Annotated in this window: 39 protein-coding genes (1 of these 39 running past the window's edge); 22 read left to right on the plus strand and 17 right to left on the minus strand. The window is 66.1% G+C overall.

Annotated features, from left to right (window positions below):
• From PMI40_RS17510 to PMI40_RS17555, 10 genes are all read left to right on the plus strand, one after another.
• Positions 1-192 (plus strand): alpha amylase C-terminal domain-containing protein (locus PMI40_RS17510; protein WP_008118071.1); only part of this gene is annotated, 192 nt, incomplete at its 5' end.
• Between the two features lies 1 nt (position 193).
• Positions 194-2,455, plus strand: coding sequence for a glycogen debranching protein GlgX (glgX, locus tag PMI40_RS17515; protein ID WP_008118073.1), 2,262 nt, complete (start codon positions 194-196; stop codon positions 2,453-2,455).
• Positions 2,452-4,302 (plus strand): malto-oligosyltrehalose trehalohydrolase, encoded by a 1,851-nt coding sequence (treZ, locus tag PMI40_RS17520; RefSeq protein WP_008118074.1) that lies wholly within the window; start codon positions 2,452-2,454, stop codon positions 4,300-4,302. Before glgX ends, treZ begins: the two co-directional genes overlap by 4 nt.
• Complete coding sequence (gene malQ, locus PMI40_RS17525) at positions 4,302-6,584, plus strand: 4-alpha-glucanotransferase (protein ID WP_008118076.1); 2,283 nt, start codon at positions 4,302-4,304, stop codon at positions 6,582-6,584. The genes treZ and malQ overlap by 1 nt, the downstream gene beginning before the upstream one ends.
• 19 nt (positions 6,585-6,603) lie before the next feature.
• A complete protein-coding gene (gene treY / locus PMI40_RS17530; protein WP_008118078.1) occupies positions 6,604-9,531 on the plus strand; it encodes a malto-oligosyltrehalose synthase in 2,928 nt (975 codons plus the stop codon).
• A gap of 301 nt (positions 9,532-9,832) precedes the next feature.
• Complete coding sequence (pgi, locus tag PMI40_RS17535; RefSeq protein ID WP_008118080.1) at positions 9,833-11,536, plus strand: glucose-6-phosphate isomerase; 1,704 nt, start codon at positions 9,833-9,835, stop codon at positions 11,534-11,536.
• A 55-nt stretch (positions 11,537-11,591) separates the two neighbouring features.
• On the plus strand, positions 11,592-12,125 hold the full coding sequence (locus tag PMI40_RS17540) for a hypothetical protein (RefSeq protein WP_008118082.1): 534 nt from the start codon (positions 11,592-11,594) through the stop codon (positions 12,123-12,125).
• 303 nt (positions 12,126-12,428) lie between these two features.
• On the plus strand, positions 12,429-14,039 hold the full coding sequence (locus PMI40_RS17545; protein WP_008118085.1) for an ATP-binding protein: 1,611 nt from the start codon (positions 12,429-12,431) through the stop codon (positions 14,037-14,039).
• A 31-nt stretch (positions 14,040-14,070) separates the two neighbouring features.
• Positions 14,071-14,520, plus strand: a complete 450-nt coding sequence (locus PMI40_RS17550; protein ID WP_008118086.1) for a response regulator — start codon at positions 14,071-14,073, stop codon at positions 14,518-14,520.
• 22 nt (positions 14,521-14,542) lie between these two features.
• Positions 14,543-16,552 carry a response regulator gene (locus PMI40_RS17555; protein ID WP_008118089.1) on the plus strand — a complete coding sequence of 670 codons (2,010 nt, stop codon included), beginning with the start codon at positions 14,543-14,545 and terminating at the stop codon, positions 16,550-16,552.
• Here PMI40_RS17555 and PMI40_RS17560 read toward each other — a convergent pair.
• Positions 16,545-18,752 (minus strand): ATP-binding protein, encoded by a 2,208-nt coding sequence (locus tag PMI40_RS17560; RefSeq protein WP_008118091.1) that lies wholly within the window; start codon positions 18,750-18,752, stop codon positions 16,545-16,547. The two genes, PMI40_RS17555 and PMI40_RS17560, sit on opposite strands and share 8 nt — an antisense overlap.
• A gap of 385 nt (positions 18,753-19,137) precedes the next feature.
• Between PMI40_RS17560 and PMI40_RS17565 the strand changes: the two genes are divergently transcribed.
• The 3 genes from PMI40_RS17565 (at position 19,138) to PMI40_RS17575 (ending at position 25,029) form a co-directional block, all read left to right on the plus strand.
• Positions 19,138-19,515 carry a hypothetical protein gene (locus PMI40_RS17565; RefSeq protein WP_008118093.1) on the plus strand — a complete coding sequence of 126 codons (378 nt, stop codon included), beginning with the start codon at positions 19,138-19,140 and terminating at the stop codon, positions 19,513-19,515.
• Between the two features lie 228 nt (positions 19,516-19,743).
• Positions 19,744-23,640, plus strand: a complete 3,897-nt coding sequence (locus tag PMI40_RS17570; protein WP_008118096.1) for a PAS domain S-box protein — start codon at positions 19,744-19,746, stop codon at positions 23,638-23,640.
• Between the two features lie 147 nt (positions 23,641-23,787).
• On the plus strand, positions 23,788-25,029 hold the full coding sequence (locus PMI40_RS17575; RefSeq protein ID WP_008118098.1) for a PepSY domain-containing protein: 1,242 nt from the start codon (positions 23,788-23,790) through the stop codon (positions 25,027-25,029).
• On the opposite strand, the gene PMI40_RS17580 is transcribed toward PMI40_RS17575, so the two are convergent.
• Complete coding sequence (locus PMI40_RS17580) at positions 25,026-25,898, minus strand: LysR family transcriptional regulator (RefSeq protein ID WP_008118100.1); 873 nt, start codon at positions 25,896-25,898, stop codon at positions 25,026-25,028. The two genes, PMI40_RS17575 and PMI40_RS17580, sit on opposite strands and share 4 nt — an antisense overlap.
• A 111-nt stretch (positions 25,899-26,009) precedes the next feature.
• Here PMI40_RS17580 and PMI40_RS17585 point away from each other — a divergent pair, with 111 nt between their 5' ends.
• The 3 genes from PMI40_RS17585 (at position 26,010) to PMI40_RS17595 (ending at position 28,409) form a co-directional block, all read left to right on the plus strand.
• Entirely contained in the window at positions 26,010-26,426 is a 417-nt protein-coding gene (locus tag PMI40_RS17585; protein WP_008118102.1) for a VOC family protein, read from the plus strand.
• Complete coding sequence (locus PMI40_RS17590; RefSeq protein WP_008118104.1) at positions 26,423-27,373, plus strand: glyoxylate/hydroxypyruvate reductase A; 951 nt, start codon at positions 26,423-26,425, stop codon at positions 27,371-27,373. The genes PMI40_RS17585 and PMI40_RS17590 overlap by 4 nt, the downstream gene beginning before the upstream one ends.
• Before the next feature lie 292 nt (positions 27,374-27,665).
• Positions 27,666-28,409: a type 1 glutamine amidotransferase gene (locus tag PMI40_RS17595; protein ID WP_040502329.1), complete on the plus strand. Its 744-nt coding sequence runs from the start codon at positions 27,666-27,668 to the stop codon at positions 28,407-28,409.
• Between the two features lie 148 nt (positions 28,410-28,557).
• On the opposite strand, the gene purT is transcribed toward PMI40_RS17595, so the two are convergent.
• The 10 genes from purT to PMI40_RS17645 all read right to left on the minus strand — a co-directional run bounded on the left by purT (position 28,558) and on the right by PMI40_RS17645 (position 41,716).
• Complete coding sequence (gene purT / locus PMI40_RS17600; RefSeq protein ID WP_040502331.1) at positions 28,558-29,769, minus strand: formate-dependent phosphoribosylglycinamide formyltransferase; 1,212 nt, start codon at positions 29,767-29,769, stop codon at positions 28,558-28,560.
• Between the two features lie 319 nt (positions 29,770-30,088).
• On the minus strand, positions 30,089-32,347 hold the full coding sequence (locus PMI40_RS17605; protein ID WP_008118110.1) for a TonB-dependent siderophore receptor: 2,259 nt from the start codon (positions 32,345-32,347) through the stop codon (positions 30,089-30,091).
• Positions 32,348-32,455: 108 nt separating this feature from the next.
• On the minus strand, positions 32,456-33,640 hold the full coding sequence (locus tag PMI40_RS17610; protein ID WP_008118112.1) for an MFS transporter: 1,185 nt from the start codon (positions 33,638-33,640) through the stop codon (positions 32,456-32,458).
• Positions 33,637-34,602 carry a helix-turn-helix transcriptional regulator gene (locus PMI40_RS17615; RefSeq protein WP_008118114.1) on the minus strand — a complete coding sequence of 322 codons (966 nt, stop codon included), beginning with the start codon at positions 34,600-34,602 and terminating at the stop codon, positions 33,637-33,639. The genes PMI40_RS17610 and PMI40_RS17615 overlap by 4 nt, the downstream gene beginning before the upstream one ends.
• Before the next feature lie 168 nt (positions 34,603-34,770).
• Positions 34,771-36,603: an IucA/IucC family siderophore biosynthesis protein gene (locus PMI40_RS17620; RefSeq protein WP_008118116.1), complete on the minus strand. Its 1,833-nt coding sequence runs from the start codon at positions 36,601-36,603 to the stop codon at positions 34,771-34,773.
• The gene (locus PMI40_RS17625) at positions 36,600-37,202 is read right to left on the minus strand and encodes a GNAT family N-acetyltransferase (protein WP_008118118.1); all 603 of its coding nucleotides are present in this window, start codon (positions 37,200-37,202) and stop codon (positions 36,600-36,602) included. The genes PMI40_RS17620 and PMI40_RS17625 overlap by 4 nt, the downstream gene beginning before the upstream one ends.
• On the minus strand, positions 37,199-38,494 hold the full coding sequence (locus PMI40_RS17630) for a lysine N(6)-hydroxylase/L-ornithine N(5)-oxygenase family protein (RefSeq protein WP_008118121.1): 1,296 nt from the start codon (positions 38,492-38,494) through the stop codon (positions 37,199-37,201). The genes PMI40_RS17625 and PMI40_RS17630 overlap by 4 nt, the downstream gene beginning before the upstream one ends.
• Before the next feature lie 216 nt (positions 38,495-38,710).
• Positions 38,711-39,016, minus strand: a complete 306-nt coding sequence (locus PMI40_RS17635) for a hypothetical protein (protein WP_008118122.1) — start codon at positions 39,014-39,016, stop codon at positions 38,711-38,713.
• Position 39,017: 1 nt separating this feature from the next.
• Positions 39,018-40,379: an acyclic terpene utilization AtuA family protein gene (locus PMI40_RS17640; protein WP_008118124.1), complete on the minus strand. Its 1,362-nt coding sequence runs from the start codon at positions 40,377-40,379 to the stop codon at positions 39,018-39,020.
• A gap of 35 nt (positions 40,380-40,414) precedes the next feature.
• Positions 40,415-41,716, minus strand: a complete 1,302-nt coding sequence (locus PMI40_RS17645; RefSeq protein ID WP_008118127.1) for a CitMHS family transporter — start codon at positions 41,714-41,716, stop codon at positions 40,415-40,417.
• Between the two features lie 175 nt (positions 41,717-41,891).
• Between PMI40_RS17645 and PMI40_RS17650 the strand changes: the two genes are divergently transcribed.
• Positions 41,892-42,797, plus strand: a complete 906-nt coding sequence (locus PMI40_RS17650) for a LysR family transcriptional regulator (protein WP_008118128.1) — start codon at positions 41,892-41,894, stop codon at positions 42,795-42,797.
• A 156-nt stretch (positions 42,798-42,953) separates the two neighbouring features.
• On the opposite strand, the gene PMI40_RS17655 is transcribed toward PMI40_RS17650, so the two are convergent.
• Positions 42,954-44,621, minus strand: coding sequence for an MFS transporter (locus tag PMI40_RS17655; RefSeq protein WP_008118131.1), 1,668 nt, complete (start codon positions 44,619-44,621; stop codon positions 42,954-42,956).
• Between the two features lie 596 nt (positions 44,622-45,217).
• On the opposite strand from PMI40_RS17655, the gene PMI40_RS17660 reads away from it, so the two are divergent.
• From PMI40_RS17660 to PMI40_RS17670, 3 genes are all read left to right on the plus strand, one after another.
• Positions 45,218-45,739: an energy transducer TonB gene (locus PMI40_RS17660; RefSeq protein WP_008118133.1), complete on the plus strand. Its 522-nt coding sequence runs from the start codon at positions 45,218-45,220 to the stop codon at positions 45,737-45,739.
• Positions 45,740-45,914: 175 nt separating this feature from the next.
• Positions 45,915-47,834: a SurA N-terminal domain-containing protein gene (locus PMI40_RS17665; RefSeq protein WP_008118135.1), complete on the plus strand. Its 1,920-nt coding sequence runs from the start codon at positions 45,915-45,917 to the stop codon at positions 47,832-47,834.
• 288 nt (positions 47,835-48,122) lie between these two features.
• A complete protein-coding gene (locus PMI40_RS17670) occupies positions 48,123-48,842 on the plus strand; it encodes a glutamine amidotransferase (protein ID WP_008118137.1) in 720 nt (239 codons plus the stop codon).
• A gap of 2 nt (positions 48,843-48,844) precedes the next feature.
• Here PMI40_RS17670 and PMI40_RS17675 read toward each other — a convergent pair whose 3' ends face one another.
• Complete coding sequence (locus PMI40_RS17675) at positions 48,845-49,432, minus strand: arylesterase (protein ID WP_008118139.1); 588 nt, start codon at positions 49,430-49,432, stop codon at positions 48,845-48,847.
• 88 nt (positions 49,433-49,520) lie between these two features.
• Between PMI40_RS17675 and PMI40_RS17680 the strand changes: the two genes are divergently transcribed.
• Positions 49,521-50,249: an ABC transporter ATP-binding protein gene (locus tag PMI40_RS17680; protein ID WP_008118141.1), complete on the plus strand. Its 729-nt coding sequence runs from the start codon at positions 49,521-49,523 to the stop codon at positions 50,247-50,249.
• On the opposite strand, the gene PMI40_RS17685 is transcribed toward PMI40_RS17680, so the two are convergent.
• The 3 genes from PMI40_RS17685 to PMI40_RS17695 form a co-directional block, all read right to left on the minus strand.
• Positions 50,246-51,193, minus strand: a complete 948-nt coding sequence (locus PMI40_RS17685; RefSeq protein ID WP_008118143.1) for a DMT family transporter — start codon at positions 51,191-51,193, stop codon at positions 50,246-50,248. The genes PMI40_RS17680 and PMI40_RS17685 overlap by 4 nt on opposite strands.
• On the minus strand, positions 51,147-52,700 hold the full coding sequence (locus PMI40_RS17690; RefSeq protein ID WP_008118144.1) for a bifunctional ADP-dependent NAD(P)H-hydrate dehydratase/NAD(P)H-hydrate epimerase: 1,554 nt from the start codon (positions 52,698-52,700) through the stop codon (positions 51,147-51,149). Before PMI40_RS17690 ends, PMI40_RS17685 begins: the two co-directional genes overlap by 47 nt.
• A 147-nt stretch (positions 52,701-52,847) precedes the next feature.
• Positions 52,848-54,122 (minus strand): FAD-dependent oxidoreductase, encoded by a 1,275-nt coding sequence (locus PMI40_RS17695; RefSeq protein ID WP_040502337.1) that lies wholly within the window; start codon positions 54,120-54,122, stop codon positions 52,848-52,850.
• A 391-nt stretch (positions 54,123-54,513) separates the two neighbouring features.
• Between PMI40_RS17695 and purL the strand changes: the two genes are divergently transcribed.
• Positions 54,514-57,671, plus strand: the 5' portion of a protein-coding gene (purL, locus tag PMI40_RS17700) for a phosphoribosylformylglycinamidine synthase (RefSeq protein ID WP_008118148.1). It continues 865 nt past the right edge of the window; the window shows 3,158 of its 4,023 coding nt (coding positions 1-3,158); the start codon lies at positions 54,514-54,516; the stop codon falls past the right edge of the window.

The raw sequence follows: 57,671 nt of genomic DNA on the forward strand, positions 1-57,671 counted from the left end.
CCCCCTGCCGGCAACGGCGGTCGCGGTTTCTGGCGCGAGGTGCTCAACACCGACGCCGCCATCTATGGCGGCAGCAACACCGGCAACATGGGCGGGGTACAGGTCGAAGCGGTGGGCTGGCACGGCCACGATGCCTCCATCGAAGTGACGCTGCCACCGCTGTCGACTGTCATCCTGCGCCAGGAGGGTTGACATGAGCGCTGGCCTGCCAGACCGACTCATGCCCGGTCTGCCTTATCCGCTGGGCGCCAGCTCGGACGGATTGGGCGTCAATTTTGCCGTGTTCTCTGCGCATGCCACGCGCATCGACCTGTGCCTGTTCGATTCGTCCGGCAAGCGCGAGCTCAAGCGCATCCGCTTGCCCGAATGTACCGACGAGGTATGGCACGGCTACCTGCCGGGCGCGGCCCCCGGGCTGGTCTACGGTTACCGCGCCCACGGACCGTTCGAGCCGAACAAGGGGCATCGTTTCAACCCCAACAAGCTGTTGCTGGACCCCTATGCCAAGCGCCTGGTAGGGCAGGTGAGGTGGACCGATGCGCTGTATGGCTACCGCTTGCACTCGCCGCGCGCCGATCTTTCGCAGGACCGCCGCGACAGCGCCGCGGCCATGCCCAAGGCGATGGTGGTGGAAGAAGCCTTTCTGTGGGAGCATGACCGGCGCCCGCATGTGCCGTGGAGCAAGACCGTCATCTACGAAGCCCATGTGCGTGGCATCTCCAAGCTGCGTCACGACCTGGTGCCGAACGAGCGCGGCACCTTTGCCGCGCTGGCCGACCCCGCCTTCATCGACCACCTGCTGCGCCTGGGCGTGACCACGCTGGAGTTGATGCCGGTGCACGCCTTCCTGCAGGACAGCTTTCTGCTGGAACGGGGCTTGCGCAACTATTGGGGCTACAGCACGCTGGCCTTCTTCGCGCCCGAACCATCCTATCTGTCATCGGGCGACTTGAACGAATTCCGCATGGCCGTGCGACGCCTGCACAGCGCCGGCATCGAGGTCATCCTCGACGTGGTCTACAATCACAACTGCGAAGGCAGCGAGCTGGGACCGATGCTGTCGCTGCGCGGCCTGGACAACGCCAGCTACTTCCGGCTGCTGCCCGACCAGCCGCGCTATCACATCAACGACACCGGCTGCGGCAACACCCTCAACATGTCGCATCCACGGGTGCTGCAGATGGTGATGGATTCGCTGCGCTACTGGGCCCAGTCGTTCCATATCGACGGTTTTCGCTTCGACCTGGGCTCTACCCTGGGGCGCGAGCCGGGCGGCTTCGACCCGGGTTCGGGGTTCTTCGATGCCTTGCTGCAGGACCCGGTGCTGTCGCGCCTGAAACTGATTTCCGAGCCCTGGGATATCGGCCCCGGCGGCTACCAGCTGGGCAACCATCCACCGCGGTTTTCGGAATGGAACGACAAGTTCCGCGACGACATGCGCAAGTTCTGGAAAGGCGACGAAGGCATGCGCGGCGGCTTCGCCCAACGCATGCTGGGCTCGGCCGAGCTGTTCGAGCACAACCGTCGCAAGCCCTGGGCCTCGGTCAACTTCATCGCCTCCCACGACGGCTTCACGTTGCGCGACCTGGTCAGTTACGACGGCAAGCACAACGACGCCAATGGCGAAAACGGCAACGACGGCCACAACGACAATGCCAGCTACAACTGGGGCGTCGAAGGCGAGACCGACGATCCTGCGGTGCTGGCCACGCGAGCCCGGGTGCAGCGCTCGATGCTGGCGTCGGTGCTGCTGGCCCAGGGCACCCCGATGCTGCTGGCCGGCGACGAATTCAACCGCACCCAGGGCGGCAACAACAACGCCTATTGCCAGGACAATGAAATCTCCTGGGTCGACTGGAACGCTGCCCAGTCACCGGCAGGTGCCGCACTGACCGCGTTCACCGGCCGCTTGACGGCGATCCGGCGCGATTTCGAAGTGCTGCGCGCCAATTACTTCCTGCACGGCGCGGCCAAGGTAGGCGACGAACTGGCCGACGTAAGCTGGTTCGACGAGGCCGGCCAGCCGGTGTCGAGCGACGACTGGCGCAACCCGGTGGCGCGCGCGATCGCCCTGCAGATGGCCGGGCGCCGCCACGAACCGCACAAGCAACTGTCGGCCCGCATCATCGACGCCGGCAATACCGAGTTGCCCCCGGAACTGGCCGAGGCGGTACCCGACATGGTGCTGCTGTTCGTCAATGCCGGCCACGAAGATATCGAGTTCTGCTTCCCGCGCGAAGAGGACCAATACTGCCTGTTGCTCGACACTGCCCACGACACCGGCATGCCGGCCGACGTCGAGGGCAGCCTGACGCTGTCGGGCCGGGAGCGGGTGAACGTGGCGGCGCACACCTTGCAGGTGTTTGCCAACCGCCCGCTACACATGTCGGCGGCCATCTATCCGCTGGCGGCCAATGAATGGATCAAACGTAACGAATGGGGAGACCGCACATGAGTGCTCATTTTTCCGTCGACCTGCCGTTCGGAGCCCAGGTGACCGCACCGGGCAAGGTGCGCTTTCGCCTATGGGCGCCGGGTGCCAAGATCGCCGAGGTCGAACTCGAAGAACGTGAGCGGGTGCCGATGACGGCCGAGCCCGACAACGAAGGCTGGTTTTCGCTGGAGACCGAGGCCCAGCCGGGCACCCGCTACCGCTATGCGCTGATGTCGCAGATCCACGGCGAAGTGGTGGTGCCGGACCCGGCCTCGCGCGGCCAAGCCGGCGACATCTTCGATCCCAGCATGGTGGTCGACCCGCATGCCTACCAGTGGCAGTTTCCCAACTGGACCGGCCGGCCCTGGCACGAGACCGTACTCTACGAACTGCATCCCGGCGCCATGGGCGGCTTTGCCGGCATCCTGCAACGGCTGCCGGAACTGGCCGAACTGGGCATTACCGCCATCGAGCTGATGCCGCTGGCCGAGTTTCCCGGTGCCCATAACTGGGGTTACGACGGTGTGCTGCCGTTTGCACCCGATGCCAGCTACGGCACCCCCGAGCAGCTCAAGGCCCTGGTCGACACCGCCCACGGATTGGGCATGATGGTGTTCCTGGACGTGGTGTACAACCATTTCGGCCCGGACGGCAACTACCTCGACACCTACGCGCCGCCGTTCTTCCGCCATGACATGCAGACCTTGTGGGGCGCCACCATCGACTTCCGGCGCGCCGAAGTGGACGATTTCTTCACCCGCAATGCGCTCTATTGGCTCCAGGAATACCGCTTCGACGGCCTGCGCCTGGATGCGGTGCACGCCATCTGCGAGCAGGATTGGCTGGCCCGCCTGGGGCAGCGGGTGCGCGCCGAGATCGGCAACCAGCGCCATGTGCACCTGGTGCTGGAGCATGACGGCAACGCGTCGCACCTGCTCGGCTACCAAGGCCATGGCCAGGAACCTGGCACCCACCTCTACGACGCCCAATGGAACGACGACGGCCATCACGTGCTGCATGTGCTGTTGACCGATGAGTCCAACGGCTACTATGCGGCCTATGCCGAACAGCCGGCCGAGAAGCTGGCGCGCTGCCTCAAGGAAGGCTTCGTCTACCAGGGCGAGGTATCGCCGTTCTCGGGCGAAGCGCGGGGCGAACCCAGTGCCGACTTGCCGCCCACGGCATTCGTGCTGTTCATGCAGAACCACGACCAGATCGGCAACCGTGCCTTCGGCGAGCGCCTGACCACGCTGGCCCACCCGCTGGCCTTGCATGCGGCGCAGGCGCTGATGCTGTTGTCGCCGCAGATCCCCATGTTGTTCATGGGCGAGGAGTTCGATGCGGTGCAGCCGTTCTATTACTTCACCAGTCATCGCAATGAAGAGCTGGTGCAGGCCATCCGCGACGGCCGCCGTCGCGAGTTCTCGCACTTCCCGCAGTTTTCCGATCCGGCCCTGCTGGACCAGCTGCCCGATCCCAACAGCTTCTCGACCTTCATCGCATCGATCCCCGAACCGGGCCCGGCGCCGGCCTCGGTGGCTTGCCTGGCGCGGGTGGCGCAGCTGCTGCGCATCCGCAGCGTGCATGTCTCGCCCTTCCTGCGTGGCGCACACGCCATCGATGCGCGCGCCATCGGCCCCAAGGCGGTCAATGCACGCTGGCGGCTGGCCAATCGCACCGTCCTCAATATCACCATCAACCTGGCAGAGCAGGCCATCACCGAGTCCATCGACGACCTGGTCGCGCCGGCCGGCACGGACGTATTGTTCGACAGCGGCAATGCGCTCGATGCCCTGGCTGCGGGCAGCTTTCCCGGTTATTCGGTGCTGGTGCTGCGTGAGCCCGCGCCGCCGATGGGAGCGCTGTGATGCGCCTCACGCCGCTCCATGCACTAGCCGAACACGTCGGCATCGCGGTCGACTGGATCGATGCCTACGACCAGCCGCAGCGGGTCGACGACGACACCTTGCAGGCCCTGCTGGGCGCGCTGGGGCTGGACTGCGCCTCGGCCGACGATTGCCGTGCCAGCCTCGAGCTGCTGCGGCACGAAGATGCACGACTGCCGCCGCTGGTCACCGGGGTGCAGCACCAGCCGATCGAGCTGCCGGTCACGGCGCGCCTGCATGGCCAGTCGTGTCGCCTGGAACTGGAAAACGGCGTGCGCCAGCCGCTGCTGGTGTCGGGCGATGTGACCCGGGCACCGACCCTGCCGCCGATCCAGATCGCGGGCTATCACCGCCTGTTCATCGATGGCCAGGTGGTCACGCTGGCCATCGCCCCGGCCCGTTGCTTCACGCTGGCCGACGCCCTGGCCGATGCCACCGTCGCCGATGGGCGGGCACACGCCCCCAGCCAGGGCGTGCGCGGCTGGGCCTTGTCGGCGCAACTCTACAGCCTGCGCCAGGACAGCTTGAAGCCCGGCCGCAATGTCTACGGCGACGGCGGTATCGGGCACTTCGGGGCCGTCGGCGAATTGGCGAAGATGGCCGCCGCCCATGGCGCCGCGGCGCTGGCGATGTCGCCGGTGCATGCCATGTTCGGCGCCGATCCCGGGCGCGCCAGCCCATACTCGCCGTCGAGCCGACTGTTTCTCAATGCCTTGCTGATCGACCCGGCGGCGGTGCTGGGCGAAGCGGCCCAGGCCCAGGCGCTGGCCGAAGGTGGCTCCGAACTGATCGCCGCGCACGAACGGCTGCAAGGCGCCGGGCTGGTCGACTGGGAGCGCGCCGGCGCCCATCGCATGCAACTGCTGCGCCGCCTGTATGCGCTGTATCTTACCGAGGCGGGGGCCGGCGGCGGTACCCACCAGGCCGCCTTCGCCGCCTTCCGCCTGCAGGGCGGGCGCGCCTTGCAGGCGCACGCGGTGTACGAGGCCTATAGCCATGGCCTGGCCAGCAGGCACCAGGCGGGCAGTTGCGACTGGCGTACCTGGGGCGACGATGGCCGCAATCCGGAGACCGCCTTCATGCGCGACTTTGCGCGCCAGCAGAGCGGCGAAGTCGACTTTCACATGTTCCTGCAATGGCAGGCCGCGCGTGGCCTGGCCCAGGCGCAACGCGACGCGCGCGCCGCGGGCATGGCCATCGGCCTCATCGCCGACCTGGCCGTGGGTGCCGACAACGGTGGCAGCCAGGCCTGGAGCTACCAGGACGAGATCGCCAGCGGCATCACCGTGGGCGCACCGCCAGACCTGCTCGCGCCGCAAGGACAGAACTGGGGGCTGGGGGCGTTCTCGCCGCTGGCCATGCATCGCCATGGCTACCAGGCCTACCTGGCCATGTTGCGGGCCTGCCTGGCCCAGGGCGGTGGCCTGCGCATCGACCACGTGCTGGGTCTGAACCGCATGTGGCTGGTGCCGGCCGGGCGCGACGCCAGCGCCGGCGCCTATGTACGCTACCGGCTGCGCGACATGCTGCGCCTGATCGCCCTCGAATCATGGCGGCATCGCGCGGTGGTCATCGGCGAAGACCTCGGCACGGTGCCGCCGGGCTTCGACCAGGTGCTCGACGAGGCAGGGGTGGCCGGCATCCGGGTATTGTGGTTCCAGCGCGGCAAGCAGCACTTCCTGCCGCCGCAGCAGTGGTCGGGCAGCGCAATTGCCGTCACCACCACCCATGACTTGCCGACCGTGGCGGGCTGGTGGTCGGGCGCCGATATCGCCTGGCGCACCCGATTGCAGCATCTGGCCGAACCGACGGGCGTACAAGAGGCATTGCAGCAGCGCGCCGCTGAACGCGCAGCCTTGTGGCAAACCATGGTCCAGGCCGGATCGGCCCATGGCGCCATGCCCGACGGCGCCGGGCCACGGGCGGTGCTGCCGGTCGACGAGGGCGAGCAGTTGCCGCAGCCGCTGCAGGCGTGCGAAACGGTGGTCGACGCGGCGCTGGATTTCGTGGCGCAGACACCGGCGCCGCTGGCCGTGATTCCGGTCGAGGACATTCTCGGCCTGCCGCAACAGCCCAACCTGCCCGGCCTGACCGAGCCGCATCCCAACTGGCGTCGGCGCCTGCCGGCCGACGTCGGGCAATTGTTCGATGCCCACCAGGCGCGCGCGCGCCTGGCGCACCTGGCGCGCCAGCGCGGTACCCGCGCACTGGACCCGGCGCAGCCTGTGCCGGCGGCCCCAAGAACCAGCAACGGCAGCCTCTGACGCTGCCAGGAGAACCCTAGTGAAACCCGATTCCCAGGCCGTCGCCAGCAGCGGCGTGCCACGTGCCACGGCGCGCCTGCAATTGCACCAGGACTTTCGCTTCGAGCATGCCTGTGCACTGGTCGATTACTACGATGCGCTGGGTATCAGCCATCTGTATGCCTCGCCGATCCTGACCGCGCGTCCCGGTTCCACCCACGGCTACGATGTGGTCGATCCGACCCGCGTCAACCCCGAACTGGGCGGCGAGAAGGGCCTGCGCGAGCTGTGCGGCCTGCTGCACCAGCGCGGCATGGGCCTCATCGTCGATATCGTGCCCAACCACATGGCGGTCGGGCGCGACAACCCCTGGTGGCAGGATGTCTTGCGCTGGGGGCGCCGCAGCCGATATGCCGAGTGGTTCGACATCGACTGGGACAGCCCGGACCCGGCGCTGGCCGGCAAGTTGTGCCTGCCGTTCCTGGGGCGGCCCTATGGCGAAGCGCTGGCCGCAGGTGAACTGTGCCTGCGCTTGGATGCAGCGCACGGCCAGTTGGCCGTGGCCCACCACGACAATATCTTTCCGCTTTCGCCGAGCGATGTCGCCGGCGTGCTCGACACCGCCGGCAGCCCGATCCTGGCGCCGGCCATCGCCGCTTTCGGCGGCATCGGCGAAGACCATGGCCAAGCCGAGCGACAGGCAGCGATAGGTTGGCAACTGCTGCGCGAGCTGGCCGCCGACGACCGTGGCCGGGCCGCCATTGACGCCGCATTGGCGGCGTTCGCGCCGGATACCGCAACGGGCCAGGCGGCGCTGCATGCGTTGCTGGAGCGCCAGCACTATCGGCTGGCGTTCTGGCGCAACGCCGCCGATGAGATCAACTGGCGCCGTTTCTTCGAGGTCAGTGAACTGGTCGGCGTGCGGGTCGAGCGCGAGGATGTATTCGAGGAGTTGCATCGCGAGATCTTCCGCCTGTATGCGGACGGCTTGATCGATGGCGTACGCCTGGACCACATCGATGGGCTGACCGACCCGGCCGGCTATTGCCTGCGCCTGCGCCAGCGCCTGCGCGCGCTGCGCCCCGGCCATGTGCCCTACATCATCGCCGAGAAGATCCTGGCGCCGCACGAGACGCTGCCAGCGGCTTGGCAACTGGATGGCACCACCGGCTATGAATTCATGGACCAGTGCGCGGCCGTGCTGCACGACGGCGAAGGCGAACCGGTGCTCGACGAACTGTGGAACGACATCGTCGACGAGGCCCGGCAGCAGGGCGCGACGGTGGACCGGATGGTCGGCACCCTGGCGCCTCGCATGGTGCATTTCGACGAGATGGTGCGCAGCGCCCGGCGCAGCTTCCTGACGCGCAACTTTGCCGCCGAATTCAACGCGTTGGCGGCCTGCCTGCACCGTCTGGCGCGTGCCTGCACCGGCACCCGCGACCTGTCGCTGATGGCGCTGCGGCGCAGCCTGGCCGAGCTGCTGGTGCAGTTCCCGGTCTATCGTACCTATGGCGGCGCCGAGGGCATGAGCGAGCACGACCGCCAGGTCCTGGATGGTGCCGTGCAACAGGCCGCCGCCACCCTGCATGCCAGCGATCATGCGGCACTGCGGATGATCCGTGACTGGATGGCGGGCGATATATTGGAAGACGCCACCGAGCGTGCACTGCAGTTGCGCGCCATGGCGCGCTTGCAGCAGCTGACACCGCCCTTGACCGCGAAATCGGTCGAGGACACCGCGTTCTATCGCTATGGGCGACTCATCTCGCGCAACGAAGTCGGCTCGCACCCGGACCAGTTGAGCCTGTCGGTGCAGGATTTCCACCAGCTTGGCGTGGAGCGCGCCCGGCATGCTCCATCGAGCATGCTGGCCACCGGCACCCACGACCACAAGCGCGGCGAGGACGGACGCATGCGCCTGGCCGCGCTATCGGAGATCGCCGAAGAGTGGCATACGCTGCTGATGCACTGGCGCGCCCAGAACGCCCCCGTGGTGGCAGCCACGGCCGGTGCGCAAGGCGGCATCGACGCCATCGACGAATGCATGCTGTACCAGACCCTGGTGGGCGCCTGGCGCGACGGCATGCAGGCCGCCGACGACGACCTGCAGGCACTGCAGCAACTGGCCGAGCGGGTGGTGGCCTGGCAGCGCAAGGCGCAGCGGGAAGCCAAGCGCCGCAGCGACTGGGTGGTGCCGCAGGAAGAATACGAAATGGCCTGCGAGCGCTTCGTACGCGCCCTGTTGTGCGACCCGGGGCTGGATGCGCGACACCATCCCTTCCTGGTCGAGCTGGAAGGTTTCGTGCGCCGCCTGGCGCCGCTCGGTGCGCTCAACAGCCTGTCCCAGACGCTGCTCAAGTTGACCGTGCCGGGCGTGCCCGACCTGTACCAGGGGGCCGAGATGTGGGACCTGAGCCTGGTCGATCCCGACAATCGGCGCCCGGTCGATTTTGCGCTGCGGCAACAACGGCTGTCGGACGTGCGCCAGCGACCGGTGTCGCTGCGGGATTGGCATGATGGCGGCGCCAAGCTGCAACTGATTCGTGCAGTGCTGGACCATCGGCGCCAGCATGCCGAGTTGTTCGCGCGCGGCGACTATCTGCCGTTGGCGGTGCAGGGCAAGCTGGCGCGCCACGTGATCGCCTTCGCCCGCGTATTGCCGGCCAGCGCGGATGCCCCGGTACGCGTGGCCATCGTGGTCTGCAGCCGTCTGGCGGCCCATCTGCTGGCTTTCGATGCGCCGCGCGAAGACAGCCTGCCGCTGGTCCCGGTCGAGTCGTGGGGCAATACCTGCATCGTCGTCCCCGCATCGATCGTGGGCACCGGCACGCGGCGCTGGCGCAGTGTGTTGACCAGCGGCCACGGCGCGCTCGAGGGCGGCCCCGATACCCAGGCCGACCTGCAACTGCTGGCTGGCGAGGTACTGGGCAGCCTGCCGGTCGAACTGCTGGAACTGCACGACTAGGCGCGACGCCGGTCATGACGGGCTGCAATGCTGGATTGCATTGCAGCAATTCCGTTTTTCCTACAAGCAAAACCGCTCCCGTCCTATCGCACTGCAACCTCAGGCTTGACTACCATCAGTTCATCCTTGCCCGTGGCCCGCTCTGCCCAGCGCCGCGCCGGGCAAGCCTTCGGGACTGAAGCGAACCGCTCGGCGAAAACCGGCGATAGACAAACGGCCAGCCAGGCGCTATCGTTGGTGCAACGCATCATGACGCACAGTTTTCCCTCGCCGAGCAGACCAAGAACAAGGAGCAGGACTCATGACGACATTGCCCGCCAGCGACTTTCAGCTGCCACTATTCATCTACTCCCAGCGTGAAGCGCTGACCGACAAGAGCGGTTGGAACGCGCTGTGCGAGCACTACCGCGATCGCGCCCGCCATTTCACGCTGGAGCGCCTGTTCGCGGCCAGCGACAAGCGCGGCGAAACGCTCACGGCCGAGGGCGTGGGCATCTATCTCGATTACTCCAAGAACCTGGTCACCAGCGAAACCATGATGCTGCTGATGCAGCTGGCGCGCGAGTGCGGGCTGCAGGATCGTATCGAGGCCATGTTCCGGGGCGACCGCATCAACAACACCGAGAATCGCTCGGTGCTGCATACGGCCCTGCGCAAGCCCGCCGGCGAGCGCCTGGTGGTCGATGGCGTGGACGTGGTGGCCCAGGTGCAGGAAGTACTGGGCCGCATGGAAGGCTTTGCCCAGCAGGTGCGCTGCGGCCAGTGGCTGGGGCATACCGGCCTGCCGATCCGCCATGTGGTCAACATCGGCATCGGCGGCTCCGACCTGGGGCCGATGATGGCCTATGATGCGCTGCGCTCGTACAGCGCGCGCGAGCTGACGATGCATTTCGTGTCAGATGTCGATGGCGCAGCGCTCAGCGAGACGGTGCGCGACCTGCCGGCCGAGCAGACCTTGTTCATCGTCTGTTCCAAGACCTTCACCACGCTCGAGACCATCACCAATGCCCACGCCGCGCGTGGCTGGCTGGTGGCGCAACTGGGCGACGAGCGCGCCGTGGCGCGCCACTTCGCCGGCGTGACCACCAATATCGAAGAAGCCTCGCGCTTCGGCATCGACCCGGCCAACATGTTCGGCTTCTGGGACTGGGTGGGCGGACGCTATTCGATGACCAGCGCCATCGGCCTGTCGACCATGATCGCCATCGGTCCCGAGCACTTCCGCGAGATGCTGCGTGGCTTCCATGACATGGACGAGCATTTCCGGACCACGCCGCTGGAGTCGAACCTGCCGGTGATCCTCGGCATGCTGACCGTGTGGTACACCAATTTCTTCGGCGCGGCCAGCCAGGCGGTGCTGCCCTACAGCCAGAACCTGAAGCGCTTGCCGGCCTATTTGCAACAATTGACGATGGAGAGCAACGGCAAGGGCGTGACCGCCCAGGGCGAAGCGGTGGGCTACCAGACCTCGCCCGTGTACTGGGGCGATAGCGGCATCAATGGACAGCATTCGTTCTACCAGATGCTGCACCAGGGCACGCAACTGGTGCCATGCGACTTCATCGGCTTTTGCCAGCCGCTCGAGGCGCTCGGCGACCAGCACGAATTGTTGATGGCCAACATGTTTGCCCAGGCCGAGGCACTGGCCTTCGGCAAGAGCGCCGACGAGGTACGTGCCGAGGGCACGCCCGAGGAACTGGTGCCGCATCGGGTGTTTGCCGGCAGCCGCCCCAGCAACAGCATGCTGGTCAGCAAGCTCACCCCCTACAGCCTGGGATCGCTGGTAGCGCTGTACGAACACAGCGTATTTACCCAGGGCGTGATCTGGAATCTCGACTCGTTCGATCAATGGGGCGTGGAGCTGGGCAAGGCGCTGGCCAAGCGGACTGCGCGCCAGTTGATCGACCACAGCCAGCCACTGCATCACGACAGCTCGACCAACATGCTCATCCGCCGTTTTCGCGATTGCAATCGCGCCACCGACGGCCAGCCCAAGGCCGCTTGAACCGCGGCGCCAGCAGCCCCCAGAGGCTGCGCCGCCTGGCCGTACAGGAGACATCATGAGCACCATCATCGCAGGGCATTTCCAATTGCAGGACCAGGCGACCCAGGCGGTCGATGCGCTGGTGCGCGCCGGCTATCCGGTCGAACGCATCAGCAGCTTCTTCGTCAATCCGGCCGGCCAGCATGACACCTTCGCCGTCGGCGGCGATCGGGACAAATCGCCTGGCGCCGAAGATACCGACAAGGGCGTCGCCACCGGCGTGGGCGCCGGTGCTGCCACTGGCGCGGCCGTGGGCGCGGCCACCGCGCCGGTGACCGGGCCCCTGGGGGCGGTGCTGGGCGGGTTGGTGGGTGGTCACGTTGGCGGCCTGGTGGGTACCTTGGCCTCGACCGATGACGCCCAGCGCCCACGGCGTGCCAGCGGCATGCTGGTGGCCGTCGAGGTCGGAGACGACCACCAGGAGCGACGGGCGATCGATGTCTTGCGCGACGTCCGGGCACAACAGATCGAACGCAGCGAGGGCCATATCAGCGGTGGCGACTGGCGTGACTTCGATCCCCTGTCCGCGCCGCACCTGCTAAGTTTCTGAGTTCGTCCCGGCACTGTCCTGTTCGGTGTCGCGGGTTGTCAGCATGTCATCTTCCTGCCTTCGTGCCAGACGCGTTGCTGCCTTGCGCAGCAATTGCCGTTATTTTTTCGCGCCGTGAGTTTATAATCCACAGTAACAATTGATTACTGGAAATCGCCTCGAGCCGGCCGCCCGCTCACTAAATCAATAAGCAAAGGCAACTGGCCAGCGGTCCCGGTAGCAGCAATGACAGTTTGGACCGGTGCGCGCGGGAGGCGCGGGCACCGCGCAATCTGCGCGGTGATCCTGGACGAAGGGGGATGCATGAAGTTGCTGACCAAGGGATGGGTGATCGTGGCGATCCCCAGCCTGTTCGAAGTGGTATTGCTGGCCTCGCTGTTCAAGATGCAGGCCGACGCCGAGGATGCCGAGCGCTGGGCCGCCCATTCCGCGTCGGTGATGAACCAGGCCAGCGAGGTGCGCGAACCGATGCTGCTGGAGTCGGCCCGGATTCGCAATGCCGTCCTCATCAACGATCCCACCCCCATCAGTCGCCCCGAAATGTGGGCCGACGTCGACGCCAAGCTGGGCGAACTGCAGACGATGGTCGAGGATAACGCCGCGCAGAGCGCGGCCGTTGCGGGCCTTCGCGAGTCCGTCGCCAATTACCGCACCTGGGCCGACAGCGCCCGCCAGCGCATGCAGGACGGCCAGCGCGAAGCGGTGATTGCGCAATTGCGCGATGAAGCCGGGCCCCATCGCCTGGCCGAGTTTCGCAGCCGGCTGGCAAGATTCATCGATACCGAGCGTCAACTGGCCGCCGAGCGCAACGAAGACCTGCAGGACGCGCGCCAGTCGCAGACCATGGTCCTCATCGCCGCCGTGGTGGGTTCGATCCTGGCCGCCGGGCTGGCTTCCTATGCATTCACCAGCAACATCGGCAAGCGCGTCGAAGTGCTCACCGAGAACGCGCGGCGCCTGGCGGACGGCAGCGAACTGGCCCAGCGGGTACGCGGCGACGACGAGATATCGCAGCTCGACGACGTGCTCCATCGCACCAGCGATCGCTTGCAGCGCGCCAATGACGAGGCGCTGCGCTACCGCACCGAGATCGAACAGCGGGCCCGCGAGCTCGACGAGCTCAACACGCATCTGCGCGCGCAGACCCAGGACAACGAGATGTTCATCTACAGCGTCTCGCACGACCTGCGCTCGCCCCTGGTGAACCTGCAGGGCTTCAGCAAGGAGATCATGCACGCCACCCGTGACCTGTCCACCGAGATCGCGGCCCTGGATGTGCCCGCTGCCAACAAGCGGCGCATCCAGGAGCTGATCGACGACGACCTGCATACTTCCCTGCGTTTCATCCAGAATGCCGTGACCCGCGCCGCCGGCATCATCGACGCCATGCTGCGCCTGTCGCGTGCCGGGCGGGTCGAGTACCTGCCGGTGATGACCGACATCAATGCCATCGCGCAGCGTATCGTCGACGCCATGAGCGGCAGCATCCGGGCCAAGGGCGCCACGGTCGTGATCCAGCCCGACCTGCCGCCGGCCTACGGCGACCCGACCGCGGTCGAGCAGGTATTCGGCAACCTGGTCGGCAATGCGGTCAATTACCTCGATGCGCAACGGCCGGGCCACATCGAGGTGGGCTGCATTGCCGGCCACGCGGGAGATGGACTCAATACCTATTTCGTGCGTGACAACGGGCTGGGGATCGCCAGTGCGCACCTGGGGCGGATGTTTTCGGCATTCCAGCGCCTGCACGGCAACGTGGCCCAGGGCGAGGGCGTCGGGCTGGCGCTGGTCAAGCGGGTGGTCGAGCGCCACGGCGGCCGGATCTGGGTAGAATCCAGCGAAGGGGTGGGCAGCACTTTCTTCGTGGCGTTGCCGGCGCAGCCCGGCCAGGCCGGACTGGTCAACGCCGCCTGAACACGGTTTTCAACGCATCGCGGGAGCAATCATGGCAGTAGACAGCGGAGTCAACATCATCCTGGTCGAAGACGACGACGGGCACGCGCTGCTGGTCGAGAAGAACCTGCGGCGCGCCGGCCTGGTCAACGATTTCCGGCGCCTTCGGGATGGCCAGGAGGCGCTCGACTTCTTCTTCAACGGCGGCGACCGCGGCCAGATGCATGAAGTAGTGGTACTGCTGGACGTGAACATGCCGCGCGTCACCGGCATCGAGGTGCTCAGGCAGATGAAGCAGGACGCCAGCACCGCCGCCATTCCCGTGATCATGCTCACCACCACCGACGACCCGCGCGAGATCGAGCGTTGCTACGAGTATGGCTGCAACGTCTATATCACCAAGCCGGTGGAGTACGACGATTTCATCGAAGCGGTGCGCCGTCTCGGCTTTTTCCTGCAGGTCGTGAAGCTGCCGGCGACACCGGCGGCGCGCCAGGGCTGACTAAAGAGAGGGTTCACTAGCGATGAACGATGACGCACGCGCCCATGTGCTGATCCTGGAAGACGACGAAGGCCTGCTGGCACTGGCCAGCCGGGTCCTGAAGAAGCATGGCCTGCGGGTGACGGCGGTGGCCGACGCCGATGCCGCCAATGCAGCCGTGGCCAGCGAGTTGCCCGATATCCTGATCGTCGACTACAACCTGCAGTCGCTGGAGAGCGGGCTGGATTTCTATCGCGGCCTGTGCGGTCGGGGTATCGAGATCGCCGCCATCATGGTCTCGGGTGTGTCGGACGAGCCGCGCATCATCGAGGCGCTGCGCGCCGGGGTGTCCGATGTGTTGCCCAAGACCAGTGACTATCTCGACTACCTGCCCGAAGCCGTCGATCGCGTGCTCAACCAGATGCTGCTGCAACGCCAGTCGGCCCAAGCGGCGCGGCGCCTGCAGCAGGAAGCGCATTACCGCGTGGTGGCCGAGGCCATCCCGCACCTGGTATGGTCGTGCCTGCCCGGAGGGCAATTCGACTACCTGAGCAAGCAATGGCTGGACTACACCGGGCTGGGCCTGGAGCCGCAGCTGGGGCAGCACTGGATCGACCTGGTGATGCATCCGGACGACCGCCGGCAGACCCGAAGCCTGCTGGAGCAGGCCATGCAGGGCGGCAGTGCGCGGTTCGTGCTGGAATTTCGCCTGCGCCGCCACGATGGCCAGTACCGCTGGTTTTCCTGCGACGGATCGCCCCTGTTCTGCGCCGATGGCCAGGTCCAGAAGTGGCTCGGCACCTGCACCGACATCGACGATCTCAAACGCGCCCAGCAGGACCGCGAGCTGCTGCTCGAGGCCGAACGGGTAGCGCGCGCCGAGGCCCAGCGCATGACCCGCATGAAGGACGAGTTCGTGGCGACCCTGTCGCACGAACTGCGCACGCCCCTCAACGCCATCGTCGGCTGGAGCCAGTACCTGCTGCGCGACAGCAGCGAAGCCGGCAAGCTGCAAAAGGGACTGCAGGTGATCGAACGCAACGCCAAGCTGCAGGCGCAGATGGTCGAGGACCTGCTGGACATGAGCCGTATCCTGGCGGGCAAGTTGCGGCTGGACGTGCAGCAGCTCGACCTGGCCGAAGTGATCGATAACGCCATCGCGTCGGTGCAGAGCGCCGCCGACGCCAAGGAGATCCGCCTCATTGCGGTGCTGGGCTCGACCGGGCCGATCCAGGGCGACCCGTCGCGGCTGCAGCAGGTGGCCTGGAACCTGTTGATGAATGCCATCAAGTTCACCCCCAAGCAGGGGCGGGTGACGGTAAGCCTGCGCAAGCGCGGCAGCGAAGCGGAGTTCGAGGTAAGCGACAACGGCCAGGGTATCAAGCCCGAGTTCCTGGGCAGCGTGTTCGAGCGCTTTCGCCAGGAAGATGCCAGCAGCAGCCGCGACACCAGCGGCCTGGGGCTGGGCCTGTCGATCACACGCCAGTTGGTCGAGCTGCATGGCGGCAGCATTGCCGCGGCCAGCGCCGGACCGGGCCTTGGCGCGAGCTTCCAGGTGCTGCTGCCGCTGGCGGCGGTACAGCGCCAGCCGCCCAATGTCACTGCGTTGCATGACGACGCCGGCGCTGCGCAGCCGCAATTGACCGGACTGCGGGTGTTGCTGGTCGAAGACGAGGTGGATGCCCGTGAACTGGTGCAGCACATCCTGGAGGAACACGGTGCCACCGTCGATGCCGTGGGGTCGGCCAATGCCGCGCTGGAAGCGTTTCGCCGGGTGCGGCCGCATGTGATCGTCAGCGACATCGGCCTGCCGGGCCAGGATGGCTATGAATTGATGCGCAACCTGCGCGAACTGGAAGCGACCCAGGCCGACGACGCGCCCCTGACGCCGGCGGCGGCGCTGACGGCGCTGGCCCGTACCGAAGACCGGCGACGCGCATTGATGGCCGGTTTCCAGGCGCACATCGCCAAGCCGGTCGATCCGCTCGAGTTGCTGTTCCTGGTGGCGTCGTTATCGGGCCGCACCGGGGCGTGGGCGCAACTGGTCAGTTGAGTCCGGCCAGCGGCAGCGACACGGTAAAGGTGACGATACCGTTGTCGCAGTCGACGCCGATGGTGCCGCCGTGGCCATTGACGATCTCGCTGACGATATACAGGCCCAGCCCCAGTCCGCGGCTGTTGCGCACATTGCCCAGCGATTCCTTCTTGTACGGCTTGAACAGGTTGGCACGTACGTGTGGCGCAATGGCGGCGCCGTGGTTGGACACCGAGATGGTCAGCCTGTCGTCGCGGCGAAACACGATGACGGTAGCCGGCTTGCCGATCTCACCGTGATGTCGCGTATTCGATAACAGGTTCGATAGCACCTGGCTGATACGATCGCTGTCCAGTTCGAGCTCGCCGCAGTCTTCGGCCTCGAGGATGATCTCGTTTTCGGGATAGGCCAGGCGCGCCTCGGTGACGATGTCGCCGACCAGGCGGGCCAGGTCGATCGGGCGGCGTTGCAGGTCCAGTCCCAGTCCGCCCTGCAGGCGGCTGATATCGAGTATCTGCGAGATCAGCCGGTTCATGCGGCCGCTGGAGGATGAAATGCGCTTGGACAGGTTGGCGCTGGACGACGAATGCTCGCGCACTTCGATCATGCGTGCGGCCATCATGATGGCCTGCAACGGATCGCGCAGGTCGTGACCCAGCGTGGCCAGCAGCGTTTCGCGCGCCCGCTTCATCATGTTCTCGCCCGACAGCGCCACTTCCTGCAGGTCCAGCCGCAGCTGGTTCGCCACTTCCAGAGAGGTCGCATCCCACGGCAGGCTCTTGCCGCGCACGGTTTCCTTCCAGACGGCAAACGATCCGCGTGGCGTCAGGCGCGGTCCCAGCGGGCCGCTGCTGTATTTCTTCTCGGGGTTGCCGCCCCAGCGCACGTCTTCCACCTGCTCGCTGCGAAACCAGAAGGCGTAACCGTTCTGCTCGCGGTAGAAGCGGATTGCCAGCACGCCGCAGACGTCGCCCAGCATGGCTTTCAGCTCGGGCAGGTCGGCCCCCACGTCATGGCTCTGGAACACGTCGCCCATGTCGTTTTCGTTGAACCAGTTGATCAGGGCATTGACACCCTCGCGCGACGGCGCGCGGTCGAACACCTGGGTCTTGCGGTCCAGCGAGATGGCGCCGCCGTTGCTCTGCATCAGGCGCAGAAAACCATGGTAGTCGGCGCTCAGCGCCAGCACGATATCCTCGCGATCGGTGACCTGCGCCACGATCTCGCGGCGCAGTGCGGCCGAATGCTGCAGCGCCTGTGCCCGTTCGCCGTTGAGATTGCGCTCGACCAGGGTGCTGACGAATTGCGACAGCAACTGGCACGACAGGCGCACCGAATGCGGCACCAGCAGCGGCGACATGTGATGGCAGGCGATCAGCCCCCACAGGCGCTCGCCGATGACGATCGAAATGCTCATCGATGCGCCCACGCCCATGTTGGAAAGGTACTCGACATGCACCGGCGAGACACTGCGCAGCACGCTGTGCGACAGGTCCAGCGGGCCGCCGGTGAGGGGATTGAGGTCGGGCTCGATGGGCACCGGCTGGTAGCCGATGTCGGCGATCAGGCGGATCGGATTGATCACATACAGGCGCCGCGCCTGGGACGGGATGTCGCTGGCCGGATAGCGCTGGCCGAGAAACGGCTCGAGCTCATCGCGCTTGCACTCGGCCACCACCTCGCCACTGTCGTCGTGCAGGAAACGGTAGGCCATCACGCGGTCGAAGCCGGTGATGAGGGCGATCTCGTCGACCGCCAGGGTCAGCAGGTCGTCCACCCCATGCTGGCGCTGGATGCGCTGGAACGCCTGGTGCGCAATGAGCGCAAACGAATCGAGCGTGAGCGCATCGGCCGGCCGTTGCTCGAACTCGGCCACCAGCAATCCCTGGGACTTGTGGGTGACCACGTCGAAGGCGCCACTGTCGAGCGACACCAGGCGCGCATCCACATAGCCATGCGGATCGGCCAGGGCCGACTCGATCACGGCGCGGGTCTCGGCATTGAGGTGCAGGTCGGACAATGTCTCGCCGATTGCGGGCAGGGCGCCCAGCAGATCGCGGGCATTGCGACTGCAAGCGGCCAGCGCACCCTCGGGGGTGAACGTCAACAGGACGCCGTGCGACTGGATCGACCCGGGAATGTGAATCGGCTCCCGGTCGCAATTGGTGAGGTCGACCGGCTGGCGCCGACGTTCACCTGGATGATACGGATTGCTCATGCTCGATACCGTTGCCGACGCGGTGGGGGAAGGGCCTGGGGCTTGAACGATGGATGGACCAAAGAATTTCAATAATTTCCATCATTATAAGGTATTGCCGCGCGTCCTTCATCCTGCCCGGGCGCCTCGTGGCGCCTTCCTGTTTGTCCTACAAATAAATCCGATCCCGTCCGATAGGGCTCATCAATTGGCGCCAATATGATCCTCCATGTCCTAATTCGCCCGTGTGGCGATATGAAAACGGGCAATGATTTGCCGGTGGCAACACCGAACAAGCCCAACGAAAAAGCGCCAGATTTGGCTACAATAAAACCGCTGGCAAGGCGGGATGGTCAGGCCAGGTCCAGCGCTGTGGTTCGCTTTGGAATTCCGTCAGGGGAAGGTCATGGAAAAGTCCGATTCTGTAACGCCGGTCGACACCGATATCTCGATCCAGCAAGGCGACTGGAGCGCCTATCGCCACCATATCGAAAGCCATGGCGCGCTCGACCAGCGCGCGCTGGGCGAGGACGAACGTGAAGAAGAGATCGCGCCCACGCTTTCGCACGCCGGGCTCGACAGCTCCGGCCAGCCGCTCAACGGCGAAGACGACATCATCGCCTACCGACGCCAGTGCGCGCGTGCCTACATCGGCATGAATGGCCGCCTCGGCGGACGTGCCTATCGCGCCAACGCGCCGGTGATCCTGACCCCCGACGCGGTGAGCGAACTGGCCGAACTCAACCGGCTGCTGCGCGAAGAGCGGGCACTTAAAAAACGCTGACAGGGGGCCGCCGCCGACCTGTCGGAACATCTCTCAAATTTTTGTAGGACAAGCTGAGGGGCGCGCAACCCCTTGCTGGCTGCCGCATTGCGCCACGCCGGGCGATGCCGGGATAGCGCTGCGGATGTGCTGGAGATCGACCGCATCCCGTATAATCGGAGCGTGATTTTCGGCGCCAAGGGCACCAATCGGCGGACGCAGCATTCAGCTTTACATCATTTTCAAGACATGGAAGAAATCTCCTGGTTGCGAGGCGGCGGACAGTGCGCCCAACTCATCACCGACAGCAACTGGGCTAATCACGCACTGGGCGTGCCGCGCGAGTGGCCGCAAACACTGCGTACGGCGCTGGGCATCGCCCTGCATTCGCCCACGCCCATGCTGCTGATATGGGGCCCGGCGCGACACGTGCTCTACAACGACGCCTTTGCCGCCCTTATCGGCGCCCAGCACCCGCATACTTTTGCCACGCCGCTGGAACACGCGCTGTTCTGGCCGGACATCCGTGCGCGCCACCTGGGGGCCATCGATGCCTGCTTCGGCGGCGAGCAGCGACAGCTCATCGATGAAGCGTTGCATGAGCAGGGCGGGCGCGAGGCCTGGTTCGATTTTTCCTACGTGCCGCTGTTTGGCGCCGACGGGCCGGTCGAGGGGGTGATCTGTACCCTCACCGATATGACCCTGCTGCCTCGCCCGGGGCGCGCAATGCCGGCCACGGCGCATCAGCTGCAACGACGCAACCGCCAACTGACGGCTGAGCGCGACACGGCCCAGCAGGTCAATCGCGAATTATCCGCACAGGCCGCGCTGCTGCAGCAACTGTTGCAGCAGTCGCCCGGTTTCACGGCCGTATTGCGCGGCCCGCAGCACATCTTCGAACTGGTCAATGGCGCCTACGTCAAGCTGTTCGGTGCGCAGCCGGTGATCGGACGAGCCCTGCGCGAGGCCTTTCCGCAGTTGCTCGACGACCAGCTGTTCGACCTGCTCGATCAGGTCTACCGCACCGGCGAGACCTATAACTCGCGCGGCGCCAAGGTGTTCTTGCGCGAAGGCGAGGACGGGCAATATCGTGAACTGGTGCTCGACTTCGTGCTGCAGCCGATGCGTGGCGCCGATGGCGTTGTCGAAGGCATCTTCATGGAGGGCTTCGACGTCACCGACCATTTCGTGGCCGAGGAGCGCCTGCGTATCGCCGACAGCGCCGGTGGTATCGGCATCTTCGAGTGGTTTCCGGACTCCGGCAAGCTGCTGGTGTCGGACCGCTTCCGCCAGTTGTGGGGCATCGCGCCGGACGTCGTCGTCACCGACGAACTGCTGATCGGCATGATCGACCACGACTACCGGCACAATATCGGCACCGTCACGATCGACCAGCGCGAAAACCCGCTGGAATACACCGAATATCGCATCACTCGTGCCAGCGACGGCCAGAAGCGCTGGCTGGCGCGCAAGGGCGAAGTGGTGCGCGACGATCCACGCACCGACAAGCGCTATGTCGGCGTGGTGTTCGACGTCACCGACCGCAAGTTCATGGAACAGGCCCTGGCGGCCTCCCAGACCAGCGTGCGCGCCAATAATGCGTTCGTGCGACAACTGCTGGACTCGACCGACCAGGGATTCTATTCGATCGATGTCGACGGCAAGGTCACGCTGTGCAATGCGGCCTTCCTGCGCATGCTGGGTTTCCACGACGAGCAGGAAGTCCTGGGCCGCGAACTGCACGGCGTGATCCAGCATTCGCATGCCGACGGACGCCCGTATGCATTCACCGACAGTCCGCTCTACCGGGCCGCCCGCGAGGCGGTGACGACCCATGTCGACGACGAGTTGTTCTTCCGGCGCGACGGCAGCAGCTTCCCGGTGGCCTACCAGGCCCATCCGGTATGGCTCGACGGTCAATTGCAGGGGGCGCTGTGCACCTTCGTCGATCTCACCGAGCACCAGCGTGGCATGCAGGCGCTGCTGTGGAGCGAGAACCGGCTGACCGCGATCTTCAACCAGGCCTCGGTCTGTTTCTCGGAACTGGACCTGCAGGCCCGCTACCTGCGCGTCAACGATGCACTGTGCCGCATGCTGGGACGCAGCCAGGAAGAATTGCTGCAGATGGAGCTGGCCGAGGTCACCCATCCGGACGACATCGCGGTCCAGATGGCCATGATCAATCGCTGCATCGAGGACGGCAAGTCGTTTACGCTGGAGAAGCGCTACGTGCGTCCGGACGGCTCGACGTTCTGGGTCTCGAGCAACACCAGCCGCATCGTCGACGCCGACGGCCGGCCCCAGGCCATCATTGCGGTATCGACCGACATCACCGAACGGCGCCGTGCCGAGGAAGCCCTGCGCGACCTCAATGACACGCTGGAACAGCGCGTGGTCGAGGAAATCCTCGAACGCAGCCGCGCCGAGGCCGCGCTGTCGCAGATGCAGAAGATGGAAGCGGTGGGGCAGCTGACCGGTGGCGTGGCGCACGACTTCAACAACGTACTGCAGATCATCGGCGGCAACCTGCAATTGCTGCAGGCCGACCCGACATTGCCGGAAAAAAGCCAGCAGCGCGTCAGGATTGCCATCGGCGCGGTCGACCGCGGTGCCAAGCTGTCGTCGCAACTGTTGGCCTTCGCGCGGCGCCAGCCATTGCAGCCGCGCAGCATCAACCTCGAGCGCGTGATGCAGAACATGGATGACCTGCTGCGCCGTGCGGTGGGCGAGACCATCGAGATCTCGATGGCGATGGCGCACGACCTGTGGAACACCATGCTCGACCCCAACCAGGTCGAGAACCTGATCATCAATACCGCCATCAACGCGCGCGACGCCATGCCCAACGGCGGGCGCCTGACGTTGCAGATCGAAAACGTCACGCTGACCGATCCCAACTTCCTGGCCCAGGCCGACCTGGCACCGGGCGACTATGTCGAGCTGGCGATCTCGGACAATGGCCACGGCATGGCGCCGGACGTGCGCGAACGCGCCTTCGAACCGTTCTTCACCACCAAGAAGGAAGGCGAGGGTACCGGTCTGGGGCTGTCGATGGCGTACGGCTTCGTCAAGCAGAGTCGCGGCCACATCAGTATCCAGAGCGAAGTGGGGCGCGGCACCACGGTGCGCATCTATTTCCCCCGTTCGCTGGAAGAAGCGGTGGTGATCGACGACAACCGCGAGATGGAAGTGCGGGGCGGCGACGAAACCATCCTGGTGGTGGAAGACGACCCCAACCTGCAACTGACGGTGGTCGACACGCTGTCATCGCTCGGCTATCGCGTGCTCAAGGCCGACAATGGCGAGCGGGCGCTGGCGATCGTGCAGAGCGGCATTCCGATCGACATGGTATTTACCGACGTAGTCATGCCCGGCACCGTGCCGGCCACCGAGCTGGCACGCCAGGCCCGGCAATTGCTGCCCGACGTCGAGGTGTTGTTCACCTCGGGCTACCCGCGCGACGCCATCGTGCACGAAGGGCGGCTCGACGCTGGCGTCGAACTGCTCAGCAAGCCCTATCGCAGCAACCAGCTGGCGCGCCGCATCCGTCACCTGCTGTCGAACAACCAGCAGCGCCGCCAGCTGCAGCAACGGGTGCAGCACGACCCAGGCGCCGAGAACCTGGCGACGATCCATGTGCTGCCGGTGGCCCAGCGCAAGGCCGAGGCCGAACTCGAAGCGCAGTTGCAGCAATTCGAACAGCAGCAGGCCGAGCCGCAATGGCGCATGGCCCAGGGCGGCGCCGGCGGCAGCCGGCCCGAACCGCAGGCGCTGGTCGACGCGGCGCCGGTGACCGGCTTGCGATTGCTGGTGGTGGAAGACAACATCGACTCCCAGCAACTGGTCTGCGAGCTGCTCGAAACGCTGGGGCATGCCGCACGCGGCGTCACCACCGGCGAAGAAGCCCAGCAGGCGCTGGAAGAACAGGCCTTCGACGTCCTGTTTACCGACGTCAACCTGCCCGGCATGTCGGGCGTCGACCTGGCGCGGCATACGCTGGCGCGGTTCCCCGAGATGGAAGTGATCTTCGCCTCGGGCTACGGCGCCATGGTGGCACGCAATGTGGGCTTCGCTTCGCACTCGCTGCCCAAGCCCTACGATATCGACCAGCTGCAAGACATCCTGGCCAGGATCGCGGGAGTCTGACATCGCGGTGCCGTGCGGCGCCGCCCCGGTAGACCGGGCGGCGTGTCCGTCCGCGCCCGAAAGGCGGCCGTGCGTGCGGCACCAGCGTTACAATGTCGCTTTTCGTGAATCCCGGCGTTGTTGCCAACCTGCCATCCATCCATAGCCATGCGCGCATTGTTCGTCCTCATCCACCGCTGGTTCGGGCTGGCCGCGGCGGTCTTCCTGTTCATCTCGGGCGCCACGGGCGCGGTCATCTCGTGGGACCACGAGCTCGACGCCTGGCTCAATCCGCAACTGTTCGACGCACGTAGCGCCGTCGGCGCCCAGCCGGTGCTGGACGGCCTGACCCTGGCCAACCGCGTCGAGCAGGCCGAACCCCGGCTGCGCGTGACCTATGTGCTGACCCGGGAAGAGCCGGGGCACACCATGAACATGATGGTCGAGCCGCGGCTGGACCCGGCCACGGCCAAGCCCTATGTGCTCGACTTCAACCAGATCGCCGTCGATCCGGTCACCGCAGAGATCCAGGGCCGGCGCATGTGGGGCGCGATATCGCTGTCGCGCGAGAACCTGCTGCCTTTCCTCTACAAGCTGCATTACACGATGCACCTGCCCGAGGTGGGCGGCATCGAAACCGGTATCTGGCTCATGGGGATCGTGGGCATCGTCTGGACACTGGACTGCTTCATCGCCCTGTACCTGTCTTTCCCCAACGTGCGCAGCTGGCGCAAGTCGTTTGCTTTCCGCTGGCGCGACGGCGCACACAAGCTCAATTTCGACCTGCACCGCTCGGGCGGGGTGTGGGTCTGGGCCCTGTTGCTGATCCTCGCGGTGACGTCGATCTCGATGAACCTCGAGCGCCAGGTCATGCGGCCTATCCTCCAGACCGTATCCACGCTGAGTGCCGGCCCGTTCGACACCCGCACCCCGCTGGCGCCCGAGAAGGTCGCCGAGCCGCGGGTGAGTCGCGAACAGGTGGTGCGGCTGGCTGCCGACGAAGCCCGGCGGCGAGGCCTGCCTGGGCCGGTGGGCGGGGTATTCTATTCGTCCATGTTCGGGGTCTATGGCGTGGGCCTGTTCGAGCCCGGCAATGACCACGGCGACGGCGGCCTGGGCAATGCCTGGCTGTACTTCGACGCCGCCACCGGTGCGCCCCAGGGCGGCCGGATACCGGGCACCGGCAGCGCCGGCGATATCTTCCTGCAGGCGCAGTTCCCGTTGCATTCCGGGCGCATCCTGGGCCTGCCCGGTCGCATCATGATCTCGATCATGGGCGCGCTGGTGGCGATGCTGTCGGTGACCGGGGTCATCATCTGGGTCCGCAAGCGCCGCGCCCGCCTGCAACAACGGCAGCGCCTGGCCGGCAGCGCGGCCGGGGTCTCGCCGGAAGGTTTTGCCGGACGCTAGGCGCCATCCTGCAGCGCCTGCTGCAACAGTTGCAGCATCCTCGGGCGCTCGGCCTGGCTGGCGCTGAGCAATACGACCTGGCGCCGGTAGCGTCCCGGGTCGGGCGCATCGATGGCATGCATGCGGCAGCCACTGGCCAGCTTGTCGATGCCGCCCCAGCGTGGCACCAGGCTTACGCCTACGCCGTCGGCGACCAGCATGGCGATGGTCTCCAGCGCGTCCAGGTCGCACAGCACCGCCGGCTGCAGCCCGTGGTCGTCCAGATAAAGCTGCGCCGGGCGTGCGCCCCAGGCGTGCGGATCGTACCGGATATAGGGGTGATGGCGCAGCAGCGCGGCCACATTGCCGCGCCAGCCGCGCGGCGCCAGCAGCACCAGTTCTTCCTGGCGTAGCGGCTGCGCCTGCCAGGCACGCGGCAACGCGAACGGTGGTGCCACCAGGATCGCCGCATCCAGCTCGGCGGCCAGCAACGCCTGGTACAGCGAACGCGAGGTGCCGGGCACGATGGCCGGGCGCAGTTGCGGCGCATCGCGGGTCAGTTGCCGCAAGGCCCCCGGTAGCAAACCGGTCAGCGCCGTGGAAATGGCGCCGATGCGCAGGGTGCCGGTCAAGCCCCGGGCGTCGGCGTCGCCGGCCAGCAGCGCCACTTCGCGCACGATGCCGCGGGCGCGCGGCAGCAGCGCGGTGCAGGCCTCGGTGGCGCGTGCCGCGTGGCCGGCGCGCGACAGCAGCTCAACCCCCAGTTCCCGTTCCAGCGCCTGCACGCGCTGGCTCACCGCCGCCGCCGTCAGTCCTTCATTGCGGGCGGCGTCGGCGATGGAGCCACATTCGACGACTGCGATCAAGCTCTTCAGGTAACGGCTATCCATAAATAATTCTTTTGAATGGATTAAAAATTACATGCTATCTCTTTTGGTCTGGCGCCGCTATGCTAGCGCCTGTCGTGGCCAATCCCTATCCAATCCCGTATTGAGGTTTTCATGAAATCGATCTTCCACCTTGCCTATCATGTGCGCGATCTTGACGTTGCGCGCCGTTTCTACTGCGACCTGCTGCAGTGCGAAGAGGGCCGCAGTACCGATACCTGGGTCGACATCGACTTCTTCGGGCACCAGCTGTCGCTGCACCTGGGGCAACCGTTTGCCGTGACCAATACCGGTCGGGTGGGCGAGCACATGGTACCGATGCCGCACCTGGGCATCATCCTGGCGATGGCCGACTGGCGCGCGCTGGCTGATCGGCTCAGCGCCAGCGGCGAGGTCGAGTTCGTGCTGGCGCCGCAGATCCGCTTTGCCGGCGAGCCGGGCGAACAGGCGACCATGTTCTTCCTCGACCCGTTTGGCAACCCGATCGAGGTCAAGGGTTTCGAGAGCCTGGAGCAGGTGTACGCCAAATGAGCCAGGCCGCGCCGATTGTCTTCGTCAGCCGCGAAGACGCCAGCCATGCGGCCGATTGGGTCCAGGCGTTGCAGCAGGCCATGCCCGGCGAGCGCATCGTGCCTTTCGACCAGCTCGATGAAGCTGCGCGCCAGCAGTGCCAGATCGCCGTCGTCGCCAATCCGGATCCGCAGCGGCTGCGCGCCTTGCCGCGATTGCGTTGGGTGCATAGCGTCTGGGCCGGGGTCGAGCGGCTGGCGCCGGAGTTGCGCGACAGCGGGCTCAAGCTCACGCGCCTGGTCGACCCGCGCCTGTCGAGCACCATGGCCGAGGCGGTGCTGGCCTGGACCCTGTACCTGCACCGCGACATGCCCCTGTATGCGCAGCGCCAGCGCTTTCGGGTGTGGCAGGCCGAACAGTATGTGCTGCCCGAGCAGCGCACCGTCGGCATCCTCGGACTGGGCACGCTGGGCGAGGCCGCCGCCCGCGCCTTGCTGGCGGCCCGTTTCAAGGTATGCGGCTGGAGTCGCACGGCACGTTCGATCGACGGTGTGCAGACCTATGACGGGCAACAGGGGCTGGCCGAGATGCTGGGCCAGACCGACATCCTGGTGTGCCTGCTGCCGCTGACCGCCGACACCCGAGGCCTGCTCGACGCCGCGCGCCTGGCGTTACTGCCGCCGCAGGCGCAACTGATCAATTTTGCGCGTGGCCCGATCATCGACGACGCGGCCCTGTGCGATGCGCTCGACAGCGCCCGGCTGCGCCACGCGGTGCTGGACGTATTTGCCACCGAACCGTTGCCGCCCGACCAGTGGCAGTGGACCCACCCCAGCGTGACGGTGCTGCCCCATTGCTCGGCGCCGACCAACCGCGAGACGGCGTCGGCCATCGTGGCTTCGAATGTGCGGCGCTTCCGCGAGACGGGCGAGATCGCGGCCAATGTCGATCTCGAGCGCGGTTATTGACGGCGCTGGCTGAGCCGGTAATCCTTGCCACGCTAGAGGGCCGGCGTCAGCTCCTGCCGGCTCATCTCGGCGGGCGAAGGTCCGAGTCGCGACCGATGGCGTCTGGCGACCACCGGTTGGCGCGATCCAGCGGTTCGCGCATGGCGAGATCGTCGCGCGACGTGTCTTCATGCCAAGGCGATGTTTACGCCGCTTATATAGCGATCACACCAAATGAAATCCGGTTTTTAGACCGAAGTATTTAGATTGGCGTTTCCGTCACTACCGGCTTGCGCGTGCAAGTCACGACTCCATGAGACCGATCGCCATTCTGCAGCACGAAATCACGCAAGGGCCAGGTGTATTGCTGGATCACCTGGATAACAACCATCTTCCCTACCGACGCATTTCCCCCGCTTCCGATGGCGTCGCTCCGGTCGACGCGAGCCAGTTCAGCGGTATCGTCGTATTGGGCAGCGATCACTGCGTCAACGAACCCTTGCCGTGGATCAGCGATGAACTGGCATTGCTGCAGGATGCCATCCGGCGTGACGTGCCGGTGCTCGGGCATTGTTTCGGCGCCCAGATGCTGGCGCGTGCCATGGGCGCCAAGGTCAGCCGCAACAGTTGTCCCAACATCGGCTGGAGCCCGATATGGGTCACGCCGCCGGCACAGCACCGCATGGGCTTGCCCAGGCAAGTGAGCATGTTCAACTGGCACTACGACACGTTTGAAATCCCGCCCGGTGCCACCCGCACGATGTACGGCAGTCACTGCCTCAACAAAGGTTTCCTGCGCGGACGTCATTGGGCGTTCCAAGGGCACCTCGAAGTGACCGAGGCCAGCGTCAGGGACTGGTGTGCGGCCGGCCGCGCCGAACTGCGTCGCGCCCATGGGCCGGCGGCGCAGAGCGAAACGCAGATCCTGAAGCAATTGCACGATCGAATCGCCGCACTGCACCTGGTCGCGGAGCAGACCTACCACGCCTGGACCCGCCAGCTGGACCGTCCGACCCTGGTCGGCCTGGGCTCGCGCTGCTCGACTGCTGCTGCCTAGCCGATGGAGCAGGGTGAGCTCACGCGGGCCGACGGCCTGCCGGTTGCTCGATGTCGATTCCACGCGGCCTGGTTGGCGGATGTCCGGCCCAATGAAAAAGGGGCGCCCGTATCGACAGGCGCCCCCATGAACCGGCGTTGATCGACAATCAGTCGGGCATGACCGGCTTGACCTTGGCCGCGGCCTGCTTGGCGCGGATACGGGCCGATTCGACGCTGTCGGCGGCCGCCAGCGCCACGCCCATGCGGCGACGCTGGAATGATTCGGGCTTGCCGAACAGGCGGATGTCGGCGCCGGGGATGCGCAGTGCTTCGGCCACGCCGTCGAAGGCGATCGCACGGGCGTCGTGCTGGCCGTAGATCACCGCCGAGGCACCGGGCGATCGCAACGCGGTATTGACCGGCAGGCCCAGGATCGCCTTGGCGTGCAATTCGAATTCGCTTTGCACCTGGCTGACCATGGTGACCATGCCGGTATCGTGCGGACGCGGACTGACTTCCGAGAACCAGACCATGTCACCCTTGACGAACAACTCGACCCCGAACAGCCCCAGGCCGCCCAGGTTCTCGGTCACCTTGCGGGCGATCTCGCGAGCCCGCTCCAGCGCGGTCGAGGGCATCGGGTGTGGCTGCCACGATTCGACATAGTCGCCCTTGACCTGGACGTGGCCGATCGGATCGCAGAAGCTGGTGATGGTATCGCCGTTCTCGTTGAGCGAGCGCACCGTCAGCAGCGTGATCTCGTAGTCGAAATCGATGAAGCCCTCGACGATGACGCGCCCGGCATCGACCCGCCCGCCGGCGGCGGCATGGTTCCAGGCCGATTCGATCTCGTCCGGACCGTCGATCTTGGATTGACCCTTGCCCGACGACGACATGACCGGCTTGATCACGCAGGGAAAGCCGATCTGCTGGATCGCCGCGCGCAACTCGTCGAGGCTGTCGGCGAAGCGATAGGGCGAGGTCGCCAGGCTCAGGGTTTCACCGGCGAGGCGACGGATGCCTTCACGGTTCATGGTCAGCCAGGCCGCGCGCGCGGTCGGGATCACGTTGGCCTGGCCGGCCTGTTCCAGCTGCACCAGGGTCTCGGTGGCGATGGCCTCGATCTCAGGCACGATCAGGTCCGGCTGCTCCTTGGCGATCAGCTCGGCCAGGGCGGCGCCATCGGTCATGTTGATCACATGGGAGCGATGCGCCACCTGGTGACCAGGGGCGTTTTCGTAGCGGTCCACGGCAATGACTTCGACGCCCAGACGCTGCAACGCGATGATGACTTCCTTGCCCAGCTCGCCCGAACCGAGCAGCATGACCTTGGTGGCGGAGGGAGAAAGGGGAGTGCCGAGTCGGATAGCTTTTTTCATAACGTCGAGGGGGAGAAGCGCCGCGTCATGCGGTGCGTTGAATCGATAATCGCGGGACGATACCAAATCTTGCCTGGTTTGGACAGCAGCCATTCTCGCCTGCTGCGCCTGTCATTGCCATGCCACGGGGACGCGGGTGTGCGGGCCATTGCCTCATTGCAATTTAATCGGCTTGCACGGCGCCGATCAGTTGCCAACGGTGTCGAACACCGGGTAAGTGGAGCTAACTCGGCAACCCTCGATATTATCCTTGAGGCAATGATGCCGATGCGGCATGGCCGTCACTTTTTTTACCGGCGCAAGCGCGGACCATGGCTGGTCAATAACGGGCCTGCAGCGTCAGCCGCCATTGGCGCGGGTCGCCCACCCAGCCCTGGCTATGAAAGCCGACCTGGTCGTAATAGCGGCGATCGAGCAGGTTATCGACATGCAGCGCCAGCGATACGCCGCGTCCGAGCTGGTAGCGGGCCATCACGTCGAGCAGCATCACGCTGGCCTGGCTGACCCAGGCGACCCCACCCGGTTGGTGGGTGGTGCTGCCGATGCCGTTGCGCCATTCGCCGCCGCCGCCCAGTGTCAGGCGGGGCGAGTACCGGTAGGTGCCAAACAGCTTGAACTGGGTCGAGGGAAAGGTGCTGTCGAGTCGCTGGCCGTCGGCGCTGCGCTTGATGAAGCGGGTGAAGCTGGCGCCCAAATCCCAGCCGGCCTGCACCTGGCCGGCCAGCTCGAGTTCGATGCCGCGCACCCGCACGCCCCGCGCGGCGCGCCAGGCCTGCTGCTGCGGCCGTCCGCGCACATGGGCGCCGGCTATCTTGACGGCCAGGTTGCGTTGGCTGGTATCGAATATCGCCGCCGACCCGTTGAGCGCGCCTTCGCGCCAGGCGGCCTTGATACCGGCCTCGACGCTGCGGCCCTCGACCGGGGCCAGCAGGCTGCCGTCGGTGGACTGCGCATATTGCGCCCGGAAGATGCTGGTGTAGCTGCCATACAGCGCGTAGGTAGGATCGAAATCATGCACCGCGCCGAGATAGGGAATCAGCTGGTGGCGGTGCCGATGGTGTTGGCGGGTGCCGAAGGCGTCGCGCTCGATCTCGATATTGGCCAGGCGCGCACCCAGGATAAGGTGCAATGGCGGCGCCAGCGAAAAGCGCCCGGCCGCATAGGCGCCGCTTTGCACCACGCGCCGATGGTCGGCCGGTTCGGTCTGCTCCAGCCACCGAGGCTCGCCGATGGGGGCGCTGCGCCAGTCGAAGAAGCTGCCGATGTCGGGCAGCGGCGCCTGCTCGCGATGACGGTCGATGCGGCTGTGGTCCACCAGCCTGGACCAGCCCAGCATCGCCTGGTGCCGACGCCCCAGCAGCGAGAACGGCCCCGTCAGCGACCACTGGGCCTGGCGCCGCTGGCGCGTGCCGTCGTAGTTGCGCCAGACCTGCGACATGCCTTGGCCGCTGTCGCGGTCCGGAAACTCGCCCCGGAACAGATTGCGCATATGGTAGTGGCCGCCATTGAGATCGACCGCAAGCTGCAATTGCCAGTCGTTGTCGAAGCGATGCCGCAGCTTGCCCAGCACGGTGGTCGTACGCGTCTGCATACGCGCCCAGCGGGTGTTGTTGGACGCCGAGCGATCGAACGCGGTGCGGCTGCCATCGCGATAGAACAGCGGCACGCCGCTGCCAAAACCGCGCGCGGCGTCCTGCTGGTATTCGAGCGCGACGCTGAGCTCGGTGCGCGGGGTCGCCTCCAGCGCCACCACGCCATAGAAGGTCTCTGCGCGCTGGCCCTGCCAGCTGACATGACTGCCGCGATCGGTGTGCTCGGCGACCAGGCGCATGCGCAGCCCCTGCGGGCCGAGCTGCGGCAGCGACACATCGGCATTGGCGCGGCGCTCGCCCCAGCTGCCCAGGCCCACCAGGCCGGCGGCGGCCAGCCTGCCCGACGGTTGCTTGCGGATGAAGTTGATCGCCGCCGACGGCTCGCCATTGCCGGTCATCAGGCCGGTGGCGCCCCGCACCACTTCAACCCGTTCATAGAGCGCCGAACTCATGTTGGTGGCACCGTAGTTCCAGTACGGTAGCAGCGGCGAACTCATGCCGTCGAATTGGAAATTGTCGATCCTGAAGCCGCGCGCCGACAATTGGTAGCGGTTGCTGTCGCTGCGTACCGCGGCCATGCCGGGTGCGGCCAGCACGGCATCGAGTGCGGTGGGCAGGTTGGCGTCCTCGATCTGCTGGCGGGTCACCACGCTGACCGATTGCGGCGTCTGGACTGGCGCCAGCGGCAACCCGGTGGCCGTGCCCATGGCCTCGACGGTGTAGCCCAGCTGCGCCGGCCCGGTGTGCGGCGCCGAGACGGTGACCTCCGGCAGTCCATCGGCGGGCTGGCGTGCATCGCCGGCCAGCGCCGGCGCGCTGCAACACAGGGTCGCCGAGATCATGCCGCCGACCGAGAGCCGGCGGGCGCACCGGTGGCAGGCGCCGGCCGAACGCAGCGCCGCCGGGCGCGTGCGCGATGACCTGCAGGTGCGTGGCCGGCGCGACGTGCGCAGGGAGGGCGAACGGGGCTGAAGAGAGGTGAACATGGGATTTTCCGTCGACTGTTGATCTAATGATAATTATTCTCGACATTGCATCGCGCCACGTATGCAGGACGCGGCAATACCTATGCGCGGCGCCGATTAGCAATGCAATCAGGCACCGCGGCCTGCATATCGATGGCTGGCACCCCATGCCAGCATGCTCAGTGCGGCAGCGGCCAGCAGTGCCGCACCGAGCCAGGCGGGCGAGGCGGCCAGGCGGGGCGCCAGCCAGCCGCTGGCCAGGGCGAACATCAGCAGCTGCATCACCCCCGACAGCGACGCGGCACTGCCGCACAGGCCTGGTACGCAGGCCAGCAGCCGCAAGGTCAGTGGTGGGGTCGCCATGGCCAGGCCGCCGATATAGGTGCCCAGCGCCAGGATCATGGCCAGCGGTGCGTCCGGCGGGCCCAGGACCAATGCCGCCCCCGCGCAGCCCATGCAGCCATAGGCCGTGCCCAGTGCCAGTCGCGGACCCAGGCGCAGGGCCAGTGCCGCGCCGACCATGGCGCCGGCCACCAGGGGCAGGAACAGATAAGCGAAGTCGGTCGGCTGCCAGCCCAGTACCTGCACCACCAGCATCGGCGCGCCGCCGATGATCAGGCCCTGGCCCGCCACCGGCAGTGCGCCCGCCAGGCCCAGGGCGAGCACCTGCGGCCGTGCCGCCAGGCCCGCGTAGTCATGCAGCAGCTGGCGCAGCCGGAACGGCCGGCGCGCCGTGTGCGGCAAGGTCTCGCGCAGTTGGCGCAGGCACAGGACCCAGGCCAGCGCAGCCAGGCCTGCCAGTGCGGCAAAGTTGGCACGCCAGCCAAGCGACGCGGTCAGGTAGCCGCCCACGATGGGTGCCACCGCCGAGGCCAGGTTCAGGATCAATATCAGGATCGACATGGCGCGCTGGGCGCCGTCCTGCCGGCCGCCATCCCGGCCGTCACCCCGGCAATCCTGGAGCATGGCCGGCGCCACCACGCTGCAGGCGCCGGCCGCGGCGCCCTGCAGCACGCGCCCCAGCAACAGCAGGTCGAAGCAGGGCGCGACGACGCACAGCAGCGACGCGGCCAGGTAGATGCCCAGTGCGACCAGGACCACCGGTTTGCGGCCGCAACTGTCGGCCAGGCCGCCATGCAGCGGCAGCATGCACGCATAGGCCAGCATATACAGGCCCAGCGTGCGGTGCACGGCGCCGGGCGGCAGCGCGAAGTCGGCCGCGATGGCGCCGAAGGCGGGCAGGTAGATGTCGACCGATGCCGGGGCGATGCTGCACAGCAGCCCCAGTAATGCGAGCTGGCGGGCGGCGATCAAGGCGGCGCCAGGCGGCTGGGGCAGATGCCGTAGCGCTCGCGAAAGGCGGTCGAGAAATTGGTGGCGTGACGATAGCCGACGTAGTGCGCCGCCTGTTGCACGCTCCAGCCTTGTGCCAGCTGCTCGCGCGCCACTTCCAGCCGGCGCTGGCGCAGCCAGTGGAATACCGAGCACTGGTATGCCGCCTGGAACTTGGCGCGCAGTGTGCTGGGACTCATGCAGGCCAGGCGTGCCAGTTCGTGCAGCGAATGGTCCTCGCCCGGGCAGGCGTGCAGTTTCTGGCGCACCCGCTCCAGCATCTGGCGGTCGCGCGGCGACAGCGGCGAATGCTTCTGGGGCGGGACGTCGATACTGCAATGCAGCCCGTGCGACAGCAATTGCAGGCCGATGCCTTCGCGCAGCAACTGCTTGAGCGTGCCGCTCCACATGCAATCGAACAGGTGTTCGAAGGCTACCGCCAGGTGCGGCTGCAGCGGCCATGGCCGCAGGCGCTGGCCGTGGTTGCACAGCGCCTTGGCCAGCAGCTCGCTGCTGTGGTCTTCACCAATGTCGGTCGCCTCCAGCACCGTCAGGCGCAGGCTGCGCACCTGCTGCCCGGCGGCGTGGCTGGCCACCAGCGGCCGGGCGTCGCCGCCGCTGGCGCTGACCCCTCCCTGTGCGCACAGGTCCATGGCCGAATCGTGCTGCAGGTGAAGCCTGCCCTGCAGCAGCGCAATGACCGAAAAATGCGCCTGCTGGCGCCACACCGACTGGTAAGGAAAGTCGACCACCAGGTCGGAGGCGGCCAGCCACAGGCCGGGGCGCAGTTCGTGGCGATCCACGCGACCGCGGGCCAGCTGGACCCCGTCCGTGGCGGCCGCGTCGTGCTCGCTCGCGCCCAGTCGGTACAACATGCCATTGGGGCGATCCAGCCGATTGAACTCGGCCAGCGTGAATGAATGGGAAGACGGCTGTGCAGCCAAGGCAAACCTCCTGCCAGGTGATGGGATGTTTTGCCGGATGGGATAACCCGGCGTTGTAATCGATATCGGCCCGTCTGTGCACAGGCCGTGAAAGCTCGCGGCCATTGCGGCTGGTTGCTCGAATTAATTGCCAGCCGGTGCTCGATGGCTTTCGATATCGCAGGCCCGTTACGGCCCGTTGGGCTCCAGCCACCCGGGTCGGTAGCGGGCAATCGGATTGACCAGGTCGGGCGCCAGGCGAAAACTGCCGACCGGGTCCGCCAGGTCGACCATCTGCAGGTTGTTGGCCAATTGCAGGCGGTTCAGGCAGGAATGCAGCATGCCCGGCGCGAACAGGTCGAACTGCCGGTACTTGGCCAACTGATGCGGATGGGTGCGTTGATAGTTGGCGATGCAGTCGGCCACGACGCGCCAGAAGTCGTCTTCGTCCAGGTCGAGGTGCTGCGCCAGCAATGGGCTCAGGTGGCGCAGGAAGCCATCGAACACATCGACGAAGATGCTCAGCAGGCGAAACCGGTCCGGCACCTCGGCCCGCAGGCGGCTGGCGGCCTCGGGCAGGACCGCCTGGGGATCGAGGATGGCCGACTCCTCGGCGATATCCTTCATGAACACGCGCACCGGCACGTGCTGCTCGAGCACCAGGATCAGGTTTTCGCCATGCGGCATGAACACCAGGTCATGCCGGTAAAGGCAATGTACCAGCGGCGCCAGGTACGCCTCCAGGTAGCGCCGCAGCCAGGTTGCCGGGTCCAGCCCCGAGGCCCGCACCAGCTCGGCCACCAGCGCATCGCCATCGGCGTCGACGTGCAGGAGCGCGGCCATGGTCATGAGGCGCTCGCCGGGGCCGATCAGTTGCTGCGGGTTGTCGCGCCACAGCGCCGAGAACATTTTCTTGTACGGCGAATCGGTGCTGATGGCGTCTTCGTAGTAGCGATGCCGGAAGCCCAGCGACGCCACCTCGCGCAAGATGCCGAAGCCCTTGCCGCGCAGGTAGCGATCGCCCTGCAGCAGGCCGTGGATATGGGCGTTGATGGCGGGCGTGCCGGCCATGTAGTACGGCGACAGGCCGCGCATGAAACCCATGTTGAGGATCGACAGCGAGGTCTTGACATAGCGCCGGCCGGGGCTGTCGAGGTTGAACAGGGTGCGGATCGACTGCTGCGCCTGGTAGCGGTCCGGCCCGTAGCCCAGGCAGACCATGCGCTGGTCGGCCAGGTAAGGGGCGAACACCAGCGCCAGCTTGTTGAACCATTGCCACGGATGGGCCGGCATCAGGTAGTAGTGCCCCGGCGCGCACCCTTGGCGCTCCAGGGCAGCATGGAAATGCTCCAGCAGCGGCTGGCCCAGTTCGTCGCGCATCAGCGACTGGTGGTCGAGCCCCGGCACGCAGGCGAAATGGGCCTGGTCGCGATGCACCGCCAGCCACACCAGGCGCAGCGGGTTGCACGCCTCGGGCGCGTAGGCGTGGTAGTCGTGGGCGTCGAAGCCCAGGCGGCCATTGTTGGCCACGAACCCGGGATGCCCTTCGGTCATGGCCGCTTCGATGTCCTGGAACCCGGCATGGGCCAGTTGTGAACTGGGCAGTCGGCAATGCTTGAGTTTGTAGGCCGCGCTGTGCAAGGTGCTGGTGATCTCGTCGAGATAGACGGGCAGGCGCGCCGGGTCGATGCCGAGCGCGCCGCGCAGCGCGATGATCAACTGCAGCGCATCCAGCGGTGCCTGGCGTTGCTGGCGCAGACAGGTGATGGAGTCGGGCGCGATGCGCCAGTGGCGCAGCGCCATCGGGCGCGCATCGAAGTGGTATTCGAGCGCCTGCTCCAGGCTGATGCGGTAGCGCGTCATGCCGGGCGTGGCGCCGGCGCCGATCATCTCGGGCTCGATGATCCATTCGTGGGCATATTCGGCAAGGGCCTTGCGTACCAGCATGCGGTTGGCGTCGGCCCAAGCCTGTGGACTCAGGTGGCCGGCGATGGCGGCGGGATGGTCGTGGTGCGGTGTCATGTTGCAGGCTCCGTGGGTTGGCAGGTCATGAAATCGGCGCGTGTGCAGAAGGCCAGGATGGCGATCTTGTCGGGCAAGGCGATGCAGCCGGCATCGCGAAAGCCCATGCTACGGTTGAGCGCATGGATGCGCAGGTTGTCGACGTCGGGCTCGACCACCACCCGGCGTGCCGCGAGCCGGCCGAACATGAAGCCCAGCACGAAGCGGAACACGTCGCGCGTGAAATTGGGCACCCGGGTCACCGGCGCGGCCACGAACAGGTGCAGGCCCAGGTCGCCCGGCTCGACCCGGTAATGGGCGGCCAGGTCGTGGCAGGCCGGGTCATAGCATTCGATGACGAACGCCGCTCGCCCGTCGGCATGGCCAAGAAAGGCGCGGGCGTCGGGGCTGCGCTGCATGCGGGTGTAGTGCATGCGCACGCCGCGGCAGGACTTGTCCGGCATGGCCCAGAAACGCCCCCGTTCGCTGCTGAACCATCGCTGCAGCAACGCCGCGTCGCTTGCCGCCAGCACCGGGCGCAGCCGCAGGCCCGGCGGATGCGCCCGGTCGATGTCGATCCAGCCGCGCCCGCCCGGCCATCGCCACCCGCTGCCGCTCATGACGGTAGGGGCCCGAAGGTCTGCAAGGCGGTGCGTGGCTCGATGCGATAGTGCTCCACCCCGGTCAGCGCGCGCAGGATGCGCGCATTGCGATGGCAGCACAGGCCGAGGTCGGGATTGCCGATGCCATGGCTGTCGAGGCCGCCGTTCTGCACGAAGATCTCGCCACCGCTGCGGTCGATGGCATAGTCGCGCGTCATCCGGTAGCGGCCGTCGTCGCCCCAGTCGATCCGCGAGTGCAGCGGTGCCAGCAACTCCGGCGGCGGCGACCGGTAGCCGGTGGCAAACACCACGCCATCGGCCTCGAGCGAAAAGTCGCGCAGGCTGTCCAGATGGCGAAAGCGGAGCCGGAAGCAATCGGCGCCGGCGTCGTGGTGGCAGGCGCGCAATGCCGACGCCGATGCCAGCCGGTAGCGCTGCGGCGCGTCGTGCATGCGTTGGTCGAGCAGGTCGTAGATGGCGGCGATCAGATTGGCATTGATACCCTTGTAGAGGCTTGCCTGGCGACGCAGCAGGCGGCGCCGGCAGTGCGCCGGCAGGCTGAAGAAATGATCGGTGTAATCGGGTGACACCAGTTCCAGAGTCAGCTTGCTGTTTTCCATCTGGAAGAAACGCGGGGCGCGGGTGATCCAGGTCAGCTCGAAGGCATGGCTGGCGCTGGCGCGCAGCAGGTCGTAGTAGACCTCGGCGGCGCTCTGGCCACTGCCGATCACCACGATACGGCGGCGCCGCAGCAGCGCGGGTTTATGCTGCAGGTAGTCGGCCGAGTGCAGGTAGGGCGCAGCGTCCTGGTTGCAGCAGCGTGGCAGCCGCGGCACACTGCCCAGGCCCAGCACCAGCTTGCGGGCATGCAGCTTGAAGCCGCGCCCGGCGACCTGGTCGCGTCCGCTCACGCGATAGGCACCCAGCGTGTCGTCATAGCCGAGCAGGGTGGCCTGGTACCCCATGCGCACATTCTGCAGTCGCCCAACCACCCATTGGCAGTATCGGTTGTATTCGGTGCGCCGCAGATACCACTGCTCGCGCATGTAGCACGAATACAGCCGGCTGGTCTGCTTGCAGTAGTTGAGGAAGCTGAATTCGCTGCGCGGGTCTGCCAGCGTGACCAGGTCGGCCAGGAACGGATTTTGCAACGTGGCGTCGTCGAGCAACAGGCCGGGATGCCAGTTGAATTCGCGCCTGGCCTCGAGAAACACGGCATCGACCCCGGATAGCGGCGCGCTCAGCGCGGCCAGGCTCAGGTTGAACGGGCCCAGCCCGATGGCGATGAAGTCATGTATGTCGGCGTGCATGCAAATGATCCTGGCGGGCCTGCCAGGCATGGCCGAAGATGGCGTTACCTGGCAAGGCGTGGGCAATGGGAGCTGGCGCGGGGCCGGCTCGGCAGGAATCACTTTAGGGGTATCGGGTCACGCCGGTGGCAGGCGGGCGCCTGGACCGACAGCGGCCATACGCGGATCGGCGCAGGGCATAGATGGGCACCCGCCACGCGCGTGGCGGGCAAGCGATCAGGGGGCGATTTCCAGCGCCAGCATCAGGCCCGACAGCGACTTGCCGTGGGCGTCGAGCGCCAGCGAACGGGTCACGCCGCCGCCCAGTGCGCGCTGCATGACGAAGTTCAGGGCGCCCAGCTGGGGCAGCTCGTGGCGCGTGACTTCACCGTGCACGATACCGGCGAAATGCTGGCGTACGCGTTCCGGCGTCAGGGCCGCCAGCAGCAGGGCATAGTCGCGGCGATCGTAGGCGATGACCGAGATGTTGGAAATGTCCCCCTTGTCACCGGCCCGGGAATGGGCGATTTGGCGCAGCAGCATGTCAGAGTTCCTCAAAATGGATGGCGGTGCGCACCAGCTCGCGCGGCACCAGGGTGGACAGCACCGCGATCACCTCGCGCGCTGATTTGGTGGCGCCGCCGCCGCCGGCCGGGCCATTGGTGTAGAGCGTCTCGACCTCGTTGCCGATGCGTACCGCCTCGGCCATGCTGTCCGTGCGTGCGGTCACGCGTAGCCGCACTTCGAAGGGAACCTGCACCGCCACTGCCTCGGGGCCGCCGATGGCATTGATGCCGATCAGGTCGAAACGCAATTCGCTGGTGGCCACGCCAGTCAGGTGCAGCCGTTCGCGCACGATCTGCTGCGCCAGCTGTGCCCGTTCCAGTGCGCCCGGGCCGGCATACGAGATCTGGCCTTCGCCCACGAAGCTGTCGCGGTAGCCCAGCGTGGTCTTGAGCGTAGCCGTGCGCGGCTGGCCACGCCCACCGCGCACGGCGACCCGGTCCGGGCCGATCTCGCTGATGCTGACCTGTGAAAAGTCGGCCACCACATCGGGCGTGAAATAGCGTGCGGGATCGTGGATTTCGTAGAGCAGCTGCTCGGTGCAAGTACGTGTCGTGACCTGGCCGCCCGAACCGGCCACCTTGGTGATCACGGCGCTGCCGTCGGCGGCGATTTCGCCGATCGGAAAACCTAGTCGCGCCAGGCCGGCCACGTCCTTGCAGCCGGGATCGGCAAAGTAGCCGCCCGTGATCTGCCCGGCGCACTCCAGCAGGTGGCCCACCAGCGTGCCCTGGCCCAGCCGGTCCCAGTCGTCCAGGCGCCATCCGAATTCGTGCACTAGGGGCGCCAGTACCAGCGCCGGGTCGGCCACACGACCGGTGACCACCACATCGGCGCCGGCCTGCAGGGCCTCGATGATGGGGGCAATGCCGAGATAGGCGTTGGCGGAGATAAGCCGCTCGCCCAGCGAAGCGACCGGCTGTCCGGTGTCGTCGATATCGAACCGGCCCGCCTGCAGCACCGGCAGCACGTCGTCACCGGTGACCGCGGCGACCTTCAGCCTTGCCAGTCCCAGTTCGCCAGCGATGGCACGGATAAGTGCGGCGGCGGCCAGCGGGTTGGCCGCACCCATATTGGTAACGATACGCACGCCGCGCTCGGCGCAGGCCTTGAGCACCATGCGCATGCGCTGCTCCAGCAGCGGATCGTACCCTTTGCCGGAGTCGGCCAGGCGCGCCTGTTGGCCGATGGCGATAGTGCGCTCGGCCAGGCATTCGAAGATCAGGTAGTCGAGCTGGCCGTGCTCGGCCAGTTCTAGGGCCGGTTCGATACGGTCGCCGGAGTAACCGGCACCGGCGCCGATGCGTATCGTGCGGCGGTCTTGGTCGGGGGCTTGGTTCATGAATCTATCCAGTCAGGGTCGGTTACAGGGCGCGCTCAAAACAGCGGGAACAGTCCCAGCAGGACGCAGGCCAGCGTCATCACCAGCGAGGCGCCGAACAGGAACGGGATGGTGTATTTCTGGTGGTCGGCCAGTTCGATGCCGGCCAGGCCACACACCAGGAAGGTGGCCGGGGTCAGCGGGCTGACCGGGAAGCCGGTGGTCATCTGCCCCAGCAGCGCCGCTTGTGCCACCTGGATGGTCGGTACCCCCAGTATGTGGCTGACCTCGGCAATCACCGGCAGCACGCCGAAATAGAACGAATCGGGATCGAACAGCAGCGACAAGGGCATCGACAGCACGCCCAGCACGACCGGGATGTGGCCCGCCATCTCGGGCGGCACGAAGCCCACGGCGGTCTTGGCCATCGCCGAGAGCATGCCGGACTTGGTCATGATGCCGGTAAAGACGCCGGCGGCAAACAGGATGCTGGCCATCAGGAGCGCCGCCTTGGCATGGGCGTCGATACGCTCGCGCTGCATGTCGACGTCGCGATAGTTGATCATCAGGGCTGCCACCACGCCGATCATAAACATCACCACCGGGTCGACCCGCCCGCTGATCATTACGCCCAGCACGAACACTGTGAGCAGGATGTTGATCCAGAAATTGTGCGGACGGCGGATCTTCAACTGCGCCTCGCTCAACTCGTGCTGCTGCACGAAGTCGAGCTTGGACCCACCGCCCATGCCGAGCCGGCGTTCTTCCTTCAGTCCCAGCAGCCAGGACGCAATGAACACGAAGGCCAGGCCCACCAGTTGCACCGGGATCAGCGGCGTGAAGATGTCCGAGACCGGGATATGCAGCGCCGCCGAGGCGCGGATCATCGGCCCGGTCCAGGGCAGGAAGTTGACGCCGGCCGCCATCGAGGCCACGCACGCCAGGATGCGCCGGTCGATGCCGAGCCGGTTGTACAGCGGCAGCATGGCCGGGATGGTGATCAAGAAGGTGACCGCCCCCGAGCCATCCAGGTGGATCAGCAGCGCCAGCAGGGCGGTGCCGGGCACGATCCGGGTCGGCCGGCTGCCGACCGTCTTGAGGATGCGGGTGATGATCGGATCGAGCATGCCGGCATCGGTGACGATGCCGAAGAACAGGATGGCAAAGACGAACATGCCCGCCACCGGCGCAATCGCGGTCACGCCGGAGACGATGAATTTCGAGGTCTGCAAGCCGAAGCCGCCCACCAGCGCGGCGACGATGGGGATAGCGATCAGCGCCACCAGCGGCGACATCTTCTTGGTGAGGATGGCCGTGAACAACAATACGATCGTGGCAAAGCCAAGCAGGGCAAGCATGTGGGTCTCCAGGTTCCGGTTCGATTTCTTATTGGTCTTGCGCGCCGGCTTTATTTTGGTTGGTCGTTTCGCGGCGCGACAGGCAACGCAAGCAGGGCGAGTGTAGGTTTGGGGTAATTTTGTTGTAAAGTTTATTTTTTCGATTGATTGATCTGTTTTTCAGATTAATACACCCATGCAAGCCAATATCTCCACACGCCTGTTGCAGGCCTTCCTGGCGCTGGCCGACTGCCGCCATTTCGGCCATGCGGCCCAGCGCTGCCATGTCTCGCAATCGGCCTTCAGCGTGATGATCCAGAAGCTGGAAGCGGCCGTCGGCGCCCGCCTGTTCGAGCGCGACACGCGCAACGTGACGCTCACTCCCGAGGGCAAGTTGTTCGTCGAGGTAGCGCGCCAGTTGATGCTCGACATTGAAGCCGCCTTCGCCGACATGAGCGACTACGTGGCGCGGCGCCGCGGGCGGGTGGCGGTCGCCGCCTTGCCCTCGCTGGCGGCCGGCTGGCTGCCGCCGGTGCTGGCGCAATACCGACAGCGCCATCCGGGCGTATCGGTCAGCCTGCACGATGCCATTTCGGACCAGTGCCTGGACCTGCTGCGCCAGGGCAAGGTCGACATCGCCCTTACCGCGCCCGGGCCCAATCTGATCGAATTCGATACCCGCGCGCTATGCAGCGACCCGTTCTACCTGGTGTGCCGGCGCGATCACAAGCTGGCGCGTCGGCGTCGCATCAAGGTCGAGGGCCTGGCCGGATGCGAATTGATCCATCTGGCGCGATCGACCAGCGTTCGCCAGCACCTCGAGGCAGCGCTGCCGCCGGGCAGCGTCATCAGCTCGGGATTGGAGGTCGAGCACCTGGCGACCGTGGCCGGCCTGATCCAGAGCGGGCTGGGGGTCTCGGTGGTGCCGGAGCTGACGTTGTTCCAGTTCCGCTTGCCCGAGCTGACGGCGATCCCGATGGATGTGCCCGGGCTGGTGCGTCCCTTGCTGATCGTCACCCCCAAGGAACGTAGCCTGTCGATTGCGGCGCATGGCTTGCTGGCGTTGATCGAGGACAAGGCGCTGGTGGTGTCAGGCCGTTGATGGCGAGGCCGCATGGCCCGGCGTTGTGCGCCCGCACAGCAGGGCGCCCGGGGCCGTTGCCAGCCGGTACGGTACTCGATAAGCTGGCCCGAAAAAAAAAGACCGGTCGGAATCAGGTTCCGACCGGTCCATCCTGGACTGCGGATTAAGCCAGGCTCAATGCTCGGCGTTGATATCGTTATGCACGGTTTCCTTGACGAACAGTACGCCGATGACAACGGTGACCAGGGCGATGATGATCGGGTACCACAGGCCGTAGTAGATGTCGCCCTGGTAGGCCACCAGCGCGAAGGAGGTGGTGGGCAGCAGGCCGCCGAACCAGCCGTTGCCGATATGGTAGGGCATCGACATCGAGGTGTAGCGGATGCGGGTCGGGAACATCTCGACCAGGGCCGCCGCGATCGGGCCGTAGACCATGGTCACGTAGATCACCAGGATGAACAGCAGCAACAGCACCATGGGCTTGTTGATCTGGTCCGGATCGGCCTTGCTGGGGTAGCCGGCGGCCTTGATGTCATCCATCAATTCCTTGGTGAAGGCCTTGTCCTTGCTGGCCGCGTCTTCCTTGGACAGGCCGGTGGCCTCGAACGAATTGATCACCTTGTCGCCGATCTTGACGGTCGCCACCGAGCCCGGCGCACCGACGGCGTTCTGGTAGTTCACCGATGCCGCTGCCAGCTTGGCCTTGGCCACGTCGCAGGACGAAGTGAACTTGGAAGTGCCGGTCGGGTTGAACTGGAACTTGCAGGTCTTGGGGTCGGCGGTGACGATCACCGGTGCCTTTTGCTGGGCCGCTTCCAGGGCCGGGTTGGCGTAGTGGGTCAGGGCGCTGAAGATCGGGAAGTAGGTCAGCGCCGCGATCAGGCAACCACCGAGGATGATGGGCTTGCGGCCGATACGGTCCGACAGCGAACCGAAGACCAGGAAGAAAGGCGTGGCCAGCAGCAGCGCGGCGGCAATCAGGATGTTGGCGGTGGGCCCGTCGACCTTGAGCGACTGGGTCAGGAAGAACAGTGCATAGAACTGGCCGGTGTACCACACCACGGCCTGCCCGGCGGCCAGGCCGAACAGCGCCAGCAGCACCAGCCTGAGGTTCTTCCAGCGGCCGAAGGCTTCGGTCAGCGGCGCCTTCGAGATCTTGCCTTCCGACTTCATCTTGATGAAGGCAGGAGACTCGTTCATCGACATGCGGATCCACACCGAAATCGCCAGCAGCAGGATCGACACCAGGAACGGGATGCGCCAGCCCCAGTCGGCAAAGGCAGCCTCGCCCACGGCCGTACGCACGCCCAGGATCACCAGCAGCGACAGGAACAGGCCCATCGTCGCGGTGGTCTGGATCCAGGCGGTGAAGGCGCCGCGGCGACCGTCCGGCGCGTGCTCGGCCACGTAGGTGGCGGCGCCACCGTACTCGCCACCCAGCGCCAGCCCTTGCAGGATGCGCAGGATGATCAGGATGATCGGTGCGGTGATGCCGATCGAATTGTAGTTGGGCAGGATGCCGACGATGAAGGTCGACGCGCCCATGATCAGGATGGTGACCAGGAAGGTGTATTTACGACCGACCAGGTCGCCCAGGCGGCCGAACACCAGCGCGCCGAAAGGACGCACGATGAAGCCGGCGGCGAACGCCAGCAGCGCGAAGATGAAGCCGGTGGTGGGATCGGTGCCGGCAAAGAACTGCTTGGCGATGATCGCCGCGAGCGAACCGTACAGGTAGAAGTCGTACCATTCGAACACGGTGCCTAGGGAAGAGGCAAAGATGACTTTGCGCTCCTCGGGTGTGATGCCGCGCGCAGTCTTGTTGACTGATGCTGTGGTCATGCTGGTCTCCTTGGTTTTAGTAATAGTCTGCTGGCATGGCCGAATGGGGCGTTATGCAAGAACGCGACGCATCCGCGCGGGCCATCCCCTGACCGACACAAGATGCGATATTTCTCGCATTGCGTGCGTAATGGCCCACTTGTCCACGCGCCGAGTGTGCGACCCAAAACTTACGCAGGACTTGCTTGAAACTTACAGAGGCTTACAGATCAGGCGACCCAAAATACGCCGCGCCGCAGCATGAAATGGCGGGTGGCAGGCAATTCGCGAGGGGTGATGTCGTTTTGCGGCGCAACCAATGGCTGGCGCCGGGGTTAGGCGCTATGGCAAGCAGTGTTATTCGAACGCGGCCAGGGCCGGGCGACGGCAAGCGCCTCACCCTGCCCGCCGCCTCGGCTGGCGGGCTCAGGCCGGTGCTGGTGCCGCCGGCGCCGGCAACGCCGCACCGTCGAGCAGGGCGCTGATCACCCGCTCGCCCGCGCGGCATGGCATCATGCGCCGGTGCAGTGCAGTACCGAAGCGCGGGAATCGCCACCCCGCCTTGCGGTCCAAGCAATCATGTTCAAGGCGGGGCAGTCGGCCCCAGGGAGAGCACCATGACTCGATCCGAACGATTCTCATACCAGCCCGGCGGCGCCATTTGCGGGCTCGCCGTGGCCGCACTGCTGGCCGCCTGCAGCCAGCCGCCCAGTACCCAGGAACAACGCGACGACCTGGCGCGCTCGGTCATCGAGCAAAAGAAGATCACCACGCCCGACGCTACCTCCACGGCCACCACCACCGATGGCTACAAGCAGGACCTGGCACGCCGCATCGCCCAGGTCAATTCGACCAGCGTCTATATCGAGCGGCCCCAGGCGCTGCTGCGGGCGGTGATCGTGATCAAGTACGTGGTCGACCGCGACGGCAACCTGGTCAAGAGCGAGATCCTGCGCAGCAACCGCGACCGCCATGCCGAGAGCAGCGCGCTGGGCAGTCTCAAGAACACGGCGCCGTTCCCCAAGCCGCCTGCGGCGCTGTTGCGGGACGGACGCATCGAGCTATCCGAAAGTTGGCTGTTCAATAACGACGGGCGCTTCCAGTTGCGCAGCGTGGCACTGGCCCAAATGGGCGAATGACGCCATTGGCATGTGTATAATGTCGCGCGTGCACGATAGGTGTGCGTTGTGCGTCTGGACCTGTTGTCGCCGTACCGTGACGAGGTGAACGTGAGTTCACCTTTTTTGTTGTTGCACGCGACGATGTTCCCGATGCGCGCCTTCATTGACCGAATCGTTTATTGATTGGCTATTCATGTTTGATTTCATTCGTACTCACCAGCGCCTGATGCAGTTCCTGCTGTTGCTGTTCATCTTCCCGTCGTTCGCATTCTTCGGGCTGGAAGGCTACAGTCGCCTGACCGATGGCGACAACGCCGTGGCCAAGGTGGCCGGCCAGACCATCACCAAGGAAGACTGGGATCAGGCCCACCGCCAGCAACTCGAGCGCATGCGTCAAGCCTATGGCAATCAGTTCGATTCGAAGCTGTTCGATACCCCGGCGGCGCGCCGCGCCATCCTCGAGAACCTGATTGCCCAGCGCGCCCTCGGCGCCGAGGTGGTCAAGGCCAAGCTGGCGGTGCCCGACAGCGCGATCCAGCAGAGCATCCTGCAGATTCCCGGCTTGACCAAGCCGGACGGCAGCTTCGATAGCGAGCAGTACCGCGTGCTGCTGGCGGCCCAGGGCTTGAACCAGAAGAGCTACGAAGCCGGCCTGCGTCGCGAGATGGCCTTGCAGCAGCTCAATGCCGCCATCCAGACCACCGCCTTCGCTCCCCGTTCGGTGGCGCAGAACCTGTCGGCGCTGAACGACCAGGAACGTACCGTGCAAGTGCTCAATTTCCGTCCCGAGGCCTATGCCGCCCAGGTCAAGGTCACCGACGACATGTTGAAGGCCTACTACGACAAGAACGCGCGCCGGTTCGAGGTTCCCGAACAGGCCAGCATCCAGTATGTGGTGCTGGACGCGGCGGCCGTGGCCGCCCAGTCGAGCGTGACCGACGCCGACATCGCGGCCTACTACGAGCAGAACAAGAAGCTGTACGCCACCGAGGAGGAGCGTCGCGCCAGCCATATCCTGATCACCGTCAAGAAGGATGCAGCGGCCGCCGACAAGGCTGCCGCCAAGGCCAAGGCCGAGGCCCTGGTGGCCCAGTTGCGCAAGAACCCGGCTGATTTCGCCAAGCTGGCCAAGGCCAATTCGCAGGATCCCGGTTCGGCCGAGAACGGTGGCGACCTGGGCTACTTCGGCCGCGGCGCCATGGTCAAGCCGTTCGAGGATGCCGCTTTTGCCCAGAAGCAGGGCGATATCAGCAATCCGGTCGAATCCGATTTCGGCTATCACATCATCCAGGTCACCGGCGTCAAGCCGGCTGCGGTGAAGTCGCTCGAGTCGGTCAAGGGCGAGATCGCCGGCGAGATCAAGAAGCAGATCGCCGCCAAGCGTTATACCGAGATGGCAGACCAGTTCAACAACCTGGTCTACGAACAGGGCGACAGCCTGCAACCGGTGGCCGACAAGCTGCAGTTGAAGATCCAGACCGCCAGCGTCACACGCGTGCCCAATCCGGCCGCGGGCGCTGCGCCTTATAACAATGGCAAGTTCCTGACGGCATTGTTTACCGATGACGTGATCAAGGCCAAGCACAATACCGAAGCGGTGCAGGCCGCGCCCAACACCCTGATCGCCGGCCGCATGGTGGACTACAAGCCGGTCTCCAAGCGTGCCTTCGAGGACGTCAAGGAACAGGTCCAGAAGGCCGTGCTGCTGGAGCAGGAGCAGATCCTGGCCACCAAGGCCGGCCAGGCCAAGCTGGCCGAGCTCAAGCAGAACGACAGCAGCGTCGGCTTTGGCGAACCCAAGGTGGTGTCGCGCGTCAAGAGCGAAGGCTGGACCGAGCAGGGCTTCAACGCCGTCATGAAGGTCGACGCCGCCAAGCTGCCTGCCTATACCGGTGTCGAGAGCCCCGGCTTCGGTTACCAGGTCTATCGCGTCTCCAAGGTCGAACAGCCCAAGGTGGTGGACCAGGCCCGTCGCAAGACCGAGCAGGAGCAGATCGCCAATGCCCTGTCACAACAGGAGACCCTGGCCTATCTGGCTTTCCTGCGCGAAAAGGCCAAGACCCAGTTGCTCAAGGGCGCCGATAGCGTCAGCGCCGATGATGCCGCCAAGTAATTCATTGCCGGCCGATGGACACGGCTGGCGTGGCAAGTCGGCACAAAGTCGACAATAATTTAACGGGCCGCTTTTCTAGCGGCCCGTTTTGTTTGATGATGTATGCAGCGCAGCATTGCCGTTGGGGAAAGGCCGTGCGCCGCGCCGCTTTCCATGCGGTGGGAATATCCCGGCGATCGAGGCGGCGCGCCCGTTTCATGTCATCCATACGGCAGCGCTTCGCGTTGCTGGGATGCCAGACCAGTATTGTTGTTATCGAATAACTTATTGACGTCCTTCACGTAGCCAATGCCTGCTCCCGTCCTGATCATCCAAACCGGCGATGCCAACCAGACCCTCAAAAGCAGCTACGGCGGCTATGCGCAACAGATCCAGTCGGCCGCGGGCCTGTGTGCCGACGATATCGAGGTAGTCACGGTGTGCGAGGGCCAGGTTTTGCGCGCGCCCCGTTCGTATCGGGCCGTCATCATCACGGGCTCGCCGGCGATGGTGACTGACCGCGAGGACTGGAGCGAGCGCACCGCCGAGTGGTTGCGCGAGGCGGCGCAGCAGCAGATGCCCATGTTCGGTATCTGCTATGGCCATCAACTGCTGACCCACGCCTTCGGTGGCGAAGTCGGCTATAACCCGTGCGGACGCGCGGCCGGCACGATGCACGTCGAGATGCTCGACTGCTGCCGCAAGGATCCGCTGCTGGCCGAGTTGCCGCCCAGCTTCCCGGCCCACATGCTGCATATGCAGTCGGTGCTGCGGCCCCAGGCCGACGCCACGGTGATGGCGCGCTCGCCGATGGACCCGCATCACATGCTCAAGCATGCCGACAATATCTATTCGACCCAGTTTCACCCCGAGTTCTCACCCGACTTCGTGCGCGCCCACCTGAACTACTACGCCGACGTCTACCGCGGCTGCGGCATCGATGCCCATGCGCTGTGCGACAAGGTGCGCGATACGCCGCAGTCGACCGGGCTGCTGCGCCGTTTCCTGGCACTGCACGCACGGCGCTAGGATTATTTCTTCAGGCCCACCAGCGGCTTGAGGTGCGGCCAGACGTTGTCCAGCAGCTTGCCCTGCGCCTGCTCGTTGGGATGGATGCGGTCAGGCTGGAACTGCGACATGTCGGCGGCGATGCCGTCCATGAAGAACGGCACCAGGGCAACCTGGTTGCGCTTGGCCAGGGACGCGAACATGGCCGCGAAGCGGCGTGTGTAGTCGGCGCCGTAGTTGGGGGGAATCTGCATGCCCACCAGCAGCACCCGTGCCTTGGCTTGCTTGACCATATCGATCATCGCCTGCAGGTTCTGTTCGGTGGCGTTCAGTTGCAGGCCGCGCAGCGCGTCGTTGCTGCCCAGTTCGACCAGGACGATGTCGGGCCGATGCTTCTGCAACAGGCCGGGCAGGCGGTTCCTGCCGCCGATGGTGGTGTCGCCGCTGATGCTGGAATTGATCACGGTGGCCTCGACCTTGTTCTGCTGCAGCCGCTGTTGCAGCTGCTGGGTCCAGCCGCTGCCGCGCGCCAGTCCGTATTCGGCCGACAGGCTGTCGCCCAGCACAAGCACCGTTTTTGGGGCAGAATAAGCGCTCGCCGCCGCCAGCATCAGGGCGGCTCCCGCCAGCAGCCACCGCCAAGCACGCCATGTGCGGTGGCCTGCCTTGATCGAATCGTTCCTTGCCTGGTCGCCCCGCATGCCCGACACCGCCGTTGCCTTCCAATCCGCTACCGCCATCTCCGCCTCGCCTGCCATTGAAGTCCTTGGTTTATCCAAACATGTTGCCGATGCCTCGGCCGAATCGGGACGCCTCTGCATCCTGTCCGGGATCGATTTTACCGTGGCCGCCGGCACCACGCTGGCCATCGTCGGCGCATCCGGGTCCGGCAAGTCGACCCTGCTGGGATTGCTGGCCGGCCTGGACACGCCCAGCCAGGGCACGGTGCGGCTGGACGGTGAAGATATCTTCGCGCTCGACGAGGACGGCCGCGCCGTGCTGCGCAAGCGCAAGCTGGGTTTCGTGTTCCAGTCGTTCCAGTTACTGGGTCACCTCAGCGCACTGGAAAACGTGATGCTGCCGCTGGAGTTGCGCGGCGACGCCGACGCCCGCGCCAAGGCCGAGCGGATGCTGGCGCGCGTGGGGCTGGCAAGCCGACTCAAGCATTACCCCAAGTACCTGTCGGGCGGCGAGCAGCAGCGGGTGGCGCTGGCACGCGCCTTCGTCACCGAGCCGCCGCTGCTGCTGGCCGACGAACCCACGGGTAGCCTGGACGCGGTCACCGGCGAGGCGGTCATCGCCTTGATGTTCGAATTGAACCAGGAGCGGGGCTCGACCCTGGTGCTGGTCACCCATGACCGGTCGATCGCGGCGCGCTGCGCGCATACCATCACGATTGCCGCCGGCCGCCTGGCCGGCCAGACCTAGACCGCTTCGCCCGGCTCGGCCGGCAGGCTACGCGCGCGCCGTTGCTCGACCAGCGCGATACCCACGCCACTGGCGCAGATCACGGCGATGCCGACGATGGTGATGCCATCCGGGAACTGGCCGAATACCAGCCAGCCCATGGCCGAGGCCGAGATGATCTGGGCGTAGAAGAAGGGCGTCAGCAACGATGCCTCCGCATGCCGATAGGCATTGTTCTGCAGGAAGTGGCCGATGGTGCTGGTGATGCCGGTCGACACCAGGATCAGCCATTCGACCACGGTGGGCGCATGCGCGCTCCAGAAGAAGGGCACCGCCAGGGTCGACAGCACGCTGCCCATCAGGGCGCCATAGAACAGCGTCACCATCGGGTCATCGGCCTGGTTGGCCTTGCGGTTGAGGATCGACATGAGCGCCATGGCCAGGGCCGACAGCATGCCCAGCGCCACCCCGTGGGGTGGAATATCACCGCCCGGGCGGATCACGATCAGCATGCCGCAGAACCCCACCAGCACCGCGATCCAGCGTGACACGTAGGTGCGCTCGCGCAATAGCCAGGGCGAGATCGCCAGTACGATCAGGGGCGCGCAGAAGTTCATCGCGGTCCCCTCGGCCAGCGGTACGATCTTGAGCACCGAGAAGAAGATCAGGGTCGAGGCCAGCAACAGCACGCCGCGCCCGATCTGCAGGCCCGGCCGGTTGGAGCGGAAGATGCTGCGGCCACTGCGGCGCTGGTAGAGCGGCACCAGCGTCACGGCCATGAACAGCACGTTGATGCTGTAGCGCATCCAGGCAATCATCATGACGTGGTAGCCGGAACTGGCCAGCAGCTTGCCGGCCGTATCGAGCAGCGACAGCGTCCACAGGCCCGTGACCAGGAAGACGACGCCGACCAGCAGCTTAGGTTCGAATGCGATGCGGGTGGGCGGCAGGGCGCTGATGGACATGGTCTCGGATGATATTGTTGAACACGGCTCTGATGGCCGGGATGAATTCGCTGGCGGTCAGCCCGACCGGTCCCAGTCCCTGCGCCACCAGCAGGTCGGCTGCCGCGCCATGGATCCAGGTCGCCGCCAGCGCCGCCTCGCGTGCGTTCCAGCCCTGCGCCAGCAAGGCGCCGCACAGCCCCGACAGGATGTCGCCGGTACCGGCGGTCGACAGGCCGGGGTTGCCGCTGGGATTGATCACGATCTGGCCATCGGGAAACGCGATGACCGACCCGGCGCCCTTGAGCACCACGATGGTATCGAGTTCGCGCGCCAGCTTGCGCGCCGCCAGCGGCCGGTCGCGCTGCACGCTGTCGGTGGTGGTGTCGAGCAGGCGCGCTGCCTCCAGCGGATGGGGGGTGATGATGCTGGCGCCCTGGCGTTCCTGCAGCCGCTGTTGCAGTGGCGGTTCGGACGAGATCAGGTTCAGGGCGTCGGCATCGAGCACGATATCGGCCTGGCTGGCCAGGGCCCGGGCCAGGATGTCGTGCGCGTGGCGCGAGGTTCCCATGCCGGGCCCCACCACCAGCGCCGCTGCGGCGCCGAACTCGACCCGGTCGGCGTTGCGGAACATCAGTTCGGGATGGTTGCTGTCATAGGCCGGGCCGTCATCGACGAATGCCAGGTAGACCCGTCCGGCGCCGCCATAGGCAGCGCTGCGGGCGGCCAGCACCGGCGCGCCGGCCATGCCGCGGGCGCCGCCGACGACGATGACGTCGCCGTAGCTGCCCTTGTGGCTGTTGTTGGCGCGCGGCTTGAGCGCGGCGGCAAATTGCGGCGGGCCGTTGAGCAGGGCGCGCGGCAAGCGGTGCGCCAGGTCGTCAAGCTCGAGTGCACATACTTCGATATGGCCGCTGTGGTCGCGCCCGTCGCAGGTATGCAGGCCGGGCTTGTCGCCCAGGAAGGTCAGGGTATGGGTGGCATGGATGGCGGCACCGTCGCGGCCACCGACGATGGCGCCGGTGTCGGCGTCCAGGCCGCTGGGAACGTCGATGGCCAGTACCGGGCAGGGCAACTGGTTGATGGTGTCGATGATGGCGCGCAGCTTGCTGTCCGGCGGGCGCGTCAGCCCGATGCCGAACAGCCCGTCGATGACCAGCGCCCACGATTGCTGCTGCAGGCCGGCCGGGCTCAGGTCATCGATGAAGTCCAGCGCCGCCTCGCGCGCCAGGTGCAATGCGCGTTGCGCATCGGGTGGCTGGGTGGCCGGGTCGGCATGCAACTGGACGGCCACGTCGATGCCGGCTTCTTCCAGCAGGCGCGCCGCTTCCAGGGCGTCGCCACCGTTGTTGCCGGGGCCGGCCAGGATCAGCACCGCCGCCGACGATTCGGTCACCGAGTTCAGCAATTGCTGGGCGTATTCGGCGCAGGCTGCGCCGGCACGGGCCATCAGGGTATAAGGGGGCAGGCCGGCGGCAGCGGCTTGCTCGACTTCGCGGATTTCGGCAACCGAGTGGAGCTCGCTCATGGGGACGTGGATCGAGGGTCACGGATGGAGCGCTCAATTCTAAGTCAATTGCCGACGCCCCGCAGCGGCTGCCCACATGAAAAGAATCGCGGCAGATGAAAGCCGCCACCGCGGCCAGGCATTGCGCCGTCCATGTCCTTACGCCCGCTATGCCGCCAGCAAGTCCTGCGGCAGGAAGCCCTGGGCATCGAATTCGGGCGTCTCGCCACTGATCAGGTCGGCCAGGATGCGCGACGAACCCACGGCACTGGCCCAGCCGGTCACGCCATGGCCCAGGTTGACGAACACGTTGCCGAACCTGGTCGGCCCGAACAGCGGCATGCCGCCCGGCAGCAGGCCCACGGTGTTGCTCCAGAAATGGGCCTGGTTGTAGTTGGCCGCATTCGGATAGTAGTCGCCGGCGATCTTGAGCAGGTTGCGCAGCGCCTTGGGCGGCAAGGTCTTGGACGGCGGCACGAAGCCCAGCAGGCCGGTGATGCGGATGCGTTGCCCCAGGCGCGTCAGGCTGACCTTGTAGCTCTCGTCGTACAAGGCCATGTTGGGGGCGTCGTCGGGGTTCTTGACCGGCACCAGTGCCGAATAGGTCTGCAGTGCGCGCAGTGGCAGCGTCATCTGCACTGCCTGCAGCAGCGCCGCGCTCTGGGCGCCGGCGGCCACCACCACGGTATCGACCGTCAGGCGGCCCGGCAGGTGCGGCGAGTCCAGCTCGAGCGTGACGCGGCTGCCGAAGTCGGGCTGCAGCGCGCGCACGGTCGAATCGAAGTGGAAGCGCACCCCGAACTCCTGGGCGGCATTGCGCATCTGCTTGGCAAACAGCACGCAGTTGCCGGCCACGTCGTCGGGGTAGTACACGGCGCCGGCCAGCGCCGCCTCGGACGAGAAGGCCGGTTCCAGCTGGCGGATGCCGGCCGTGTCGAGCACCTTGTAGCGCAGTTCGCACTGCTGGGCCGCCTGTTGCAGCGCGTCCAGGCGCGCCACTTCGGCCGGCGCGCGCATGAGGTGGAACACGCCCTGGCTGTTTTCGTTTTCCATCGCGTAGTGCGCCTGCAACTGGCGTGTCAGGTCCAGGCCGTAGGCCGACAGGCGCGCCAGCAGCAGCTTGTTGGCGGCAAAGTCGTGTTGCTGCGCCTGCCGTGTCTGGCGCAGCCAGCGATTGCGGGCCAGGTCGGCGCCCGGCGCCAGCAGCACCCGCGGCTCATCGTTGAAACGGCAGGCCAGCGTGGCCAGGGCACCCGGCAATGTCAGCGGCAGGGCGGTACCGGGCGCGAGCAGGCCGGCGTTGCCGAAGGTGGCTTCCTCGGCGACATGGGAACGGCGCTCGATGACGACCACGTCATGGCCCTGCGCGGCCAGGAAGAAGGCGCTGCAGATCCCTGAAAGTCCCCCGCCGATGACGGCAATCTGTCGTTGTGTGTTATTCACGCTGTTGATTCTTGCAAGGCAGTTGTCACGGTGTTGGTCGTGCCGACCCGGTGTTGCCAGCACGGCAATGGCTGGCTGCACCATGGCTGGGCGGCTGGCTGACGCGGCCGAATGATACATCGAAAATCAGTTGTCACCCGGACATTGTGGCTGCAATGGCAATTGCAGGGCTTGCCAGCCAAGGCCGGGCCGCCCGTATCGTCACAACGCGCGGCGCCGCGGCGGCGATGACAACGCCAGGCGCGGGGCGGCGATAATGCCGCGCCGCGCGCGCATGAGGCGCGCTTTCGATGGGCCCAAACCAGGTGGTCACTGTATAATTCGGCTTTTGGTTCGCCACGCGCGGCCAAGGTTCTTCCCCCGATTCAAGCCAACTGCCTCGACCCTCGCCATGCTGATCCTGCCGGGCTCCAATGCCCTCTCTGCCTTCCGCACTCAACGCCTCCTGACCCAATTGCAAGCTGTCGACGCCGCCATCACCGGCGTATCCGGCCGTTTCCTGCATTTTGTCGACGCTACCGACCTGCAGCCGCAGGACGAGGCTCGCCTCAACGGCCTCTTGACCTACGGCGATCCTTTCAATGGGTCCGACGAAGGCGACACCTTCGTGGTGGTACCACGCTTCGGCACCATCTCGCCATGGGCCAGCAAGGCGACCGACATCGTGCGCAACTGCGGCATGCAGCACATCCACCGGGTCGAGCGCGGCATCATCTACCATGTGCAGGTCAAGAGCGGCCTGCTGGGCGGCAGCAGGAAACTGGCCGAGGGCAGCGTCGACGCCGTCGCCGCACTGCTGCACGATCGCATGACCGAAGGCGTGCTGCGCCACCCCAACGACGCCGCCGGCCTGTTCGGCCAGCTGAAGGCCAAGCCGCTGGAGACGGTCGACGTGATCGGCGGTGGTCGCGCCGCGCTCGAGGCCGCCAATACCGAACTGGGCCTGGCGCTGTCGGACGACGAGATCGACTACCTGGTGCAAGCCTTTACCCGCGTACAGCGCAATCCGACCGACGTCGAGTTGATGATGTTTGCGCAAGCCAACAGCGAACATTGCCGCCACAAGATCTTCAATGCCGACTGGACCGTCGACGGCGTGGCCCAGGACAAATCGCTGTTCGGCATGATCAAGAATACCCATCAATTGAATCCCAAGGGCACGGTGGTGGCCTATAGCGACAATTCCTCGGTCATCGAGGGGGCCACCATCTCGCGCTTCTACCAGCGCGGCGCCGGCCGTGGCAACGTCTACGAGGCCTCCGAGGAGCTGACCCACATCCTGATGAAGGTCGAGACGCACAACCACCCGACGGCCATTTCGCCGTTCCCCGGTGCCTCCACCGGCGCCGGTGGCGAGATTCGCGACGAAGGTGCCACCGGTCGCGGCTCCAAGCCCAAGGCCGGCCTGACCGGCTTTACCGTGTCCAACCTGATGGTCACGCATGCGGTGCAGCCCTGGGAAAACGCCCGCGATGTGGCGCAGGCGCCCGACCAGCGCGACGCCCATGCCGATGGCGGCATCTATGGCAAGCCCGATCGCATCGCCTCGCCGCTGCAGATCATGATCGACGGCCCGCTGGGCGGCGCCGCCTTCAACAACGAATTCGGCCGGCCCAACCTGGGCGGCTATTTCCGGACCTACGAGCAGAACATGGGCGGCCAGGTGATGGGGTACCACAAGCCCATCATGATCGCCGGTGGCATGGGCAACATCTCGGCCAAGCACACCCGCAAGAACGACCTGCCGCCAGGCAGCCTGCTGATCCAGCTGGGTGGCCCCGGCATGCGTATCGGCATGGGCGGCAGCGCCGCCTCGTCGATGGCCACCGGCGCCAATACCGCCGACCTCGATTTCGACTCGGTGCAACGCGGCAATCCCGAAATGGAGCGACGTGCCCAGGAAGTCATCAACGCCTGCTGGGCGCTGGGTGACGAGAACCCCATCCTGTCGATCCACGACGTCGGCGCCGGCGGCCTGTCCAACGCCTTCCCCGAGATCACCAACGACGCCAAGCGGGGCGCCGTGTTCGACCTGCGCCGCGTGCCGCTGGAAGAATCCGGACTGGCGCCCAAGGAAATCTGGAGCAACGAATCGCAAGAACGCTACGTGCTGGCCATCGCACCCGAGCACCTGGAGCTGTTTACCTACCTGTGCCAGCGCGAGCGCGCGCCGTTCGCCGTGGTCGGTACCGCCACCGAGGAACGCCAGTTGAAGGTGGTCGATCCCGAACAGGGCAATAGCCCGGTCGACATGCCCATGGATGTGCTGCTGGGCAAGCCGCCCAAGATGCATCGCGACGTCCGTCACGTCCAGCAGGCCTTGCCGCCGGTCGACCTGACCGGCATGGACTTGCTCGAGGTATCGCAGCGCGTGTTGCGCCTGCCGGCCGTGGCCGACAAGTCGTTCCTCATCACCATTGGCGACCGTAGCGTGGGTGCCATGACCGTGCGCGACCAGATGGTCGGCCCCTGGCAGGTGCCGGTGGCCGATGTGGCCGTCACCGCCATGGGGCTGGAGGGTTATCGCGGCGAAGCCATGGCCATGGGCGAACGCACGCCGTTGGCGGTGATCGACGCTGCGGCGTCGGGCCGCATGGCGGTGGGCGAGGCGATCACCAACATCGCCGCCGCGCCCATCGGCGCGCTGGGCGACATCAAGCTGTCGGCCAACTGGATGGCGGCATGCGGCCAGCCGGGCCAGGACGCGGCACTGTTCGACACCGTCAAGGCGGTCGGCATGGAACTGTGTCCGGCGCTGGGGGTGTCGATTCCCGTGGGCAAGGATTCGTTGTCCATGCGTAGCACCTGGAGCGATGAAGCCGGCGCCAAGTCGGTGACCTCGCCGGTGTCGCTGATCGTGTCGTCGTTTGCACCGGTGACCGACATCCGCCGCGTACTGACGCCCCAATTGCGACGCGATGCGGGCGAGACGGTACTGATCGTCATCGACCTGGGCCGTGGCAAGAACCGCATGGGAGCGTCGGCCCTGACGCAGGTGATGCAGCAGATCGGCAACGAGACGCCGGACGTCGACAGTGCCGACGACCTCAAGGGTTTCTTCAATGCAATCCAGCAACTCAACAGCGAAGACAAGCTGCTGGCCTACCATGACCGTTCCGACGGGGGCCTGTTCGTGACGTTGGCCGAGATGGCGTTTGCCGGCCATACCGGCATTTCGGTCAACCTCGATATCCTGACCATGGAAAGCGAGCATGCCGCTGACTGGGGCGACACCAAGAACTGGACCGCACAGGTCGCCGAGCGCCGCAACGAACTGACGCTGCGCGCACTGTTTGCCGAAGAACTCGGGGCGGTGATCCAGGTGCGCGCCGAGCAGAAGTCGGAAGTGATGAATGTGCTGCGCACCTACAACCTGGGCGCCTGCAGCCACATCATCGGCAAGCCCAACGAGCGCGACGTGATCGAATTCATGCGCGACGCCAAGAGCATCTACAGCCAGCCGCGCATCGAGCTGCACCGCGCCTGGAGCGAGACCAGCTGGCGCATCGCCCGCCTGCGCGACAACCCGGCCTGTGCCGACGCCGAGTA

The organism is Herbaspirillum sp. YR522 (genome assembly GCF_000282575.1).
Taxonomy (GTDB): Bacteria; Pseudomonadota; Gammaproteobacteria; order Burkholderiales; family Burkholderiaceae_D; genus Herbaspirillum.

Coding starts and splice junctions, on each gene's coding strand:
- PMI40_RS17580 (WP_008118100.1), bottom strand. CDS start 25,898: ATGGATAGCCGTTACCTGAAGAGCTTGATCGCAGTCGTCGAATGTGGC.
- PMI40_RS17645 (WP_008118127.1), bottom strand. CDS start 41,716: ATGCTTGCCCTGCTTGGCTTTGCCACGATCGTATTGTTGTTCACGGCC.
- malQ (WP_008118076.1), top strand. CDS start 4,302: ATGCGCCTCACGCCGCTCCATGCACTAGCCGAACACGTCGGCATCGCG.
- PMI40_RS17650 (WP_008118128.1), top strand. CDS start 41,892: ATGCAAGCCAATATCTCCACACGCCTGTTGCAGGCCTTCCTGGCGCTG.
- PMI40_RS17625 (WP_008118118.1), bottom strand. CDS start 37,202: ATGAGCGGCAGCGGGTGGCGATGGCCGGGCGGGCGCGGCTGGATCGAC.
- PMI40_RS17675 (WP_008118139.1), bottom strand. CDS start 49,432: ATGCTGGCGGCGGCGAGCGCTTATTCTGCCCCAAAAACGGTGCTTGTG.
- PMI40_RS17545 (WP_008118085.1), top strand. CDS start 12,429: ATGAAGTTGCTGACCAAGGGATGGGTGATCGTGGCGATCCCCAGCCTG.
- PMI40_RS17570 (WP_008118096.1), top strand. CDS start 19,744: ATGGAAGAAATCTCCTGGTTGCGAGGCGGCGGACAGTGCGCCCAACTC.
- PMI40_RS17555 (WP_008118089.1), top strand. CDS start 14,543: ATGAACGATGACGCACGCGCCCATGTGCTGATCCTGGAAGACGACGAA.
- pgi (WP_008118080.1), top strand. CDS start 9,833: ATGACGACATTGCCCGCCAGCGACTTTCAGCTGCCACTATTCATCTAC.
- PMI40_RS17665 (WP_008118135.1), top strand. CDS start 45,915: ATGTTTGATTTCATTCGTACTCACCAGCGCCTGATGCAGTTCCTGCTG.
- PMI40_RS17685 (WP_008118143.1), bottom strand. CDS start 51,193: ATGTCCATCAGCGCCCTGCCGCCCACCCGCATCGCATTCGAACCTAAG.
- PMI40_RS17565 (WP_008118093.1), top strand. CDS start 19,138: ATGGAAAAGTCCGATTCTGTAACGCCGGTCGACACCGATATCTCGATC.
- PMI40_RS17585 (WP_008118102.1), top strand. CDS start 26,010: ATGAAATCGATCTTCCACCTTGCCTATCATGTGCGCGATCTTGACGTT.
- PMI40_RS17670 (WP_008118137.1), top strand. CDS start 48,123: ATGCCTGCTCCCGTCCTGATCATCCAAACCGGCGATGCCAACCAGACC.
- PMI40_RS17590 (WP_008118104.1), top strand. CDS start 26,423: ATGAGCCAGGCCGCGCCGATTGTCTTCGTCAGCCGCGAAGACGCCAGC.
- PMI40_RS17620 (WP_008118116.1), bottom strand. CDS start 36,603: ATGACACCGCACCACGACCATCCCGCCGCCATCGCCGGCCACCTGAGT.
- PMI40_RS17550 (WP_008118086.1), top strand. CDS start 14,071: ATGGCAGTAGACAGCGGAGTCAACATCATCCTGGTCGAAGACGACGAC.
- glgX (WP_008118073.1), top strand. CDS start 194: ATGAGCGCTGGCCTGCCAGACCGACTCATGCCCGGTCTGCCTTATCCG.
- PMI40_RS17680 (WP_008118141.1), top strand. CDS start 49,521: ATGCCCGACACCGCCGTTGCCTTCCAATCCGCTACCGCCATCTCCGCC.
- PMI40_RS17690 (WP_008118144.1), bottom strand. CDS start 52,700: ATGAGCGAGCTCCACTCGGTTGCCGAAATCCGCGAAGTCGAGCAAGCC.
- PMI40_RS17540 (WP_008118082.1), top strand. CDS start 11,592: ATGAGCACCATCATCGCAGGGCATTTCCAATTGCAGGACCAGGCGACC.
- PMI40_RS17635 (WP_008118122.1), bottom strand. CDS start 39,016: ATGCTGCTGCGCCAAATCGCCCATTCCCGGGCCGGTGACAAGGGGGAC.
- PMI40_RS17560 (WP_008118091.1), bottom strand. CDS start 18,752: ATGAGCAATCCGTATCATCCAGGTGAACGTCGGCGCCAGCCGGTCGAC.
- purT (WP_040502331.1), bottom strand. CDS start 29,769: ATGAAAAAAGCTATCCGACTCGGCACTCCCCTTTCTCCCTCCGCCACC.
- treZ (WP_008118074.1), top strand. CDS start 2,452: ATGAGTGCTCATTTTTCCGTCGACCTGCCGTTCGGAGCCCAGGTGACC.
- PMI40_RS17595 (WP_040502329.1), top strand. CDS start 27,666: ATGAGACCGATCGCCATTCTGCAGCACGAAATCACGCAAGGGCCAGGT.
- PMI40_RS17660 (WP_008118133.1), top strand. CDS start 45,218: ATGACTCGATCCGAACGATTCTCATACCAGCCCGGCGGCGCCATTTGC.
- PMI40_RS17630 (WP_008118121.1), bottom strand. CDS start 38,494: ATGCACGCCGACATACATGACTTCATCGCCATCGGGCTGGGCCCGTTC.
- PMI40_RS17605 (WP_008118110.1), bottom strand. CDS start 32,347: ATGTTCACCTCTCTTCAGCCCCGTTCGCCCTCCCTGCGCACGTCGCGC.
- PMI40_RS17640 (WP_008118124.1), bottom strand. CDS start 40,379: ATGAACCAAGCCCCCGACCAAGACCGCCGCACGATACGCATCGGCGCC.
- PMI40_RS17655 (WP_008118131.1), bottom strand. CDS start 44,621: ATGACCACAGCATCAGTCAACAAGACTGCGCGCGGCATCACACCCGAG.
- PMI40_RS17575 (WP_008118098.1), top strand. CDS start 23,788: ATGCGCGCATTGTTCGTCCTCATCCACCGCTGGTTCGGGCTGGCCGCG.